Source organism: Pseudoalteromonas sp. SCSIO 43088 (assembly GCF_023650795.1).
GTDB lineage: Bacteria > Pseudomonadota > Gammaproteobacteria > Enterobacterales > Alteromonadaceae > Pseudoalteromonas > Pseudoalteromonas shioyasakiensis.
In genome coordinates, this window is sequence record NZ_CP072676.1 from 865,069 (window position 1) to 906,921 (window position 41,853).

The 41,853-nt window shown below is 40.9% G+C and carries 33 protein-coding genes (1 of these 33 only partly in view); 20 read left to right on the plus strand and 13 right to left on the minus strand.

Annotated features, from left to right (window positions below):
* Positions 1-269, plus strand: partial view of a coniferyl aldehyde dehydrogenase gene (locus J8Z28_RS21670; protein ID WP_250660903.1) — the end only. Its footprint begins 1,087 nt before the window's first position; 269 of the gene's 1,356 nt are visible here — the last part of the coding sequence; its start codon lies off the left edge, out of view; the stop codon is at positions 267-269.
* An 18-nt stretch (positions 270-287) separates the two neighbouring features.
* On the opposite strand, the gene J8Z28_RS21675 is transcribed toward J8Z28_RS21670, so the two are convergent.
* Positions 288-1,010 carry a tetratricopeptide repeat protein gene (locus J8Z28_RS21675; protein WP_054563984.1) on the minus strand — a complete coding sequence of 241 codons (723 nt, stop codon included), beginning with the start codon at positions 1,008-1,010 and terminating at the stop codon, positions 288-290.
* A 546-nt stretch (positions 1,011-1,556) separates the two neighbouring features.
* On the opposite strand from J8Z28_RS21675, the gene J8Z28_RS21680 reads away from it, so the two are divergent.
* The gene (locus J8Z28_RS21680) at positions 1,557-2,405 is read left to right on the plus strand and encodes a DUF6279 family lipoprotein (RefSeq protein WP_250660629.1); all 849 of its coding nucleotides are present in this window, start codon (positions 1,557-1,559) and stop codon (positions 2,403-2,405) included.
* Between the two features lie 224 nt (positions 2,406-2,629).
* Complete coding sequence (locus J8Z28_RS21685) at positions 2,630-3,661, plus strand: GGDEF domain-containing protein (RefSeq protein ID WP_250660630.1); 1,032 nt, start codon at positions 2,630-2,632, stop codon at positions 3,659-3,661.
* A gap of 21 nt (positions 3,662-3,682) precedes the next feature.
* On the opposite strand, the gene J8Z28_RS21690 is transcribed toward J8Z28_RS21685, so the two are convergent.
* Positions 3,683-4,627 carry a LysR family transcriptional regulator gene (locus J8Z28_RS21690; RefSeq protein WP_055199166.1) on the minus strand — a complete coding sequence of 315 codons (945 nt, stop codon included), beginning with the start codon at positions 4,625-4,627 and terminating at the stop codon, positions 3,683-3,685.
* A 118-nt stretch (positions 4,628-4,745) separates the two neighbouring features.
* On the opposite strand from J8Z28_RS21690, the gene J8Z28_RS21695 reads away from it, so the two are divergent.
* From J8Z28_RS21695 to ppiC, 7 genes are all read left to right on the plus strand, one after another.
* Positions 4,746-5,912, plus strand: coding sequence for an efflux RND transporter periplasmic adaptor subunit (locus tag J8Z28_RS21695; protein ID WP_062565532.1), 1,167 nt, complete (start codon positions 4,746-4,748; stop codon positions 5,910-5,912).
* A 6-nt stretch (positions 5,913-5,918) separates the two neighbouring features.
* A complete protein-coding gene (locus J8Z28_RS21700; RefSeq protein WP_250660631.1) occupies positions 5,919-9,065 on the plus strand; it encodes an efflux RND transporter permease subunit in 3,147 nt (1,048 codons plus the stop codon).
* Positions 9,058-10,464, plus strand: coding sequence for a TolC family protein (locus J8Z28_RS21705; RefSeq protein WP_250660632.1), 1,407 nt, complete (start codon positions 9,058-9,060; stop codon positions 10,462-10,464). The genes J8Z28_RS21700 and J8Z28_RS21705 overlap by 8 nt, the downstream gene beginning before the upstream one ends.
* Positions 10,465-10,477: 13 nt before the next feature.
* A complete protein-coding gene (locus J8Z28_RS21710) occupies positions 10,478-11,500 on the plus strand; it encodes a zinc-binding dehydrogenase (RefSeq protein ID WP_250660633.1) in 1,023 nt (340 codons plus the stop codon).
* Positions 11,501-11,526: 26 nt separating this feature from the next.
* On the plus strand, positions 11,527-11,901 hold the full coding sequence (locus tag J8Z28_RS21715) for a thiol-disulfide oxidoreductase DCC family protein (protein WP_250660904.1): 375 nt from the start codon (positions 11,527-11,529) through the stop codon (positions 11,899-11,901).
* Positions 11,902-12,037: 136 nt separating this feature from the next.
* On the plus strand, positions 12,038-12,592 hold the full coding sequence (locus J8Z28_RS21720) for a lysoplasmalogenase (protein WP_250660634.1): 555 nt from the start codon (positions 12,038-12,040) through the stop codon (positions 12,590-12,592).
* A 55-nt stretch (positions 12,593-12,647) separates the two neighbouring features.
* On the plus strand, positions 12,648-12,926 hold the full coding sequence (gene ppiC, locus J8Z28_RS21725) for a peptidylprolyl isomerase PpiC (protein ID WP_055021968.1): 279 nt from the start codon (positions 12,648-12,650) through the stop codon (positions 12,924-12,926).
* A gap of 168 nt (positions 12,927-13,094) precedes the next feature.
* Here the strand turns inward: ppiC and J8Z28_RS21730 are convergent, their stop codons facing one another.
* Positions 13,095-14,045, minus strand: coding sequence for an IS30 family transposase (locus tag J8Z28_RS21730; RefSeq protein WP_250659387.1), 951 nt, complete (start codon positions 14,043-14,045; stop codon positions 13,095-13,097).
* Between the two features lie 305 nt (positions 14,046-14,350).
* On the opposite strand from J8Z28_RS21730, the gene J8Z28_RS21735 reads away from it, so the two are divergent.
* Complete coding sequence (locus tag J8Z28_RS21735) at positions 14,351-15,112, plus strand: hypothetical protein (protein ID WP_062565526.1); 762 nt, start codon at positions 14,351-14,353, stop codon at positions 15,110-15,112.
* 87 nt (positions 15,113-15,199) lie between these two features.
* On the opposite strand, the gene J8Z28_RS21740 is transcribed toward J8Z28_RS21735, so the two are convergent.
* Together J8Z28_RS21740 and J8Z28_RS21745 are read right to left on the minus strand one after the other, a co-directional pair.
* A complete protein-coding gene (locus J8Z28_RS21740) occupies positions 15,200-16,606 on the minus strand; it encodes a YfcC family protein (protein WP_250660635.1) in 1,407 nt (468 codons plus the stop codon).
* A 152-nt stretch (positions 16,607-16,758) separates the two neighbouring features.
* Positions 16,759-17,979, minus strand: coding sequence for a M24 family metallopeptidase (locus tag J8Z28_RS21745; protein ID WP_250660636.1), 1,221 nt, complete (start codon positions 17,977-17,979; stop codon positions 16,759-16,761).
* A 129-nt stretch (positions 17,980-18,108) separates the two neighbouring features.
* On the opposite strand from J8Z28_RS21745, the gene J8Z28_RS21750 reads away from it, so the two are divergent.
* Positions 18,109-19,188, plus strand: coding sequence for a M24 family metallopeptidase (locus J8Z28_RS21750; protein WP_250660637.1), 1,080 nt, complete (start codon positions 18,109-18,111; stop codon positions 19,186-19,188).
* A 15-nt stretch (positions 19,189-19,203) separates the two neighbouring features.
* On the opposite strand, the gene J8Z28_RS21755 is transcribed toward J8Z28_RS21750, so the two are convergent.
* On the minus strand, positions 19,204-19,812 hold the full coding sequence (locus tag J8Z28_RS21755; RefSeq protein WP_250660638.1) for a flavin reductase family protein: 609 nt from the start codon (positions 19,810-19,812) through the stop codon (positions 19,204-19,206).
* A gap of 10 nt (positions 19,813-19,822) precedes the next feature.
* The gene (locus tag J8Z28_RS21760; RefSeq protein WP_250660639.1) at positions 19,823-20,326 is read right to left on the minus strand and encodes an SDR family NAD(P)-dependent oxidoreductase; all 504 of its coding nucleotides are present in this window, start codon (positions 20,324-20,326) and stop codon (positions 19,823-19,825) included.
* 158 nt (positions 20,327-20,484) lie between these two features.
* Between J8Z28_RS21760 and J8Z28_RS21765 the strand changes: the two genes are divergently transcribed.
* Positions 20,485-23,469 (plus strand): Tn3-like element ISKox2 family transposase, encoded by a 2,985-nt coding sequence (locus J8Z28_RS21765; protein ID WP_008126957.1) that lies wholly within the window; start codon positions 20,485-20,487, stop codon positions 23,467-23,469.
* Positions 23,470-23,521: 52 nt separating this feature from the next.
* Here the strand turns inward: J8Z28_RS21765 and J8Z28_RS21770 are convergent, their stop codons facing one another.
* Positions 23,522-23,785 (minus strand): hypothetical protein, encoded by a 264-nt coding sequence (locus J8Z28_RS21770; RefSeq protein ID WP_250660640.1) that lies wholly within the window; start codon positions 23,783-23,785, stop codon positions 23,522-23,524.
* 423 nt (positions 23,786-24,208) lie between these two features.
* Here J8Z28_RS21770 and ppc point away from each other — a divergent pair, with 423 nt between their 5' ends.
* Positions 24,209-26,854 (plus strand): phosphoenolpyruvate carboxylase, encoded by a 2,646-nt coding sequence (gene ppc / locus J8Z28_RS21775; RefSeq protein ID WP_250660641.1) that lies wholly within the window; start codon positions 24,209-24,211, stop codon positions 26,852-26,854.
* Here ppc and J8Z28_RS21780 read toward each other — a convergent pair.
* Complete coding sequence (locus J8Z28_RS21780; RefSeq protein WP_250660642.1) at positions 26,851-28,890, minus strand: tetratricopeptide repeat-containing sensor histidine kinase; 2,040 nt, start codon at positions 28,888-28,890, stop codon at positions 26,851-26,853. The genes ppc and J8Z28_RS21780 overlap by 4 nt on opposite strands.
* A gap of 337 nt (positions 28,891-29,227) precedes the next feature.
* Between J8Z28_RS21780 and J8Z28_RS21785 the strand changes: the two genes are divergently transcribed.
* A complete protein-coding gene (locus tag J8Z28_RS21785) occupies positions 29,228-29,596 on the plus strand; it encodes a hypothetical protein (RefSeq protein ID WP_062565518.1) in 369 nt (122 codons plus the stop codon).
* A 165-nt stretch (positions 29,597-29,761) separates the two neighbouring features.
* On the plus strand, positions 29,762-30,694 hold the full coding sequence (gene cdd / locus J8Z28_RS21790; protein ID WP_250660643.1) for a cytidine deaminase: 933 nt from the start codon (positions 29,762-29,764) through the stop codon (positions 30,692-30,694).
* On the opposite strand, the gene udp is transcribed toward cdd, so the two are convergent.
* A complete protein-coding gene (gene udp, locus J8Z28_RS21795; protein WP_250660644.1) occupies positions 30,691-31,446 on the minus strand; it encodes a uridine phosphorylase in 756 nt (251 codons plus the stop codon). The two genes, cdd and udp, sit on opposite strands and share 4 nt — an antisense overlap.
* A 145-nt stretch (positions 31,447-31,591) precedes the next feature.
* Here udp and J8Z28_RS21800 point away from each other — a divergent pair, with 145 nt between their 5' ends.
* The 4 genes from J8Z28_RS21800 (at position 31,592) to paeA (ending at position 36,013) form a co-directional block, all read left to right on the plus strand.
* Complete coding sequence (locus J8Z28_RS21800) at positions 31,592-32,371, plus strand: DUF2189 domain-containing protein (RefSeq protein ID WP_054564098.1); 780 nt, start codon at positions 31,592-31,594, stop codon at positions 32,369-32,371.
* A gap of 289 nt (positions 32,372-32,660) precedes the next feature.
* Complete coding sequence (locus J8Z28_RS21805; protein WP_250660645.1) at positions 32,661-33,770, plus strand: arginase family protein; 1,110 nt, start codon at positions 32,661-32,663, stop codon at positions 33,768-33,770.
* Between the two features lie 124 nt (positions 33,771-33,894).
* The gene (locus J8Z28_RS21810; RefSeq protein ID WP_250660646.1) at positions 33,895-34,587 is read left to right on the plus strand and encodes a substrate-binding periplasmic protein; all 693 of its coding nucleotides are present in this window, start codon (positions 33,895-33,897) and stop codon (positions 34,585-34,587) included.
* A 139-nt stretch (positions 34,588-34,726) separates the two neighbouring features.
* Entirely contained in the window at positions 34,727-36,013 is a 1,287-nt protein-coding gene (gene paeA / locus J8Z28_RS21815; protein WP_175081458.1) for a polyamine export protein PaeA, read from the plus strand.
* A 16-nt stretch (positions 36,014-36,029) separates the two neighbouring features.
* Here the strand turns inward: paeA and iadA are convergent, their stop codons facing one another.
* The 3 genes from iadA to J8Z28_RS21830 form a co-directional block, all read right to left on the minus strand.
* Complete coding sequence (gene iadA, locus J8Z28_RS21820; RefSeq protein WP_250660647.1) at positions 36,030-37,196, minus strand: beta-aspartyl-peptidase; 1,167 nt, start codon at positions 37,194-37,196, stop codon at positions 36,030-36,032.
* A gap of 11 nt (positions 37,197-37,207) precedes the next feature.
* Positions 37,208-38,617 carry a putative basic amino acid antiporter YfcC gene (yfcC, locus tag J8Z28_RS21825; RefSeq protein WP_250660648.1) on the minus strand — a complete coding sequence of 470 codons (1,410 nt, stop codon included), beginning with the start codon at positions 38,615-38,617 and terminating at the stop codon, positions 37,208-37,210.
* Positions 38,618-38,759: 142 nt separating this feature from the next.
* Positions 38,760-41,687 (minus strand): TonB-dependent receptor domain-containing protein, encoded by a 2,928-nt coding sequence (locus J8Z28_RS21830; RefSeq protein WP_250660649.1) that lies wholly within the window; start codon positions 41,685-41,687, stop codon positions 38,760-38,762.
* Positions 41,688-41,853 lie beyond the last annotated feature (166 nt).

Genomic DNA, 41,853 nt, shown 5'->3' on the forward strand with positions numbered 1-41,853 from the left:
AAGACAAAATCAGCAAATTAAGCGCATCAATCAGAAGTGGTACATTGGCAATTAACGATGTATTGATGCAAGTAACAGCCGATCAGTTACCATTTGGTGGTATTGGTGAGTCTGGGATGGGGCACTATCATGGTATTGAGGGCTTTAAAACCTTTAGCCATGCACGAAATACCCTGGTATCAGGTAAGTTTAATCCACGTACCAGCTTATTGTTAAAGCAAAATAAGTTGCTGATCAAATTATTAAAATGGATGTACTTGCGCCGTTAAGCGCAAGTACACTGCTTGTTATAGACGCCCATCAGGTGCGTATAAACCAGCCTGAATTTTTGCATAAATCGCGTCTGCTTTTTCTTTCGCAGCTTCAATTTCTGCAGGCATCATATTGCGCTCGTCAAGCTTACGGCTATGGCTTGCATCCATGTTGCCGTTGTATTCAGCAATGGTATTCCAAATGTATGATTTCTCGAGGTTCTTAGGAACACCTAAACCTTCATAATACATCAGGGCCATATTGAACTGAGCAAGAGTAAAGTTATTCGCTGCCGCCTTTTGGTACCAGCTGAGTGCTGTGCGGTAATCTTGAATTACCCCTTCGCCATTGGCGTACATAACCCCTAAATTAAACTGAGCTGCCGGGTGATTTTTTTGTGATGCCATTTCATATAATGAAATTGCTTTTTCTTTATCAAGTTTGACACCTTTACCTTCTTGATAAAGTACACCTAATGCAAACATTGAATCAGCATGTACTTTTTTTACTGCCTTTTCGTACAACTCTGCTGCTTTACGGTAGTCGCGTTGCACACCAAAGCCACCTTCGTACATTTTAGCAAGCTCATACATTGCAGGGGCATAACCTCTGTCTGCAAGGTAATTAAATTCATGAAGCGCTTCTTCAAAACGACCTTCATTTGCCGCTAATTGGGCATCTTCAAGACTGGCATTTGCTAAAGGTGACAAGATTAACGTGCTAGCGAGCAATAGTGATTTAAAATTAGGCTTGATCATAGTCTGCCTCCAAATGTGTGTTAGGTATCAATAACAAAGCATTGAGCTATTGATAAAATGCATTGCCAAACAGCCACTGAGCAAAACATCACTTTTAGTTTAGACCCAACAGCTGCAAATGCCCAATTTATAGACAGCGGCAAGCTTTGCAATTAACAAGTAGGCTTAAGATACAGATTTTACAGAAAAATTAAAGAAATAAAAAAAGCCCGTATCGGGCTTTTTCGTGTCATATCTACCGTCACCGATATGAGCAATGTAGCAAGTAAAGTGTAACGTTTTATGTCTATGTTTGGGTCGAGGAAACAGGTGACAATCAAGAGTTACGTCTTGAACTAACTTGGTTAAACAGCATCAAAGCCTTTAACAGTATGATGTTGCTGTGAGAATAGTTTAGCTAACCAAGTTGTTGATAACGATTATTACTTAGGTTTAGCCGTTCGTCAATACTTAAATGATAATTAATTTCATTTAATTGCTATTGCTGAATATTTGTTCTCGGTGGTATGTTTACTTTGTTTTGAAACAGGATTTGAAAAAACTACAATGAAAAAGCTATCAAAGTATTTAATCGTATTTAGTTTGTTGTTCACCGTTGCTGGGTGTTCTCCTAGCTTTACTTACAATAACTTAGGTTGGTTATCAGGGTTTTGGATTGATGATTATGTTGACCTCAACAGTGACCAAACTGATAAATTTAAGCATATCGTCAAAACCAGCCGCGATTGGCATCGAGAAACACAACTCCCTTTATACAAACGTGATCTTGAAAGCTTAAAGTCCATGTTAGATAAGCAAGTTGATCATAACGAGCTTAAAGCACACTTCGTACAAGCAAAGCAGCATTGGCAAACGCTGGTTGATAAAATCGAGCCTGAACTTATTGATTTAGCAAACTCTCTTTCATATGAACAGCGAGTTGAGTTTGTTGCTGCACTGCAAGAAAACATTAACGATGAGTACAAAGAACACGAAGAGAAATCGCCTGAGCAACATAAAAAAGAACGTTTAGAAGAAAACCTTGAAAACTATAAAGAGTGGTTCGGTACCAAGCTATCTGCACAGCAACAAACACTGATAGAGAACTCATCAAATACTCGAGTCAGTACATTTTTACTGTGGATGCAATACAAACAAAAGCGTTTAGATACATTAAAAACGCTGTTTATGCAAAAGCAAAAACCAGCAGATTTTAACCAACAACTTGCTGTTATTATTAATGATCGTTTTGCCTTTATGAGCGATGAGTTAGTTGCCGCCGATGATAAAAATCTCGATAACTACGTTAACTTACTATTGGAGCTAAAGCCTACGTTAACCGAAAAACAACGTCGTAACATTCACGATGAGTTTGATGAGTTAATTGAAGAGGTCAGTGACTTGATTAATGATTAGCTGCTAGGTGCTCGCTGTATTTGGACGCGCTGTAAAATCGCTTCCTGTTAGCATCTTGTACCTCATAGCACATTTTATGATTTGAAAATCAAAATTAAAAAGTATTAGTTTTTCTGGTGTTTATGTAAACGTTTGCATTTTTATGCAAGTTTGCTTAATAATTTGTTCCTATAATTCTTGTTTCGCGTTAAAATTAGGCAACTTAAACAATAACGAGAAACCTGATGGATATTGGGGCGCTAAGAGGCACTCAAGCATTACGAAATAACGTTCTTAAATGGATGGGCTTTTGTCTTGGTGTACTTGCAGGAATATTCGCTGGTTTTAATCTTTTTATTAATGACTTTTTTGTTCTTGGGGCATTAGAAGTCGTTTTTGCATCGTTTTGTTTTTATATCTTTTTTTATACTCGAAAACGCAATGGTCATCTTTGGCAATCACTCACATTGTGCGTTTTCTTATCGCTACTCATCACGTTAGGCACGTATCTCAGCGACATTAAAAGTTTGTTGTTTATTTGGACTTGCTCACTACCGGTCTTGTTTTATCTGTTATTAGGTAAACAATACGGCAAAGTTTTGTCGCTGATAGTGGCTGTGCTACAAGGTGTTATTCTATTAACCAAGCCAAGTCTTGAACCTCTCAATAGTGTTAACTTTTTACTTAATTTTTCGTTTACCTACATCAGTATATGGGCGGTGTCTCATACTTTTGAGAATAGTCGTGCACAATATGGTAAGCGGCTCGAAAACTTAGCCTTACTTGATCCTTTAACCGGGGCAGGTAACCGCTTAGCGATGACCCATTATTTTGAAGTTGAGCTAAAAAACAAAAATGGTTTGTTTATTTTAATGCTAGACCTTGATTACTTTAAGAATATTAATGATCAATACGGCCACGATGTGGGCGACCGCATTTTAATTGAAGTAACCAGTTTCTTCAGGCAGCGCATTAACAGAGGCTATGTTTTTCGTATTGGTGGTGAGGAGTTTGCTATCTTCTTACCTGACAGCGACCCGCAAAGTGCCTATGAATTTGCAGATATGCTGCGCGAGCACTTAGCAACAACCATCCACAACATAGACGAGCAAGCTATTAATTTGACTATTAGTATTGGTGTGGCTTGCTACATGCCAAATCAAACCCTAAAAAACTTTATTAAGCGTGCTGACGATGCACTATACCAAGCAAAACAGCAAGGCCGAAATAGAGTGGTAACGGCTTATGAATTAAGCAAACAAAATAAAGCGAGTTAGTGGCTATTCAAGCTTAGCAAGTTAGCCTTTGTACATAGTGTCAAAGTCAGGAATGTTTGCTTCCCACACTGGAATATCTTTGCCTATGTATTCACGCATAGCATCAAAGAATAAACGTGTTCTTACTGGTAAGTCTCTGTGTGGGTAAACTGCATACACCGCACTGTAATCGAGTAATTCCATATCGGTTAAAATAGGTACGAGATCGCCACGTTTAACTTCATCATCAAGAATAAAAGCCGGTGCTAGCACATAAGCATTGCCTGAGATAGCCTTCATCAAAAGTACTTCGGCATCGTTCGCACGAAAGACGCTTTTGATATTTTGTTCAATAATATCGCCATCGGCATTACGATAACGAATACCGCCAATGCGTTTACTTGGGCTTGAATAGCTAGCAGCAGGTAATTCTTTTAAGTCTTCAACATGTTTAGGCATACCGTATGTTTCGATGAACTCAGGTGAGGCTAAAAGTAACATACGGTTGCGGGCGATTTTACGAGCAATGAATGACGAGTCTTTTGGTTCGCCAACACGAAACGCTAAATCATAGCCCTCTGATACTAAATCAATCAGTCTGTCGTCTAAACGAAGCTCTACTTCAACTTGCGGAAAACGTTTTTGAAAGTCATTAATTACAGGCTGAATATAACGCTTACCGATAATACTTGATGAAGTAATTTTTAAAGTACCACGGGGTTCTTGGTGGTAATTCTCTGCAAGTCTTACGGTATCAGATAACAAATCTCTCAGTTCAGCTGCTTTTTTTACCATTTCAGCGCCAGCGGCAGTCAACGAAAAAGAGCGCGTGGTTCGATTAAGTAAACGCACTCCTAATTCATCTTCAAGACGGCTAATTTGTTTTGAAATGACAGAACGGTCTATATTTCTAGACTCTGCGGCCTTGGCAAATGAGCCTCGTTCAATCACTTCAAGCAACATTAATAAGCGGCTGGTGGTATCCATAGCAGTTCCTTAAACTTTATTGGTGCCATTCTGGCATTAATGAATTTAAAAATCTATCATTTTTATCCGCTAATTAGTTCCGTAACATTGTCTCCAATCTATCAACAGGAGAGTCGTGATGAACAAATCTATTCTTGCAGTGGCAGTGACCATTGCGAGCTTAACGCTTGCAGGATGTGGCACAGAAGCCAATCAAGCAGCGCAGCAACAGCAATTACAACCAATCGATGTAGCACAAGTGCTTGTTAAGCCGGTACAAAATTGGCACACCTATACAACGCGTTTAGAGGCTCCACAAGAAGTTGCGCTTATGCCGCGAGTTTCGGGTGTTATCGATAAAATTAACTTTAAAGAAGGTGACAGCGTTAAAGAAGGTGATTTGCTTTTCACCCTTGATGCTCGTCCATTTGCTGCCGTAGTAGATAGCTTAAAGGCACAAATCGAAAGTGCTAAGGCAGCACTTGAGCAAGCTAAAAGTGAAGCAAAACGCGCAGATCGCTTAACAGAGCGAAAAGCGATTTCAACGGAGCAAGCTGAGTCTCGTAAATCAACACTAAGACAACGCGAAGCACAATTGCTAGCACTACAAGCTGAGCTTACTGCCGCTGAGCTTGATTTAGCATTTACGCAAGTGCGTTCGCCAATTGATGGCGTTGTATCTCGCGCGAATATCACCAAAGGTAACAATGTTCTTGCAGGTCAAAGCGTATTAACAAGCATTGTTTCAAACCAGCAAATGTATGCTTATTTTGATATTGATGAGCGTACGTGGAATCGGTCATTTGCTGATGTGACAGCGCAAAGTGAACAAGCGGTTGTGATGCAAAAAGTGGGTCAAACCAGCTTTAACTACAATGGCAAAATCAACTTCATTGATAACCAAATCAACGAAACTACCGGCACTCTTCGTGTACGTGCAGTGTTTGAAAACGATGAACAACAATTACGTGCGGGTTCATTTGCTCGTATCAAGCTTGCTGCCAATAAAGTGAGCGAAAAAGTCATCGTGCCAGAACGTGCAATTGGGACTGATTTAAAGAATCGCTTTGTACTTACCGTAGGTGAAGGCAATGTTCTTGAATATAAATTAGTGACTGTGGGTGAGCGTTACGGAAGCTTACGAGCGATTACATCGGGTCTAAACGAAAATGATGTGATTGCTGTGAATGGCCCGGCGCGTGTTGGTCCTGGTATGCCTATTTCACCAAACACAGTCACTATTAATAGCGATGGAATTGCATTCACTCTTTCAAATAATCACTCAGATTTGGTTGCTAAACAGTAGGTCAAAATGAAATTTTCACACTTTTTTATCCAGCGACCCATCTTTGCAGCGATGCTGTCGCTTATCTTTCTCATCGCAGGGGCAATCTCGTTATTTCAATTGCCAGTGAGTGAGTACCCAGAGGTAGTGCCTCCAACTGTTGTTGTGACGGCAAGTTACCCGGGTGCAAACCCAACGGTAATTGCTGAAACAGTGGCGACGCCGCTTGAGCAAGAAATCAATGGTACTGAAAACATGTTGTATATGTTTTCGCAAGCAACCAGTGATGGTCGCATGACGTTGACGGTAACCTTTGCATTAGGCACTGATTTAGACCGTGCACAAGTCCAAGTGCAAAACCGTGTAAATAGTGCACTACCACGCTTACCGCAAGAAGTTCAGCGTTTAGGTGTTGTAGCTGAAAAATCATCACCAGATTTAACCATGGTGGTGCATTTATACTCACCAGAAAAAACGCATGATACAACTTACTTAGCGAACTATGCTGATTTGTATATCAAAGACCAAATTGCCCGTCTTCCTGGTGTGGGTGATGTTCGTATGTTTGGTGGTGGTCAATACTCAATGCGTGTTTGGCTTAACCCTGATGCACTCTCTGCACGTGACTTAACAGCCATGGACGTAGTAAATGCATTACGCGCGCAGAACCAACAAGTAGCTGCGGGTAGTTTAGGTGCACAACCAACTTCGAAAAGTAATCAATTTCAAATTCTGATGAATGTAAAAGGGCGCTTAAGCTCAAAAGAAGAATTTGAAAATGTGATCATCAAAGTAGGTGAGCAAGGTCAGCTTACACGTTTAAGTGATGTTGCACGCCTTCAGTTAGGCCAAGACACTTATGCACTAAGAGCGATGTTAGATGGTCAACCAGCCCTTGCTATGCCGGTATTCCAGCGCCCGGGGTCAAATGCGATAGAGCTTTCTGATCAAGTGCGTGAAACCATGAAAGGTTTATCAAAAGACTTTCCGGCTGGTGTTGAATACGACATTGTTTATGACCCAACTGTATTCGTACGCGGCTCAATTGATGCTGTTATTAAAACGCTACTAGAAGCAATTGCATTAGTTGTAATCGTTGTTGTGGTGTTCTTACAAACTTGGCGTGCATCGGTTATCCCATTGATTGCGGTACCAGTGTCTTTGATTGGTACGTTTGCGGTTATGCAATGGTTGGGTGTGTCGATTAATACATTATCGCTATTCGGCTTGGTTCTTGCCATTGGTATTGTTGTTGATGATGCCATTGTTGTGGTTGAAAACGTTGAGCGTAATATCGAGCAGGGCTTATCGCCACTTGAAGCAACCCGTGTCGCGATGACCGAAGTAACAGGACCAATTATTGCCATTGCACTTGTATTGTGTGCGGTATTTATTCCAACAGCGTTTATTACGGGGTTATCTGGTCAATTTTATAAGCAATTTGCATTAACCATTACTATTTCAACGGTTATCTCTGCGTTTAACTCGTTAACACTATCGCCTGCGTTATCGGCGTTGTTACTAAAAGGTCATGATGCAAAACCAGACCGTTTAACTAAGTTATTAAATCGCATATTCGGTAATTGGCTATTTAAACCTTTTAACCGCTTATTTGATAAAGGCGCCAATGGCTACGAAAAGCTGGTGCAAAAACTGATTCGTATGAGTGTAATTGTATTAGTTGCGTATGTTGCGCTTGTTGGTGGCACAGTTAAATTGTTCGATGCTGTACCAGGCGGTTTTATCCCACAGCAAGATAAGCAATATTTAGTGGCTGTGGCACAGCTACCAGATGCGGCAAGCTTAGATAGAACTCAAGAAGTCGTGCAAGAAATGGAACAAATTGCATTACAAGTACCGGGTGTTGCAAACACAGTGTCGTTTCCTGGTTTATCTGTGAATGGTTTCACAAATAGCCCTAATAGCGGCATTGTATTTACACCGCTTGCCCCTTTTGAAGAGCGTCAAGATCCGAGTATGTCGGCAATGGCGATTGCAGCTCAGTTAAATCAAAAGTTTGCCAGTATTGATGAAGCGTTTGTTGCGGTATTCCCGCCACCGCCAATTCAAGGTTTAGGTACAACGGGTGGCTTTAAACTGCAAATTGAAGACCGTGCTAACAAAGGCTTTGAGGCACTCTTTAATAGCTTACAAGCAACCATTGCTAAAGCACAGCAAGACCCTGCGTTGATGGGCCTTTACTCAAGCTTTAGAATTCAAGTGCCACAAATGGATATCGACATTGACCGTGAGCAAGCGCTTATTCAAGGTATTCCACTTGATGAAGTATTTAATGCCTTACAAGTGTACTTAGGTTCTGTGTACGTAAATGACTTTAACTTGTTTGGTCGTACTTATCAGGTTAATGCACAAGCTGATGCCGATTACCGCCAAGATCCTGAGCAAATTTTGAATCTTAAAGTGCGTAACCGCATGGGTGAGATGGTGCCTTTAGGGTCAGTATTAACGGTAACGCCAACAACAGGCCCAGATCGTGTAATGCACTATAACGGTTATCCAACAGCTGAATTAAATGGTAGCCCAGCGCCAGGTTATAGCTCAGACCAAGCACAGCATGCGATTGAAGCAATTCTTGCAGAGACATTACCAAATGGTATCGAGTTTGAGTGGACAGAAGTAACTTATCAGCAAATATTAGCGGGTAATACCATGGTGTATGTTTTCCCACTCGTTGTATTGCTTGTATTTATGGTACTTGCTGCGCAATACGAGAGCTTAAGATTACCACTGGCTATTATTTTGATTGTGCCTATGACGATTTTCTCGGCCTTGTTGGGTGTGTGGTTTGTTGGTGATGACAACAACATCTTCACGCAAATCGCATTAATCGTACTGGTTGCACTAGCAAGTAAGAACGCCATCTTAATGGTTGAGTTTGCACGAGATCAGCATAAAGGGGGGGTGTCTCACCTTGAAGCTATCATCAAAGCGTGTCGCTTACGACTTCGCCCAATTTTAATGACATCAATTGCCTTTACGGCAGGCGTTGTACCCCTTGTTTTAGCAACAGGTGCTGGTGCTGAGATGCGTCATGCCATGGGTAACGCGGTATTTTCAGGCATGATTGGTGTAACTGTGTTCGGCTTATTGTTCACCCCGGTATTTTATATGTTAGTCACAAAAAAATTGCAGAAGGAGCAACACGATGCATAAGCCTCTTCATGCACTCTTTAAACACGGCAAACTAGTTAGTGCGATGCTGTTAGCCGGAGCACTGGCAGGCTGCGCACAAAGCGTCGATATGCAAGAGCAGCAAGTGAGCTTGACACAATTTGTTAGCGATACACAAATTGGTGAACAAAACGAAGGTGCGAGCGAAAATAACTGGTGGCGCCGTTTAGATTCAGCGCAGTTAAACAATTTAGTGACTGATGCTTTAGCAATGAATCACGACCTAAAAACCAGTCAACTTCAACTTGATGCAGCCATTGCCCGTTTAGGTGTAGCCCGTGCGGATTATTATCCGCAGGGCAGCCTAAGTGTAGGCGCAGAACGCAGCAGCTTAGATGGCGCAATTTCGCGCCAATCAAACGCAGGCGTTAATGTTAATTGGCAGCTTGATTTGTTTGGTCGTATTACCGCGCTTGTCGATGCTGCTAATGCAGGTGCACTAAACCAAGCCGAACAGTTAAGAGCATTACAGGTTGAAGTGGTTTCAGCTGTGGTGCAAGGCTATGTCAGCTATCAAGGTAATGTGCAAAAGCAAGCTATCATTGAGATGCAAATCGAGGCACTCGAGCAAAGTATTGATGTGCTCAAAGCGCGAGTAGAAGAGGGGGTTGCGAATGAGCTTGACCTTAATCGTACCCTTGCGCAGTTAAAGCAGCAACAAGCGCTTATTCCTGAGCTTAGCTACTTGCAATATCGTGACCTCGCAACCCTTGCGGTGCTAACAGGGCGACTTGCAAGCGATATAACACTGGTTGAAGAGCCTGAGTTATTAAGCCATGAATTTAGCGTGTCGTTTACTAAAGCCAGTGAAGCAATGGCACTGAGACCAGATATCACCAGTGCTTTATATCAGTTTAGTCAGGCTTATTCGCTAAGTGTTGCCGCCTCAAAAGCATTACTGCCAGATATTAGTCTGGCCGGGTTTGCAGGTGTGGTGAGCTTAACCAGCAATGGCTTAGAAGATACCGTGCAACAATGGCAAGTAACGCCAAAAGTTGAATGGTCATTACTCAGCTATCCTGCATTATTAGCGCAGCGTGATGCACAGCAGTTTTTAAGTGAAGCCGCTTACAGTGACTATCAAAGTAAAGTATTAAAAGCCATTAGCGATAGTGAACTTACTTTACAAAGACTAGTCAAACAGCAGCAACAGTTAAGTTATGCTGATCAGCGTTTTAATTATGCGAATAAAGCATTTGGTCAAGCTCAAGCAATGTATCAAGAAGGACAAATTCCTTACTTAGAGTTGTTAGATGCGAGACAGGATGTTTTAATAGCGCAAGAGAACGCTGTTGATTCAACAATTGCTTCGTTACAGGCCAAAGTAAGTGCTTATCAAGCGTTTAATGGTCGCTGGAGCTTTGAACTAAACAACCTTTAACCCAGAGTATTAAATGTCACATATTCAACAAACTACAGAACTTCCGTCAACAATGCGCGCGCTCGCACTGCTTGAGCCAAATGACGCGATTGCGTTATCTGAGCTTTCTGTGCCAGTACCGAGCCCTGAAGGCAACGAGCTCTTGATAAAAGTTGAATATGTGGGCTTAAATCATGGTGATGCCAACTTTGCAAAACAAGGTTTTTGTAAATGGCATTACCCTCATGTATTAGGCCATAATGCTGTTGGCGTGGTTGTTCAAGCAAATAAAGGTGTATTCCCTGGTGTGGGCGCACGTGTTGTATGGCACGCCAGCCTTGGTGACCAAGGTGTGTTATCTGAATACACAACGGTACCAAACTATGCGGTATCGGTTGTGCCAGATAACGTTTCACCGGCAGACGCTGCAACCTTACCTTGTTCAGGTATGACGGCATTAATTGCTCTTGATAAGTTGCAGCTAAGCGAAGGGGATTCACTGTTTATTGATGCAGGTGCAGGCGGCGTTGGCCAATTCGCTATTCAATTTGCCAAGCAACGTGGTGCAACCGTGTTTACCACTGCCAGCAAACACAATCATAAGCTACTTAAGCAATTAGGTGCTGATGTGGTGTTTGATTACAAAGACCCAAAACTTGAAGATAAAATTCGCCGTGAATTAGGTCCGCAAGGTTTTGATGCGGTGCTTGATTGTATTGGTGGCGATACTACTATTCGCAACGTTGAGCTAATGCGCTTTTGTGGCCGTATTGCTTGTTTAAATGAATTACCTAAGTTTGAGCAAGAACTTATGTTTAGACGCGCACCAAATATTGGCATTGTATCGTTAGGCGGAGCGTGGCTTGCAAATAGCTTATGTGCGCAGCAAAAGCTAAGCTTTATGGGTAACTTATTACTCGATAATGCAGCCCGTGGCGAGATAAAATTACCGCAAATCCATGCTGTTGATTTTACTGCAGAGGCTGTTTCAGCTGCTTTAAATAAACAACTTGCTGGTGGCTTTACCGGTAAACAAGTTGTGCAAGTAAGCGGCTAATCTTGCAAACTCACTGCCCAGTCATCTTGTTTGATGGTCAGTGCAATCTGTGCCATTTTTGTGTTCAGTTTATTGTTCGCTTTGATAAGCAAATAACCTTTAAGTTATGCCCCATGCAAAGCGATAAAGGTGAACGTTTACTAAAGGCGCATCAAGTTGACGATCCACTTTCTTCAATGTTAGTCATTGATAATAACCAGCTATACAAACAAAGTGACGCTGTGTTATTTATCGCAACTCAATTAGGTTTTCCATTCTCTTTGGCTAAGGTGTTCAAGCTGCTGCCAAAAGGCTTTCGCGATCGTATGTATGATTGGGTTGGCCGTCATCGTTATCGTTTTTTTGGCAAACAGACACAGTGTAAGTTACTGACTGAAAAACAAAAGCAGCATTTTTTATAAACATTTAAAGCAAAGCTTGCTATTCTCGTTATTGGGAACAAATAACAATAATAACAATATGAACATTCTCTTTCTAATCCTAAGTTCGGTTTACATTGCTTTACTGCTCTTTATACCATCATTAACTCAGCCTATTATGGCGCTATTTAAAACATTACCAATCGGCCTGTTGATTGTGATGGTGTTAAAAGGGCGTAGTCAGTTACAAAATCGCACTTTTATTACTTTATTATTCGCTCTTAGTTTTTCAGCACTAGGTGATGTGTTGCTAGCCCTTGATACGGGGCAATTGTTTATAGGCGGTTTAGCGGCATTTTTTGTTAGCCACGCTTTTTATATCATTACCATGTTGCCAATTAAAAACTGGCGACTAGACGTTGTACTTCTTTATCTATTTTTGGCCATTATCGTTTTTTGCTTATTTTATCCAAACTTAAATGACATGCTCGTCCCTGTGCTTTTCTATATGTTGGTACTTACCATAATGGCAAGCCTTACTTGGATGACGGATAAGTCGAACGGCTTTTTAGTGTTAGGTGGGGCAGTGTTTGTAATATCAGACTCTATTCTTGGCCTTAATCGTTTTTATTTAGAAATAGCGCATGCAGATATCGCAATAATGATAACGTATTACATTGCGCAATTTTGTTTGGTGATAGGATTTTTGCAAGCAACAAGTAAACATAAATAGCCGCAGTGTTGATTGCCGTGATAAAATATGCGCGTTTTAATTTTCGAGATTTTCCATGGCAAATACAGCGCACGCACTGCACATTCTTGTTAAGCACAAAGAACAAGCTGAAGACATCATCAAGCAACTTAAAAAGGGTGCTAAGTTTCAGACTTTAGCTAAGAAACATTCAACTTGTCCGTCGGGTAAAAAAGGCGGCGACTTAGGTGAATTCAGACGCGGTCAGATGGTGCCCCAGTTTGACAAAGTAGCATTCAGCGGCGAAATCTTAGAGCCACATCTAGTGAAAACGCGCTTTGGTTGGCATGTAATTAAAGTGCTGTACCGAACTTAATTCCTAATAAGAATGCCTCCTGATGTGAGGCAAACTAATTTATATTCAATTTTTAGGCATTACTTTATAGTAATTGAACTTTCATTTTCTGGAACTAGTTATAAAGTAAACTTTTTTAATATTTAAGTTTACACGCGAATTCAACTCCGAAGTGCACCACTCGCTAAATTAAGCCGCCTTGCGTAATTCTTCGAATACGACTGCTGGCTGTTTATACCCCAGACATTTTCTCGGTCTGGCATTTAACGCTCGTTCAATCTCAGCAATTTGCTTGTCTGTTACCGTGCGTAAGTCAGTGCCTTTGCGTATGTATTGGCGCAGCAAGCCGTTAAAGTTTTCATTTAATCCACGTTCCCATGATGAGTATGGATTAGCGAAATAGATATCCGTTTTCAGTTTCTTTGCAACCTGTTCGTGGTCACAGAATTCACACCCATTATCTGCCGTTATGGTATGAACGTGACGGCGATAACGCCACAGCATGCCGACCATAGCTCGGCTCACATCAGCCGCGCACTTTGCTGGTACTTTACGTATCAGATACAGCTTACTTTTGCGCTCAACCAGGCTGACTATGGCTCCTGTCCCTTGCTTACCGAGAACGGTATCGACTTCCCAGTCCCCAAACCGCTTTTTCTTGTCAACAATCGCTGGACGGTGCTCAATGCCCACCCGATTCGGGATAATGACACGCTTCGCACGACGACCTTTGCGATATCGTCGATGACCTTGGCGTAAGTGCCTAAACAACTTGCCACCGCTCAATTTATCCCGTTGCACATAGCCGTAAATCCACGCATGACTCACTGAAAGCCCAATAATTCGACCCACGCCTGCAATTTGCTCGGGACTCCACTTTTGTTCTAATCCGAACTCAACAAAGGTGATGGTCTGCTTAGATAGACACGACTTTGCGGCTTGAACGCGCCTTTTGAGTGTCTTAGCCTGGGCGACTTCGGGTAGATAGTGATTTTCCCGGACCCTATTTCGTCTGACTTCTCGGCTGATAGTGCTATGACTGACTTTCAGGCGTTTGCCTATTTCACGATAACTAAAACCCTCGCGTAAGTAGGCTTCTATCTGGTATCTTTGTCCTTCGATCAACTGCTTGTAACTCATGGTAAATACTTCTGTTTGTTTGGCGACGATAGAGTACCACCAACAGGCAGTTGATCTCTTCTCACCGTTTAACCATGAGTGGTGCACTTATTATCTGAATTCGGGCATTTTTTTTTGGTCAGACTTCTTTAAATACACCACTAAATAGTGTTTTTGGGTTAACAGTGACTAACGTTAATTCGTTGGTAGAGATAAATCCATACCTACAATGTTGTGTATTTTAAACCACTAGTGTTTGGCTTATGAAGTTTTATGTAATTGGATATACCTCTAGCAAGATAGTGATCATTAAATGGAGGTATATTATGAATACTCAATCAAGATTAAAACTAGCCGTTTTGGCTGCGAGTACTTTACTCGTTACTCAATTACATGCAGAACCATCTGGAAAAGGCAATGGAGAAACACCAAATGGTGTTCCTTTTAAGCATCTTCAAGAGCAAATAGATCAAAATAAAGCTGACTTAGACGCCTTAGCAGCAAGCACAGGCGCATCTATTGCTAGCATTGAAGCTGATGTAATGCTCATTCAACAAGATATCAGTGATTTATCTGCGCGTATAACAGCGAATGAAAATGATATTGCGGTTTTACAAAGTGATGTTGATGCGAATGCTTCACAAATATCAGCTTTAGAAGCAGAAACTGCAGCTCTTCAATCTGACTTAGATAACTTAGAAGCAAGCTTAGCATCTAAACAAGATGTCTTAGATGGCTCTTGCCCTGTTAATTCATCGCTTAGGGTGATTTATCCTGACGGAAGCTTTATTTGCGAAGTAGATACGAGCGATACGTACCAAAGCATACTGGTTAGAGTGGGCGGATATGTGCCAGTTAGCTCGTCTTATAGTGTGATGAGGCGAGCGGTTTCAGGTAACTGCCCTTCAGGTTATTTTGCAGTGAGTGGTGGTCCTGAATTAAGGCTTTTAGGCACGGGACGTAATGTTAATATTTCAAGCAGTAAGGTGTTATCAACATCAAGTTGGGAAGTCAATTTTTCAAGGGCTTATGGTAATGGTTTTAACTATGTACGTGTTAAAGCAATGTGTTTGAGAAGGTTTAATTAAGACATAATTAATCCATAGTTAACATAATAAACAGTTTAATAGGATTATAAAAAAGCGTCAATTGACGCTTTTTTTCACCCAAACGAGTTAGTTTATCTGTGGCTGTACATCTAAGCCATAGCCAAACATCACTGCTAAAACTAATACAACCGATGCTGCGACCATTAGTTTAATTAGTAGTGGTAAACAGAATCTAAACCAATGGCCGTAAGGCACACCAGCCATGCCTAAAATACCCATAAGTACGGCATTGGTCGGAATGATCATATTTGAAAAGCCATCACCAAATTGATAAGCAAGCACGGCGACTTGCCTTGGTACACCGACTAAATCACCTAGTGGCGCCATTAATGGCATGGTGACATAAGCTTGGCCTGATCCAGAAGGAATAAAGGTATTGAGTAGGGTTTGAATAACCAGCATGCCAATTGCAGATATTTCTGCTGATACATAAGAAAGCGGTAACGACATACCATGTACAAGGCTATGTAAGATTTGGCCGTCTTCTAAAATAAGGGCGATACCCCGTGCAACACCAATTAACACTGCGGTGGTAACAAGATCAGATACGCCTTCTATAAATTTGTTTGCTGCTTCATCAGCAGATAGTTTGCCTAAAATGGCTACAACTACACCCCAAGCAATAAAAACACCGCCTAGCTCGTATAAGTACCAGCCCTTCGTTGCGATGCCCCATACTGCAATTGCAAGGGTAATAATAAAGCTGCCTAAAACTAGTTTATGGCGCAGGGCAAGTGCTGGGTAACTTGTTGCTGTTTGATTTTCGAGTGGGCAAGGTACACCAATCATCATTGATTTAGACGGATCGTTCGCTACCTTTTTGGTGTATTGCCAAACATGATGAAAACCAATGAGTACAAATGGAATGAATATAGCTAAACGTAACTCTAAGCCAGAGTAAACAGGAATACCGGCAATTTGCTGTGCGATTAATACAGTAAATGGGTTAAATGCCGAAACACCATAACCAATACCATAACCTGCGACTATCATACCTACGGCGGTCATTGCGTCTAAGCGCATTGCTTTACAAAGCGCTACTAAAATAATAACAAAAGGAATATATTCACCGGCGGTACCAATACTGCTTGATGCTAAGGCAAAGCAAAACACCACCATAAAGATTAATCGTTGTGGTTTTTTACCGTGTCGCTCTAATAGCCTACCAATTAGAGCATCAACAGTGCCTGTGGCACGTGCAACAGCTAATACACCGCCAACAATTAACACAAAGAAAATAACATCTTGAGCAGCAGCAAAAGCGCGAGGTATGGCTTGTAATAAATCCCATGGAGTTAAGTAATGGCGTTCAGCAACGGTTTGATAGGTGCCCGCAACAACCATTTCTCGGCCTGATTCACTTAATGTAGTAGTGAAAAAACCTTGTGGTACTAACCAGGTAGCAATAAGCGCAACAACCATCATGCCCAGCAGCAGTATCAGGGTATGTGGAACTTTAAAACGTAAACCCATTTATTCTCCGTAATTATGTTAGGTTAAATTCTTGAAATCATAACATGATAAAAGCTGATAGGTTGTCTCAAAAATGTCCACACTGTTAATGATTGTAATAATTCAGATACAAAAAAGGCCAGAAAACTGGCCTTATAAAGTTTATTTGAATTTTATTTAGCTAACCCAAATGGGTCATCAATGCTATGAGCAGGCTCGGTAAACCAACGCGGACCTTCGTCTGTCATATAAAAGTGATCTTCTAAGCGAATACCAAACTCATCCGGTATAACTAGCATGGGTTCGTTACTAAAACACATACCTGTTGCGAGTGGGGTAGGGTTACCACCCACTAGGTATGGCCATTCATGAATATCTAAACCAATGCCATGGCCTGTTCTGTGTGGACAGCCTGGTGTTTGATACTCTGGTCCCATGCCATTTTCGGCGAGGTACTGCCTTGCAGCATCGTCTACTTTGCCACATGGCTCACCATTTTTTGCGGCAGCAAAAGCAGCAAGTTGTGCATTTTTTTCGTGTTGCCAAAACATACGTTGGCGATCGGTTGCTTCACCAAATACATAAGTACGGGTAATGTCAGAGAGGTAATCATGTACTTTACAGCCAGTATCAATCAGTACCACATCACCTTTTTTAAGGGTTTGCGGGTTTTTAACGCCATGCGGGAAAGACGACGCAACACCAAATAACACAATACAAAAATAGTTACCCGGTGCGCCGACTTTTTGGTGCGCTTTTTTAATAAAGGCTTCAACCTCAGTTGTGGTGATACCTTCATAAAGCATACTTGCCGTTGCTTTATGTACTTCTAAAGTCATGTCCATTGCACGTTGCATTAAGGCAAGTTCATTAGCTGACTTATGCATGCGGCAGTGAGCTGTTACGCACTGTGCGTTAACAATATTGTAATTGCCGTTCGCTTTATTAATGCCGTCGTAGATGAAAAACTGTGCGCTTTCATCAATACCAAGGGTACCATCTTTGCTAATGCCCATTTCTGTAAGAACATCTACACACAGTTGATAAGGGTTTTCGTGTTCTTGCCAGCCACGAATTGGGCCATCAATCACCATAAAATCGTTTAAGCTGCCGATTTCAAAAAACGGTGCTATGTATTGCACATCACCTTTAGCAGGTAAAATAGCGCCAACTAAACGCTCACTTGCGTACCAACGCATCCCTGTAAAATAGGCTAGGTTAGTGCCTGCATTTAAATAAATTGCATCAATATTGTTTGCTTGCATATACGCTTGTGCTTTTGCGATACGCGCATGAAATTCGTCATTTTGAATAGGGGTTAAATCTGTTGTCATATCTGACAAAGAGTCAAGCGCCTGCTCTGGCGTTTGTGTGCCAATACCGTATGTTGTCATTGTGTACTCCTTGGTTTTTTCTGCATTGTGGCGTGAGTAAACAGTTGATGCAAACTCACTGCGACTAATCGCATAATATTCGTATTTATGGCTATAACTGTTAGCATGCGCAAAAAATAAGGAGCGACAATGCAAGTTAATTACTTAAAAAGACAAGCTGAATTTAAAGCCTTGCTAGAACAACAAGGTTACAGCGCCATGTTAGTACTTGGTCATGAAAATATTCGTTACTTAAGTGGTTTTAGTGGTAATGCTGCTTATGCATTAATTACTCAAAATGCGTGTGTGTTGATCACTGATTACCGTTACCATCAACGTGCAATTGCTGAAACAACAGGGTTCGAAATTGTTTGTCGAGACAGAGACAACGAAACCCTTGGCCATTGTATAAATAGACACCTTAACCCAAAAAGCCATGTTGCATTTGATGCAAGCTATATCACGGTAGCAATTTGGCAAGGTGTGGCAGATGAACTAACCGGCCACACTCTAACAGCGGTAAACGGCTTAATTGAAAAACTTAGACGCGTTAAAGATAGCTGGGAAGTTGCGCAAATCAAAGCTGCTGCAGCCATCGCTGATGAAGCATTAGCACAAACGCTACCTTATTTTAAACCGGGTGTAACTGAGCGAGACCTTGCGTTAGAGCTTGAATTTAGAATGCAAAAGCTCGGTTCAGAAGGAATGTCGTTTGCTACTATTATGCTGTTTGCAGAACGCTCAGCCTTGCCGCATGGTAACCCGTCAGATCAGGTTTTAAAGCAAGGTGATTTTGTAACCCTTGACTTTGGTGCGGTTGTAAATGGCTATCGCTCTGATATGACCCGCAGTTACATCATTGGCGAAGCGTCAGAAAAACAAACCCGTATTTATAATACTGTTCTTGATGCACAAAATGCGGCACTAGAAATGGTTAAACCGGGTGTTAATTGTTTAGATTTAAATGCTATATCAAACAAGGTGATTGCTGAGGCGGGCTTTGGCGAATACGCCGGTAAAGGGCTTGGGCATGGTTTAGGGCTGTTTTTACATGAAGTGCCATTCATCAACACTCTGACAGACTACAACCTTGAAGTTGGTAATGTGATCACCATTGAGCCTGGCATTTATATACCAGGCTATGGTGGTGTGCGCCTTGAAGATGACATAGTTGTCACCGAATCTGGCTTTGAGGTGTTAACCCATGCGCCTAAGCCATTTATAATCTAGTGCTTAAATTAAAGGTTATTTTTTAGCATACGCTAAGCGGGCTAAACGTTCAGTTACATGGTAACTATCAAGCCCGCTCACTGCGACTGTGTCAATGGCTTCAATATCGACAAAGCCATCTTCTTGCAAGCAAGCCTCATCTAAGTAGATATCGGTTATTTCACCTATGATCAGCTCAGTGCCATTGATGGCAAGGTGGTGGTGTTCTCTCAGCTCAAGCGCATATTTAAGCTTACTTTCTTTAACAAAAGGCGCTGTAAAGTCATTTAGATATTCAGTAGTAAGCCCTGTTGCATCAAATTCAGACTCGTCCTTGTCGTAGCGTGCCGATGTTTGATGTGCTTTGCTATAAATGTCTTTGTTCACGTGGTTAATCGTGTACTGCTTAGTGGCTAATAAGTTCTCTAGGGTATGGCGAGGCACTGAATGAGGCCTAATTATCATACCCACTAAAGGGGGATGTGCCCCAAGATGAAATACTGAACTTACAATCGCCAAATTGGTTTTGCCGTTGCTATCTTGTGTGCCGACTAAGTTGGCACTTTTAAACCCCGACAAACTATTAATTAAATGAGCGCGATAGCGGTTTTCTAAATCAGAAATGGCTTGTTTTGTTAAATGCATAAATTTCCTGTTACCAGTCTATGGGTTTTCCTTGCCAGTCAAAGTAGGCAGGGTTTTGTGATTGTTGTAAATAGTCAGCATTACTTATTAATGAATACAATTGCTCGGCTACAAACTCAGGGGTAAATAGCTTTCCTTCGGGCACATTTGCTTGAAAGGGTTTTGATAATGGCGTATCAGTAGTACCTGGGTGAAATAACACACAGTGGCATTTTTTATAGCGTCTGCTGAGTTCAATAGCTGCAGATTTAAATAACATATTCAATGCCGCCTTCGATGCCCGATAGCTATACCAACCGCCTAACTTGTTATCACGAATGCTACCAACACGTGCACTAAGGGCACACACCACAGTTGAAACTTGTGGCTTTAAAAGCGATGAGAATAAAGTCACACAGCGAATTGGTAGTAGAGCATTTGTCATCATGCTATTTATAAAGTGCTGCTCAGATATTTGTTCAAGTTTACGTTCAGGCACATTATCTGGATCATGCAATAGGCCGTTAAATATCATCAACTGGGCCAAATCATATTGGGGTTCTAGGGATTTTCCCCTCTAAAGTAACATAAATCGCCATACTCACCATATTTAAAGGCATACAAAGGTGGGTTACTTCTCCAAAGTATGGCAAATTATGAGGTTAACAACCCCTTAAACTTAATTTAATTCCTATGGCTATAAAAAACGAACTATCAATTCTTACCAAAGCTGAGCAGCTTGATCTATATTCTCCGCCGCTATTATCACTTGAACAACAACGATTGTATTTTACGCCAAACGAGATCGAGTTAACAGAGTTGAAAAGTATTCGCCTAAGGAACCACCGATGCTATTTCATTGCGTTATTAGGGTATTTTAAGTCTAAGCCTGTGATTCTTTCACCTAGCTTTAACCTCATCTTTGACGATATGCAGTTTATTTCAACGCAAGTTCAAGGAGGCAAAGGGATCAGGCCTTTCAGCATTAATAAGATGCAGCGTGACCGTATATATCAAAGAATACTGAGGTTATTAAACTATCAGAAATGGGACGAAAGTCTGCACTTTGCGCCGCTGTACGAACATCTTGTTATGGTCGGCAAAGCTTGGCTTGAGCCTCGTTATCTATTCGATGCAGCCGCTGAATATCTAGCAACGCATAGAATTGCCATCCCTAAATATACTGTCTTACAAAAGCTTATCAGTCGTGTTATCCAACAGGTCAAGAAGGCGTTAAATAATAAGCTTCGTATTCATGTTTCATCTGAACTACACGGATTTCTAAATACTATTATCGATGACAAAGATGGGCTCTCCTTAAGCCAGCTTCGAGCCGGTGCAAAAAGCGTTATGGTGACAGAGCTAAAAAAAGAACTGACGGTGTATCATCAGTTACAGCCTTATACAAGACAGATTGATAATGCTGTTAAGGGCTTAGCCTTATCGTCTAAAAACCAACAACACTTCGGTGAAATGGTGGATTATTATGGCAGTAAACTAAAACGCTTTAAGCGTCCACAGCAACACCTATGGTTGCTGTGTTTTCTGACTCAACGCATACGGCAAAGCCTAGAGCGATTGGCTGATGGGTTTATTCATCATATCCGTAAACAACAAGAAGCTGCGCATGCGTTTGCCCAACAGGCAGTGTTTGACTCATGGAGGTCAGCTGCAGACAATGTCACCAAAGCCGCAGAATTACTGCATCTGTTTGTTGATGACAGTATCGACGATAATCAACCATTTGCAACGGTTAGGCAACAAGCATTAAGTGTAATGAATAACCAAGATATAGAAACGCTATGCCTGTACTTAAAAAAGCAAAAACGCACGGTAGAAGAATATCAATGGCAATATTATGATGATCAAAACGGGTTAATTGAGCAGTTATTAAGGCCCGTGTTTCTATGTCTTGAATGCCAAGCAGGTAAAGGCTCAGAAGCATTAGTGACCCAGCTCAAAACCACAAAAACAGAACTATTAGCAGGTAATACATTGCAAACAATGGATAGTACACTTATCCAACAAAAACATCGTCCATGGTTAATTAACAAGGATGTTGTTCATCCACAGCGATACGAATGGTTGCTTTACCGTCAACTGGCTTCTCGGCTTAATGGTCGAATTTACTTATCAAACGTCACTAAATATCGTGCGCTAGAAGACGACTTAATTGCATCGTCAATACAGCCTGATCTATTGGCATCATCAACATTGGAAAAGCTAAAGCAGCCGATTCAGAAGCTACTGCAAGTAAAACAAATACGCTTAACAACATCCCTAGAAGATGTTGCTCGTCACATTGATAATGGTGATAACCGCAATGTGATCATGAAGAGCCGAAGTGGCACACGATGGCGACTGCCAGTTAAAGGCTCCCAATCACTTGTCAACAACCCTTTCTTTAAACAAATGATCCCCGTCAGTATTGCTGATGTGTTGCGTTATGTTGAACAAGAAACCAACTTTATGCAATGCTTCGCACACGTGCTGCCAATACAAAAACAAGTAGGCGCCAATCAGGATGATTTATTGGCTATTCTAATTGCGAATGCGACACATCGCGGCGTATATGGGATGGCACAAATATCTGATCGCAGTTATGAGCATCTAAGCACTATACAAGCTAATTATATTAGGCCTGAAACCTTGCAAGAGGCTAGTGATATCATCAATAACGCAGTAGCGGCACTCCCTATTTTCCGCCACTATCACATCCAAGAAGACGTCCTGCACGCCAGTACCGATGGGCAAAAATTTGAAACTCACCTTGAGACTTTTAAAACTCGCTACTCCTCGAAATACTTCGGCACCAACAAAGGTATTACGGCCATGACGTTAGTTGCCAATCATAGTGCGTTAAATGCCCGTATCATAGGATCTAATGAGCATGAGTCCCATTATATTTACGACTTACTACAATCTAATACTAGTGATCTTAAGCCAGATGTCCTCTCAACCGACACCCATGGTGTTAATCATGTTAATTATGCCTTATTGGATTTATGCGGTTATAGTTTTGCGCCTAGGTATGCTCAGTTCACCAGTGTGATCAATGACCTATTTAACGTAACTGAAAGCGACGACGGAAACACGCATCTGGCGCTGAAAAAGCCGATAAAAATGAATGTGATTGAAGAAGGCTGGCAGGATATTCAGCGTATTGTGTTATCCCTTCAAGAAAAACGCACAACACAGGCATTGCTAGTACGCAAATTATCTGGTTATCCATCTAGACACCCTATATTACAAGCATTAACGGAATATAATAGGCTCATCAAAGCCCAATATTTACTTGATTATATTGATGATGCAAGTCTGCGCCAATATGTTCAACGAGCACTGAACCGAGGCGAAGCCTGGCATTTCCTCAGGCGAGCTATTGCATCGGTCAATCGTGACCAGTTCCGTGGAAAAAACGAATCAGAAATAGTCGTCTGGAACGAGTGTGCCCGTTTGACGGCAAATGCTATTATCTACTTTAACTCGATGATCCTAAGTCATCTATTACTGCACTTTGAAGAAGTTGGTGACGAGGAAAAAGCAGCAATAACTCGACAAGTATCACCCGTTGCATGGCAGAACATTAATCTGAGCGGCACTTATCAGTTCGCTAGTAACCGCAAACTACCTGATTTACAGGAAATAACTAGGCCTATTGTTGAAAATGAAGTCTAAAATGAAAGGTAACCCAGCTCCACAAGCCATTAACTGCGAGGGTTGTGGCGATTTATGTTACTTTAGAGGGGAAAATCCCTAGAACCCCATATTGGCCACCGGCAAGTTCTTCTGTAATACCACTTAAGCTTTGCTCTGAGTAGTCAGTAATAAAATGCTGGTGGCTTATCTCATCGCTTACAGATTCATTAAAACTTGCCTTAAATTCACCTCGACTGATGGTTACGATATGACCCGTGTTTATTCGTTTATATAGAGTGGTGAAATAGGCATTTGCAATTTCACTGCTTGCACCGCACAAAATATAGAGTTGCATTTTTGACCTGTTATAAAAATATTTGAAAATTTTTTCGCTCAAACTATCACCAACTAATAAAATGATAGTAGCTCTGTTTGTTTTGATCTAACCCTACAAACACATAAAAAAGGCGGGTAAAAATTTGACCATGCAAACTTTAAGGATGCCTTAAATTACGGGGATTTTACCTTTTGAATTGGTAAGTCCATTTTACCAATTGAGTTGGCTTTAACGCTTTGCAGCTGACTAAGCTGCGTATTTATTAAACTTTTATGTTTATAGATTGGTTATTCTTTTTTACGAGTATGTTAGAAAATTCGATCTATTAAATTAACGCTGACAATGATATTAATAAAAGGGATCAGTGTTTAGCTGCGTTCGTGCTTGGCTAAATACTGTGCAGTAAGTACTTTCAACTTAGTTAAAGAAAGGAGTATGAGAATGAGTGAACAATACGCTGCACTTCGCGGTAATGTTAGTATGCTTGGACAAATGCTGGGTCAAACCATTAAAGATGCACAAGGACAAGCCATTTTAGATAAGGTAGAAGAGATTCGTGCTTTATCTAAATCGTCACGTAGTGGTAACGAAGCCGACAGACAAGCGCTTATCGAAGTACTACACGCTCTCACAGATGAAGAACTATTACCGGTTGCACGCTCATTTAATCATTTTTTGAATCTTGCTAATGTTGCCGAACAATTCCATACCGTATCGCGCTTTAATGATGTTGGTTTTTGCCAACTAAACCCTCTCACTCAAACATTAAAAGCGTTAGCAACAGCATCAAAGCAAGGTCAAGTTGATCCTAATCACTTGGCGCAAACACTCTCAAAACTCCACATCAATTTAGTACTGACGGCTCACCCAACTGAGGTGACACGCCGTACAATGATCAATAAACACGTAGAATTAAGTGATTGCCTTGCCTCTTTAGAGCGTAAAGACAACTTACCTAGTGAACGTGCAGATTTATTAAACCGGATTGCCCAGCTTATTAGCCAAGCGTGGCATACCGATGACATTCGTCGCTCACGCCCAACGCCAATTGATGAAGCTAAATGGGGTTTTGCGGTTATTGAAAATAGCCTATGGCATGCTGTTCCGCGTTTCTTACGCGAGTTTGGCGAAGACGTAAAAGCAGAGCTTGATCTAGAGCTACCTATTGATTTCAGCCCAATTGAATTTACTTCTTGGATGGGCGGTGACCGTGATGGTAACCCATTTGTAACTGCTGAAGTCACACAGCAAGTACTTGATCATGGCCGCTGGATGGCACTCGATTTGTATTCGCGTGATATCGAAACGCTAAGCAATGAGTTATCTATGTCGGATGCAAGCGATGAGCTTATTGAGCTTGCAGGTCAAGACTTTGAACCTTACCGTGCGGTACTTAAAAAATTAAAGAATCAAATAGCTGAAACTGTGACGCATTTGGGCGCAAAAATTAAGAAAAAGCGCACTGATTCTGAAGATTTAATTACCGATATCGCGCAAATTAAACACCCAATAGAAGTGTGTTATCGCTCGCTTATTAAAACCAACATGAAAGTAGTTGCTGATGGCTTGCTGCTTGATGTTCTGCGCCGTATTAACAGCTTTGGTCTGCGCCTTGCAAAACTTGATGTACGTCAGGATTCATCGCGTCATGGTGATGTTTTCTCTGAGTTAACACGTTATTTAGGTTTAGGTGATTACCATCAATGGCAAGAAGAAGACAAACAAGCGTTTTTACTTGCTGAGCTAAACTCTCGACGTCCGCTAATTCCAAAACATTGGCAACCAAGCCCAGAAGTACAAGAGGTGCTGGATACATTCGATGTAATTGCAGCGCAAGATGCTCAAACATTTGGCTTGTATATTATTTCGATGGCTCGTACTGCATCTGATGTACTGGCAGTGCAGTTATTGCTTAAAGAAAGCGGCTGTAAGTTTAACTTACCGGTTGCGCCATTATTTGAAACGTTAGATGACTTAAATAATGGTAAAGATGTTATTGAATGTTTACTTGATAACACTTGGTACCGTGGTCATATTCAAAACCAACAAAATGTCATGATCGGCTACTCAGACTCAGCAAAAGATGCAGGCATGATGGCTGCTGGTTGGGCACAATATGAAGCTATGGATAAGCTGGTTCAATTAGCTGAAAATCGCGGTATTGAGCTTATTTTATTCCACGGCCGTGGTGGTACTGTCGGTCGCGGTGGTGCGCCAGCTGCCCAAGCTCTTCGCTCACAGCCTCCAGGTTCATTAAAAGGTGGCCTACGTGTAACAGAGCAGGGTGAAATGATCCGCTTTAAGTTTGGTTTACCTGCTGTTGCTCTGCAAAGCTTAAATATTTATGCCGGTGCAGTTCTTGAAAGTAACTTGTTGCCGCCACCAGAGCCAAAGAGCGAATGGCGTGATGTTATGGAGCTTATTAGTGCAGATTCTTGTGAGCATTACCGTCAAGTTGTGCGCCATGATGAAAATTTTGTTCCTTACTTTAGAATGGCAACCCCAGAGCAAGAGCTTTCTAAACTGCCACTTGGTTCTCGCCCTGCGAAGCGTAACCCGAACGGTGGGGTAGAAAGCCTTCGTGCTATTCCATGGATTTTTGCATGGAGCCAAAACCGTTTAATGCTGCCAGCTTGGTTAGGTGCATTAACAGGCCTTAAAGCTGCGTTAGATAAGTATGGTATCGAGACACTTCATGAAATGAGCTTAAAATGGCCATTCTTCCGTGCTCGTTTAGAGATGCTAGAAATGGTATTTAGTAAAGCAGATACATGGTTAAGTGCGCATTACGATGATGCACTAGTGACTGAGCAATATAAGCCATTAGGCGTGAAGCTACGTCAAGAATTGAGCGAGGCGATTGAGCTTGTGCAATCGCTTAGCCCACAAAAGAGCCTGCTTGCAGACCAACCGTGGATCAAAGAGTCAATCGCACTTCGTAACCCGTACACGGATCCACTTAACTTATTACAAGTTGAGTTACTGCGTCGTTCACGCGAAGCTGACGAGGGATCTGAAGGCGATATTGATAACGCCTTGATGATCACTATGACAGGTATTGCTGCAGGTATGCGTAATACCGGTTAATAGCTGGTGTCATCAACCAATCGAGCATCGATTGGTAGGCTAATAACAAATCGTGCGCCGTGTTTACATGACTCGGCGCTTATTTTCCCTCTAAGATTATATTTTACCGCATTAAATACTACGTTTAAGCCAAGCCCTAGATGGTTCCCACCTAGATTTGTTGTATAAAAAGGCGTAAATATTTCATGTAGGATCTCATCATTGATACCGACACCGTTATCTTGATAGGTAATTTCAACCACATGTGTATAGGCTTTAACTATTACTTCGACAACACCTTGATCAGAATTAACAAAGCCATGCTCGCAGGAATTTATAACCAAGGTTTTTAATACATCACTTAAGATAGTTGGATATGACGTAATAACTGCCTCATCACCATGAATTTTAAACTCAATTTGTTTACCAAGATGTTTGCTCAAAGGGCATAAACGATGATTAAGAAAGCTTGGCAGCTGTATTTTGCTCATCGGTTTATCAAGGTGTATCGACACATTGAGCGCTTTGAATTCTTCGACAATTCCAGCAAGCCGATTAATGCTACAGATCACCAGCTCTTTAGCGCTATTTGTATCAGTGATGAACTTATGAAAATGCTTGCTAGAGAGCTCTCGGGCTTTAAATTTTTCTTCTAAACCTTCCATGTAATCATCGATTAATGAACTTGCGGTCACTATGGTGCCAATAGGGGTATTAAGTTGATGCGCCATACCAGATACCAGTGCTGTTAAAGAGGCTATTTTTTCGATTTCAATCAGATGATCTTGTGTATCTTTTAACTGCTCTAATGCTTTAGTTAATTTTTGTTTTTGTTTGTCTATGCTGTTAATGGCGATAAGTGAGCCAAATAAAATAACAACTAAACAGATGCTTACTACAATCGTGAGGTCTTTAAATGCATTGGCTTTAGTTGCTTTTATTTGCTCAGCACGAGTTAGGTTAGAAATTCTTACTTCTTTTGCGGCAACATCGGCTTCTGCAAGTGCTTTTGCTAAATTCACTTTGGCTTGTCTGGTTAAAATAGCGGCGTTAATGTACGAATATTGTTTATAAGCGCTAAGTGCATTTACATAATTTTTTTGTTGCTCGTAAAGCTCTGCACTTAATTTGGCAATCGATAATAGGGCTTCAAAATTAGTATGGCTAACAGTGTGAGTATCAACGGATGCAAGCGTTGTGAGTGCTTTATCAGTATGTCCTTGTGCCTCATACGTTTCTGCTAAACATAAAATAATATTAAGTTGCTCATTCTCAAGTTGTTTATTTTCAATAAGCGTTGAAGCCTCGTTGAGTACCTTTTCTGAGTCTTCTAAAAAACCTTGAAAACGTAATACTTTGGCTTTTAAAACAAGGCTTGAAGCAAGGTGAGTGGTGTAGTTGTGTTGGCTTTGCAGCCCAATAGCTTCATTGATAATCTTGAGTGCTTCTGGATACTGTTTTAACCCAATTAAAGCTAGCGCTAAATTATTACTTGCAAATGATTCGTTGAGAGTTTGATTTTTACTGTGGGCATAATCTCGATAGTATGTGAACGAGTCGGCAGCTTCTTTATAACGGTTTAAACGTAGCTTTACTAAAGCGATATTATTTTCGGTTTGATAAACTAAACGCTCATCTCGAGATTGTGCAAATGGCATGGCATCGCGATAGTACGCTAAGGCTTCTTCATATAGACCTAAGCGCGCATAAATGCCCCCTGAAATATTAAAATAGCCATACATGAGGTCTTTTTCATCAGATTGAGAAACCATATTCATGTACTTAACAATGGTTTCCATGGCTTGTTCAAGCTTGTCAGTCTCAAGCAAAAACCAAGCTTTATAATTAGTGACTATAATCTTTTGTTCTAGTGTTAGTTCGGTAGTTTCAATTAGCGCATTTACAAACTCAAGCCCTTCTTGAGGTGAACTGGCGTAGCTTTGCCTTATTGAGGTTCTAAGCTTTTCAAATTCTTTAATGGGCATCGCTTTAGGTGTTGTTGAAATTAATAAAATCAACAAAGTAAAGCCAAATAATATAACCAATCGCGCTTTCATGACACACCAATCCATTTAAAAGTGAGCTTAAAAAACGCTCACCCATTTTGCTGTCTAATTAACGCCAAATATTATAAATTTTAACTAAATATAGGTTTATCTGAAAAAGCTGATTCTATGAAAGGAAAACTCATACTTGTGTCTAAAGTAAATAAGATATGAATTTGCATAACAACTCTTTAAAGTAGATCTAATCCTAAAATCTGAATTTCACAACTGGTCATACCTATTTTATTGCTAGGTATTGACTAGAGAGGCGATATTAATAAAATAGCCCAGCTTTTTGATTCAGCTACCGTTAAGCCAAATCAACCCCACGCTTTTTTTAGAGTAACTTATGCCAAACGTGTCTACTTGCATCACTTATGATGCATCGACGTCACTCGTGATGATGACGTTAAGAGGGACTGCTAGTGCACAGGATGTGATAAATTTTTACCAAATTGCCCAACAATATTCAGAATTACATGGGTCAGAGAAAATACTCGTTGATGTGTCTGAGATGACGCACAATTTCGCACCTGCTGATTTATTCACTATTATGCCGGAAGTGGCAAACTCTTTGAAAAAAGCTGTTGTAGCAATAGTTGTAAGTTTTGATGGTTTTATGCACGACTTATTTATGCAAAAAGCAAAACGCTATAACTTACAAGCTGAAAACTTTGAATGTTTTAACAAAGCAAAAAATTGGCTGGTTCGTCAATAATTGGTCGAGCTAGTCATCGCTATTTTGTTGTGTATATCTGGGCTTACAAATACCGCTAATTTTTAGCTTTTATTGTGCGATTTACCTTGATGTTTACCGCCAAAACCTAGCAATTCATTACGTAACCTTTTAAACTGTTTAGCCAATTAATAATTATAATTTGTTATGACAGCAACTAGGATAGATGCAAGCAAACTAGCTCAAAATTCAGAGCCGTTTAGCTTCAATGATCAACAAAAAAATTCTCTTTTTGCCCAGCTTAAACAGCAACGTGGTATCTTATCTCAATCTGATATTTCTTCTCTTTGTCAGCAGTTTCAAGTTAGCCAACTTGAGTTACTAAAAGCCTGTGTACCCGTCGCAAGTTTATTTTCTGTCGCGCCTATTTCTAAATTCTATGTTGGCGCTATTGCTGTAGGGTTAAACAAGCAAGGCGAAACAAATTTCTATTTTGGCGCAAATGTTGAGTTTTCTCATCAAGCATTGAGTTTGGTCGTTCATGCTGAGCAATCAGCCATTAATAATGCATGGCTTAATGGCGCGCAAGCAGTGTTAAAAATTGCTATTAGCGATGCACCTTGCGGTTACTGCCGTCAATTTATGAATGAATTGAGCACCGCAGACTCACTTGAGATTTTATTGCCAGAACGTGACTTTAATCTTCATGAGTTATTACCTTATTCATTTGGCCCGAAAGACCTAGGCAATAAAGCGTGCTTATTTTCTAATAAGCAAAGTGATAAACAGTTTACTGAGATTTCGATTGATGATGCTAAACTTATTCAATTGGCACTCAATGCATACGTGCCTTACACAGGTAATTTTAGTGCGGTTAAATTAACGACTTTTGATGAAGGTGACTTTTACGGAAGTTATGCTGAAAATGCTGCCTATAGTCCAAGCCTTTCGCCATTACAAAGTGCATTGAGTCAGTTTTATCTTGCGGGCTTAACTTTTGATGATAAAACAGTTAAGTCAATCACCTTGTTAGAAACACAAGGGGCAGAAAATCAATATGAGGTGGCTAAAAGTGTGCTGGCAAGCTTTGCAAACCCACCAGCATTTGAGCACTGTGTTGCTGAACTAGTTGAAGGTTAGTCTAGCAATAGTTTTGCAGCTTCAATGACGACGGCGACTGATTTTTTCTCAATCTCGCCGTGGTCAACATTCGGAATTTCTTGTTTAGTACGATTTACTAATACCCCTGCAACACAGGCTGCGCGTAAGCCAAGGGCAGCACACATAGTAAATAGTGTTGCTGATTCCATTTCATAATTCATCACGCCTAGTTTTTGCCACTCTTCACAGCTGCCTTGGAATGAGCGAGGAACATAGCCAGAATAAGTATCGTAACGTTCTTGACCCGGGTAGAAAGTATCACTCGATGCAGTAATACCAATGTGGAAATTAATTCCTAGCTTATCACATGCATTTACCATCGCTTGTGTTGCAAAAAAGTCAGACACAGCAGGGTAGCTTAGTGGTGCGAAATGCTGGCTAGCACCATCTAAACGAACTGAAGCTTGGCTAATTAAAATATCGCCTTCGTTAATGTGTGGCTGAATTGCACCGGTCGTGCCAATACGCAAAAAGGTATCAATACCTAGCTGAGCAAGCTCTTCAACAGCGATTGATGTTGACGGGCCGCCAATACCGGTAGAACAAACTACAACACTGTGGCCGTTAAGCTCACCTCGGTATACATGAAATTCACGGGTCTTCGCTAAGCATTCTGGATTATCGAGAAGTGTTGAAATGCGTGCTGAGCGGTCAGGGTCTCCTGGGACAATCGCAAGGGTCGCGCCGTTTAAGTCCTGACTAGTAAGCCCTAAGTGAAATACCTTTTCCATTATTAAACCTTATTTTTGTCTAAAGCGTAATACTTTAATCATATGTGTTTAAAGTACAGGACAGATGTCCTATTAGATCACCAATGTTGCAAGAATTGCACAGATAACCTAAACCTAAAGAAGTAACGATAAAAGAGGATATATTATGCCTGCTTCATCTTCTATGAGTAAACACCATGAGTTTGCACGCTGTTTAGAAAGCTCGAAAATTTCAATTGGTGCGCCTTTTCATTGGTTAGCACTTGCATTTAAAGATATCGCTAATGCGCCCATACTGAGTCTAGTCTACGGATTAGTATTTACCTTGATACCTGCAACTATCATGTATTTTGTTTATCAGTTTGATACACACTTAGTTATATTACCTGCTGTAGTTGGCTTTGCATTAATCGGTCCTGCCTTTGCTGCCGGACTTTACGATGTTGCATGGGAGCTTGAAAAAGGCCACAAACCCACCTTGATGCACAGCCTTAAATCGATGTTTAGAAACCCAGCAGGTGAATGGGGCTTTGCGGTGTTATTAATGGTAATTATGATTGTTTGGATGCGCTTAGCTGCACTTATTCATGCATTGTACCCGAACGTTGTTAACCCGAGTTTTGAGCAGTTATCTGCGTTTTTAACGCTCGGTAGTATTGTCGGTGGTATTTTACTGGTCACTGTATTTGCTATCTCAGCGTTTACCCCGCAAATTATGATGGAACGCAGAGTTGATATTATGACTGCGGTAATTTCTTCAATGAATGCGGTTAAAACCAATTTCGGTGCCATGGTTGTCTGGGCTGGTTTGATACTATGTTTAGTATTTGTCGGCTTTATTACAGGTACTGCCGGGTTTATCGTTATTATGCCTTTATTGAGCTATGCCAGCTGGCATGCATACATTGCCGTTATCAAAACTAAGAAGCCAAGAGGCTACGAATAATGAGTATTCACTTCGTTTGAATATAAATCTATAGCGGCAATCGCCTTGGTTGCCGCAAAATTTGACTTTCTTTTCGCGCATGTTATACCTGCCAAAATACAGCGCTCTTATTTGACTAGAGCAGTTTAAATTCTTCTGCATTAAAAATATAACTATTTAATATCAGTGAGTTATAGGTTTGGTTTAGCAAGCGATTGTTGAGTCTCAAAAATCCAGACTATACACAAACCTGATTGCGTAAGTTTTTTAATTACGCATGAATATGCAGATAAAGATCAGCGGAGTAGAGATGAGTAACACACAAAAAGCCTTCCACGAAAAACTAAGTCAGTGTCTTTGTCCTCCTGGCGATGGCGTATTTACAGTTAATACAGCAAAAGAACGTAAAGATGCGCTGCGTACTAAATTATACGGCCAAACAGATAATGTTGATGTGCTTTGGAAAGAGTCACTTGAAACACTGGCAGAGTCTAAGCACAAAGCGGTAATTTTAGGTATTAGCTCTGACTGTGGCGGTGGTATTTTACGTGGTGCTAACTGGGGCCCACTATTTTTACGCTCTACCTTGATTGATCAACAACCACAAGCACGCGCCTTTGATTTAGGCGATGTTCGTGTGATCCCACATTTACTTCATGATAAATACCTTAACGATGCAACCATTACAAACTGTCAAAAAGCGTTATATGCTGATGAAAACAGCGAATATCATGTATCGCCTTTGTCTATCACTGAAGATGTCTGTGATGGCTTTTATGCAAATTACCCAGATAAGGGTATTTTTGGTATTGGTGGCGACCATTCAATTAGCTACCCGCTGACTAAAGCTTACTTAAAAGCAAAACGTGATGCAGGTAAACGCACTGCAATCATTCATTTTGATGCTCATACAGACTTATTAGTAGAACGTTTAGGTATCGATTTATGTTTTGGTTCGTGGTGTACACATATTCTTGAGTACTTACCAGCTCCACGTAACTTAATTCAATTTGGTATTCGCTCTAGTGGTAAGCCTAAGCAACACTGGGAAGACACGTTTGGCGTTAAACAACATTGGGCACACGAAATCATCGAACGTGGCGCTAAAGCTGTTGCTGAAGAAGTTATTGCGCAGCTAAAAGCAGATAATGTTGATGAGCTTTATGTGAGCTTTGATATTGATGCACTTGATGAAAGCTTTGCTTCAGCGACAGGAACACCAGAAGCTGGTGGTTTAACACCTCAGCATGCATTAGACATTCTAGTTGCATTGGCTGACGAGTTCCCAATTACTGGTGCTGACATGATGGAAATTGCACCATTCACAGATAGCTCATTAATCGGTCAGACAAGTTCTGAAACAACTCTAAGAGAAGGCGCTAAAATCTCAGCTTTTTTGATTAATGCAATGAATAAGTAATTGACTCTATAGCGGAAACACCCTGTTTCCGCTCATTCCTTTTTACTAAAAAATATTTCAATATCTGCAACTCCGAGCTATATTATTATAAAAAATAATTATAATTTATTTGGTATCGCTCATTATGCGCTCAATTATCACCTTGTCATTGCTGCTTTTTCTGCAACCTTGTTTTGCAGCAATTACTGTGGTGACCGAAAATTTCCCTAATTTCCAATACCTAGATGAAAATGGCGAATTAACTGGCACTGTAGTTGATAGAGTTAAATCAGGTTTAGATAAAAGTGGCGTAGATTATGAGCTGTCAGTAAATTCTTGGTCAATTTCATATATCGCTGCATTGCGTGATAGCAATACCTGCATCTTTTCTATGGCAAGGCTTCCGGCACGCGAAGATAAGTTTACTTGGGTAGCGAAAATTGGTGGCTTTTCAGCGTCATTCTATTCTTTTAAATCTGAGCAAGTAACTATAGCTAACATAGATGAAGCTAAGAAATACCGAATTGCAGTATTAAAAAATAACTATTCACACATTTACCTAAAAGAAAACGGCTTTGATGAGCGTAATCAGCTGATCTTACTTGATAGTTTTGACAATATTTACGATGTACTGAAAAGCAGACGCTCAAGTATAGATTTAGTCATCCTCAGCGATGAACAATTTAAATATGAGCGCGATAACGACAGCACCCTTGAAGATTTAAAACCGATATTTAAACTGCCCGTTGGCACACCTCAGTTATACTTTGCCTGCAATAAAAATATCAATCCTGTGACTCTTGAAAAATTAAATAAAGGCTTTGCTGCTAACGATTAAAAATAGCACTTGTTGATTGCTACAAAGTGGCTATAATCAGCTGCTTTTTGTCCATTCTCGCCAAACTCTCGCTAGCCTAAACGAGCAAAAAGTTGTTTGCATTCAACACTCTGAATGCGCTTAATTATTAGGAGCTACAATGAGTGATTTACTCATTATCATGATTTTAATTTTGATCAGTGCATTGTTTGCAATGAGCGAAATTGCGATTGCGGCATCTCGTAAGATCAAATTACGAGTGATGGTGGACGAAGGCAACAAAAAAGCCCAAGCAGTACTTAGTTTGCAAGAGCAACCTGGGGCATTTTTTGCCATGATACAAATTGCCCTCAACGCAATTGCCATTTTAGGTGGTATTGTTGGTGAGCAAGCATTATCTCCTTACATAGAACAAATTTTAGGCATGATTTATCAAGGCCCGTTATTGAGTCAAATCAGCTTTTTGATTTCGTTTTTGAGTATTACCTCTTTGTTTATTCTATTCGCTGACTTATTACCTAAACGGTTAGCCATGATTATGCCAGAGGCAGTTGCAGTTAACGTGGTATCCATTATGCGTTGGGTGACCTTTGCGCTCACTCCTTTTGTTGTTTTCTTTAATGGTATAACTAATTTGGTTTTACGCGCGTTTAAAGTACCCGCTGAACGAGAAGATATTGTCACTACAGAAGACATCGTTGCGATGATGGATGCAGGGGCAGAGTACGGCAGCTTACAGCAACAAGAATATGAGCTAATTGGCAATGTATTTGATTTAGAGGCACGTTTTTTATCGAGTGTGATGACTCCTCGTGATCAAATTGTGTTTTTTGATGTAAAGGCGGATGCTCAAGAAGTTGCAACCAAAATTATTGAGCACCCTCATAATCACTTTTTAGTCTGTGATGGTAGTTTAGATAAATTAATTGGTTCGGTTGAATCAAAAGATATTTTGCGCAAAGTGCTAAAAGGGCAAACTGCCGAAATCGATAATGAATTAATAAGCCAAGATATTTTTTATCTGCCAGAAACATTGAGTCTTTCCGAGGCGCTAAATACTTTTAAAAAAGCGGCAGAGCCGTTTGCCGTAGTGGTTAATGAGTACGCGCTAATGGTAGGTATTGTTACTGTTAAAGATTTAATGAAAGGATTTATGGGCGACTTAATTAGCCACCAGGGTGAAGAGTTAATAATTCAACGTGATAATTCATCTTGGCTGGTCGATGGTTTAACACCTGTGGTTGAGCTTGCTAAGGTCCTTGAAATTGAAGAGTTCCCTGAACAGTCTCATTACGAAACAGTCGCAGGTTTTTTGATCTACACCATGAAACGCCTGCCTAAACGTGCCGAGTTTATAAACTATGCTGGCTATAAGTTTGAGGTTGTTGATGTTGAAGGGGTGAAAGTCGAGCAACTACTTGTTACTCGAATTTCGGATACTGTTTAGGCCGCCGATTGCGGCCTTATTCAAAGGTGCCTTTAACAAGTGCTTTGCTTTTGCTTACCATATGAACACCCTTTGACCAGCATTCTGTTGGCGCAAGCGTTGTTTTATTAAGTAACACAAGGTCGGCATCTGCATTTTGCTTAATTACACCTTTATTTATACCCAGTATCTGCGCAGGGTTTGATGTAACAGCCATTAAAGCGTGTTCAATCGAAACATTATATTTTTGCACTGCTTCTACAAACGAGCTATGCAATGTGGACTCTTTACCTACTTCAAGGCCAAGCAGGTTAAAGCTTTTGTCAAAAATAGGAAGGCTTGCATGGCCATCTGAGCTCATGGTTAGTTTTGTTGGGTCGACTTTATTCTCTAGGCAGTAAGCTAGTGCGTGTGCGGCAGAGTATTCACCATGAGCAAGGTCATACTCGGTTGTACTTGTAGTAAAATCGATAGTGCCACCGGCTTTACAAAAATCAACCCCAGCATTAAGTAAGTCGATATTACGATTCATGTGAGTTGGGTAAAATTGTGCCAGTGAAATATCGGTTAGCTTATCAACCTCATGTAATAACGATAAATGTGTGTCAACAGGGCCAACATGAATGCTGACAGTGCCTTTTTTACCACTTAACATGCCAGCCACTTTTGCCTCAGCGGCAAGCTCTGCCAGCTGTTGCACAGTGGGTTGGCTGCTACGATGATCCGATATAGCAACTTCTCCCACGCCAATAAACTCATCTATGTACATTAAGTCGCTGGTGATTGAGCCTGTCAGTGTTTTCGCAGGTAAATGATATGATCCCGAATGACAAAAAACGTTGAGCCCAAGCTCTTTCAGCTCTTTTGCTTTAGCAATTAAATTACTATGAGTTCGGCTACTTGAGTCAGTGCCAAGAGCTGCAATAACGGTTGTTGTACCATGCAGTGTTGCATCAGTCAGGTTCATTTCTGGTGTTCTACTTGCAAAGCCAGCTTCGCCGCCTCCGCCAGTTATATGAACGAGTGAATCTACAAACCCCGGGGCCAAAATACAATGAGTGCCATCGACCGTGGTAATCCCCTGATAGGTATCGATAGTTATTTCAGGCTGTATATCAACTATTTTTGTGCCAGCAATAAGAACATCTTGAATGCCTAAAGGTGAGGGGGCGAAAACGTCTGCGCCTTTTATAAGTGTTAACATAATTAAATCTTTTACTGATAGTTAATAAAGTGTGCGAGAAAAATAAAACCACTGGCAAGGCCAAACAAAGCCAAAGTGAAGCGCCAAATAAAACGTGCCCATTCACTCCAATCTAATTTAACAATACCTAAACAGCCAATGAGACTAGCAGAAGTAGGAATAAAAATATTCGTTAAACCATCACCCAACTGAAATGCCAACACCACAATTTGACGTGAGATATTTAACAAATCACCGAGCGGCGACATTAGCGGCATTGTTATGGCTGCTTGTCCTGAACCTGACGAAACAAAGAAGTTAAATACACTTTGAAATAATAGCATGCCCCAAGCAGCAATATAATCGGGCACAACTGAGATGCTGGTGGCACTATAATACAGCAAGGTATTAAGGGTTGAAGGCGACGTTAAATCGCTACCGCCAAGTATTAAAATAACGCCTTTTGCCAAAGCAACCAAAAGCGCTGCAGGTAAGAGCTCTTGGGCACCTTCTTTAAATGCGTTTGCGCTTTCATTGGCAGTTTGTTTTTTGAATAGGCTGGCTATTACAGCGCAAGCAATACCTAGGCAAAAGAATTGCGCTGCTAATTCAGGAATATAATACTGCCGAGCCATCACGCCCCAAATAACCCAAACAATGCCAGCAATAAAAGTTAGTAAGATTAGTTTATCTGCGTTATCTAAATTTATTGCACTGTCTTTGTGTTGGTTAGATTGTTGTTTAGTTGCTCTGATAGAATTGGCATAGCGAATGGTGAATACAAGGCCAAATGAAGTAAAAACAAGCCAAGCAACCATTCTGAACCCTGCGCCAGAAAAAACGGGAATTTCAGCAATTGATTGAGCTATGGCAATGCTAAATGGATTCATCCATGAGGTAGCAAAGCCAATTTGTGTAGCAACATAGGTTGTTAATACCGTTACTTTTGCGTCATAACCAAGTTGTTTCACAATCGGGAATAACACAATACAAAAGGCGATGGCTTCTTCACCCATGCCGAAAACCGCACCCCCTAAAGAGAAAAGCACGAACAAGAGAGGAATGAATACCCACTCAATATGTTGTGTTTTGTTGATCAGTGCCATTATGCCGTTATTGATTGCACCGGTTTTTAAGATAATCCCAAACGCACCGCCAGTGATTAAAATAAACGCCATTACACCAATCGCTGCGCCATACTTATCACCTGACACTAACCCTTCAAATAACACATTAGCTAGGCCAATTTCACCACCTTCTGCAAAAAATGCTGGCGGGGTATGATCTGAGGCTGTTTGATATTGTGATAGTTCAACGCTACGGCTATCTTTTTCGGCATTAAACACACCGGGGGTTATAAATAGGCTGGCAAAATAGGCGATAACTGCGACGCACAACAAAATGATGCTCGCATCTGGCATCGCAAACTGTTTGTTTTTCATAAAGTCACTTAAAGGTCTTTCGACGTTTATAAGATAAGCAAGGTATTGTAGCCCTTGCTAACAAAGATTAATACTGAGAGTCGTTAGTTTAAGATAACGTAAGCTCAAAAGTGTGGGCGACTATTAAGCCGCCCATACCTTGCTAAAAGCGATAGCTCAAACTTAACGTATAGCGACTGCCATAAGCATTATGGTTTATAGAATCAAAACCTCGGCTTGAACCATATAGTTTAGGCGGTTCTTTATCGAAGATATTATCGATACGAGCACGGATTGATAATGCATCATTGATAAAATACCCGGCAGATAAATCCCATACTAGCCAGTCATCAACATCGCGCTTTAACTCATCATTAAGCTCGCCAAGTTCTTCTAACTCATCTATTTCACGGCCTCGCAGCCCTTCAATATCATCCTCATAGCTACTGGTATAATTGGCACCTAGATTGATGTAATAACTCTCGGCATCCCAATCGATAGAGAATCTGCCAACATTTTCAGGGTAGCGATAAGTGCCGATTAACTTTTCGATTGCATCTGAACCAGGTTTGTTTCGCTCAAACTCTAAATAGTGTGTACCATCGAAAGCGAGTGTTAAATTACCTTTTGCAAAAAGAAAACGATGATCGAACTTAAAGTCAATTCCCGCTAAGGTTTGTGTGCCAGTATTTTCCAGTGGAATAACATGGTCTCTAAAAAGTGGCAGGAATAGCTCATCTTCGCGCGGATTAAACTCACTAATGTAGTTTGTTAGGATCTCTGAAAGATTAGCGCCATCACTTTCGATATTAAGGCCTGCATTATCGGTTACTTCACACAGCTGCTGCTCGTACGAAATACCTTGTTGCCCTTGTGGTACTAAGCCACAGTGACGAAGAGAAGCATCCGTAATTGCTCTATCTAGCACTGCAGTCATATTGGTATCGATGACTTGCTCATGATCAAAATGCCAATAATCGACAGTTAGATTGGTATTTACAGATGGGCTCCATGCAAAGCCAATACTGAGCGCTTCAGACTCTTCGGCTTTGAGTGCTTGATTACCAAGTTCTAGGCTGTTAACACTGACTTCTGTACCATCACCCATACAGTATAAGTCTGCGACAGCCTGATTTGCGCCGCAATCAAAGCTTGATTGTGTGGTACGTAATTTTACGCCAGCTTGAGTTAATGAAGGTGCTCTGAACGACGTTGACCAAGAGCTTCTAATGATTAGAGAATCTGAAGGGCGGTAGCTTAACCCCACTTTAGGGTTAAATGTTCCACCAAAGTCATCGTAATGATCATAACGACCAGCAACTTGCAATTCTAGCTGCTCAGTAACTGGCATATTCAACTCTACAAATGCAGCGTGTTGCGTACGGTCTGCTTCTGATAAGCTCGAGCCAAAACCAAAAACATCAACTAAATAACCATTTTCAGCACGCGCTTGTGAGTCTAAAGACGGAATATCTTTTAACTCTTCTCGGCGAGCCTCAATACCAAATGCAGCATAAATGGGTAACTCATTAAATGTAAATAAGTCGCCATTAAAGTTTAAATCCCATCCGTAAACTGTACTTTCACCACTTCTACTAGGGTTTGCTTTTGCAAGCTCAAGCACCGCATCATTATTAGCATCACCCTGTAAAAAAGGGTTGTAGAATGGCATTAACTGACCTTGCGCACAATTGAGCTGTGTTCCATCGTATGTAGCTAATGATCCGTCAGAGCATAATTCACCAGTGATTGCAGCATGAAATTGGTAGCGGTTGTAAATTCCATCAATCGCTTCTTGCTCTGACTTAGAACGAGAAAATGTTACACCTGACTCCCAACTCCAGTCCCCAATGTAACCAGCTAGGCTGCTGACTAAGCGAAAGTTTTTAGTTTCAACTTCAACTGTACGCGGTGAATTAAAACGTGCATCAAATGCAAAGCCATACACTTCTCGTCCTGCTTGAGTGGTAAATGGATCAATATAAAGCTGGTCCATAAGGTCGTTACTGCCATCAGCGTTATCATAAATGAATAGCGCATCTTCTATGATATAAGGACCATCATCGTCGTTTATTTGATTGATTGGTGCAGGTGATGAATAGGCTTTTGATTTAGTTTGGCTATAGAAGAAATCGGTATGCCAATCTAAATCACCTAAGCTGCTGTTAAACATAAAGCCAGTTGAAAGGCTTTCAAATGGGGTTTCTAGGTAATCATCTTGGTTAGTATAGTAAGCACAAATTTGCTCACCATACTCAGTCGTGACAAGCTCGGTTTTACAGTTTGGCGCTGGTAGTTCATTGCCATCTCGGCTACTGAAGTAATAAATGTTTGGTGAGTTCTCAAGTTTCGGTAAATATGAGTAACCATTAACTAAATTAGGAGTTGCGGTATATCTTCTGTCGGTCGCTTTAAAGGCATTGCGGTCGTATATATCAGCAAATATCGTTAAGTTACTTTCACCGATATTGGTTCCGTAGACTAAGTTAAGTTGCTTCTTACCTTCGTCATGACTGTCAAAACTATTGGTGTAAGAAGTATTTACTTCAGCTCCTTGATAGTCATCTTTGAGAATATAGTTAATAACACCAGCGACAGCATCAGCACCATAAATTGCTGATGCGCCAGTGGCTAAAATATCAATGCGCTCGATTGCAGCAAGTGGAATTGAGTTCACATCAACAAAGTTTTCAGTGCCTGCTGCAAACGAGCTAGGTGCAACACGGCGGCCATTAATGAGTGTTAATGTGGCTGAGGGGCCCATACCTCTTAAGCTTGCAGCGGATTGACCCGCTGGCGTTGAGGTTGATGTACCACCACTTTCTGATGTTGAAAAGGTACCGGATCCGCCTTTAAAAACGGATAAATCTTTTAATAATTCATGAATAGTGTTCGCTCCTGAGCGCTTGATAGCATCTTGGTCAAGCACTGTAAGCGGTATGGTTCCTTCTAAATCAACCCCTTTAATTCGTGATCCTGTTACTTCTACTCGTTCAATTTTTTCTGATTGTTGGTCGTTTTGAGCATACACAGTTTGTACTGGGCACAGCACAGCACTGATTGCTACAGCAATTGGTAACTGACGAAACATATTGATTTACCTTTGTCTTAAAAAACACACGGCAAAACCGTGACGTTTTGAATAATTGTTATAATTTTTAGACAGGGCAGTGGGTTATAGACACAACTAGCCCCTCACAGGAAGTGAGGTGTGGCTACTCGTCAAACCACTCCGAAAGGTAGTGTGGTGAGTAGAA

Excerpts from the sequence above, each read along its gene's own strand:
- J8Z28_RS21675 (WP_054563984.1), bottom strand. The coding sequence starts at position 1,010 with ATGATCAAGCCTAATTTTAAATCACTATTGCTCGCTAGCACGTTAATC.
- J8Z28_RS21680 (WP_250660629.1), top strand. The coding sequence starts at position 1,557 with ATGAAAAAGCTATCAAAGTATTTAATCGTATTTAGTTTGTTGTTCACC.
- J8Z28_RS21685 (WP_250660630.1), top strand. The coding sequence starts at position 2,630 with ATGGATATTGGGGCGCTAAGAGGCACTCAAGCATTACGAAATAACGTT.
- J8Z28_RS21690 (WP_055199166.1), bottom strand. The coding sequence starts at position 4,627 with ATGGATACCACCAGCCGCTTATTAATGTTGCTTGAAGTGATTGAACGA.
- J8Z28_RS21695 (WP_062565532.1), top strand. The coding sequence starts at position 4,746 with ATGAACAAATCTATTCTTGCAGTGGCAGTGACCATTGCGAGCTTAACG.
- J8Z28_RS21700 (WP_250660631.1), top strand. The coding sequence starts at position 5,919 with ATGAAATTTTCACACTTTTTTATCCAGCGACCCATCTTTGCAGCGATG.
- J8Z28_RS21705 (WP_250660632.1), top strand. The coding sequence starts at position 9,058 with ATGCATAAGCCTCTTCATGCACTCTTTAAACACGGCAAACTAGTTAGT.
- J8Z28_RS21710 (WP_250660633.1), top strand. The coding sequence starts at position 10,478 with ATGTCACATATTCAACAAACTACAGAACTTCCGTCAACAATGCGCGCG.
- J8Z28_RS21720 (WP_250660634.1), top strand. The coding sequence starts at position 12,038 with ATGGCGCTATTTAAAACATTACCAATCGGCCTGTTGATTGTGATGGTG.
- ppiC (WP_055021968.1), top strand. The coding sequence starts at position 12,648 with ATGGCAAATACAGCGCACGCACTGCACATTCTTGTTAAGCACAAAGAA.
- J8Z28_RS21730 (WP_250659387.1), bottom strand. The coding sequence starts at position 14,045 with ATGAGTTACAAGCAGTTGATCGAAGGACAAAGATACCAGATAGAAGCC.
- J8Z28_RS21735 (WP_062565526.1), top strand. The coding sequence starts at position 14,351 with ATGAATACTCAATCAAGATTAAAACTAGCCGTTTTGGCTGCGAGTACT.
- J8Z28_RS21740 (WP_250660635.1), bottom strand. The coding sequence starts at position 16,606 with ATGGGTTTACGTTTTAAAGTTCCACATACCCTGATACTGCTGCTGGGC.
- J8Z28_RS21745 (WP_250660636.1), bottom strand. The coding sequence starts at position 17,979 with ATGACAACATACGGTATTGGCACACAAACGCCAGAGCAGGCGCTTGAC.
- J8Z28_RS21750 (WP_250660637.1), top strand. The coding sequence starts at position 18,109 with ATGCAAGTTAATTACTTAAAAAGACAAGCTGAATTTAAAGCCTTGCTA.
- J8Z28_RS21755 (WP_250660638.1), bottom strand. The coding sequence starts at position 19,812 with ATGCATTTAACAAAACAAGCCATTTCTGATTTAGAAAACCGCTATCGC.
- J8Z28_RS21760 (WP_250660639.1), bottom strand. The coding sequence starts at position 20,326 with ATGATATTTAACGGCCTATTGCATGATCCAGATAATGTGCCTGAACGT.
- J8Z28_RS21765 (WP_008126957.1), top strand. The coding sequence starts at position 20,485 with ATGGCTATAAAAAACGAACTATCAATTCTTACCAAAGCTGAGCAGCTT.
- J8Z28_RS21770 (WP_250660640.1), bottom strand. The coding sequence starts at position 23,785 with ATGCAACTCTATATTTTGTGCGGTGCAAGCAGTGAAATTGCAAATGCC.
- ppc (WP_250660641.1), top strand. The coding sequence starts at position 24,209 with ATGAGTGAACAATACGCTGCACTTCGCGGTAATGTTAGTATGCTTGGA.
- J8Z28_RS21780 (WP_250660642.1), bottom strand. The coding sequence starts at position 28,890 with ATGAAAGCGCGATTGGTTATATTATTTGGCTTTACTTTGTTGATTTTA.
- J8Z28_RS21785 (WP_062565518.1), top strand. The coding sequence starts at position 29,228 with ATGCCAAACGTGTCTACTTGCATCACTTATGATGCATCGACGTCACTC.
- cdd (WP_250660643.1), top strand. The coding sequence starts at position 29,762 with ATGACAGCAACTAGGATAGATGCAAGCAAACTAGCTCAAAATTCAGAG.
- udp (WP_250660644.1), bottom strand. The coding sequence starts at position 31,446 with ATGGAAAAGGTATTTCACTTAGGGCTTACTAGTCAGGACTTAAACGGC.
- J8Z28_RS21800 (WP_054564098.1), top strand. The coding sequence starts at position 31,592 with ATGCCTGCTTCATCTTCTATGAGTAAACACCATGAGTTTGCACGCTGT.
- J8Z28_RS21805 (WP_250660645.1), top strand. The coding sequence starts at position 32,661 with ATGAGTAACACACAAAAAGCCTTCCACGAAAAACTAAGTCAGTGTCTT.
- J8Z28_RS21810 (WP_250660646.1), top strand. The coding sequence starts at position 33,895 with ATGCGCTCAATTATCACCTTGTCATTGCTGCTTTTTCTGCAACCTTGT.
- paeA (WP_175081458.1), top strand. The coding sequence starts at position 34,727 with ATGAGTGATTTACTCATTATCATGATTTTAATTTTGATCAGTGCATTG.
- iadA (WP_250660647.1), bottom strand. The coding sequence starts at position 37,196 with ATGTTAACACTTATAAAAGGCGCAGACGTTTTCGCCCCCTCACCTTTA.
- yfcC (WP_250660648.1), bottom strand. The coding sequence starts at position 38,617 with ATGAAAAACAAACAGTTTGCGATGCCAGATGCGAGCATCATTTTGTTG.
- J8Z28_RS21830 (WP_250660649.1), bottom strand. The coding sequence starts at position 41,687 with ATGTTTCGTCAGTTACCAATTGCTGTAGCAATCAGTGCTGTGCTGTGC.